A 56,169-nucleotide genomic window follows, 5' to 3' on the forward strand; every position below is an offset into this window, starting at 1 on the left:
GGGCGAGACGGCGGAGGTGTCCTCCAGCAGGTCGCCGAACTGGGTGTCGCCGTCGTCGTCCACGGACATGTTGAGGCTGACCGGATCGCGGGCCCAGTCCAGGACGTTGCCGACGCGCTCGGTGTTGGAGTCGAGCTCGGCGGCGATCTCCGCGTGCTCCGGGTCGCGCCCGTGCTCGCGGTTGAACTCGCGCTGGACCCGGCGGATCCGGCCGAGTTCCTCCACCAGGTGGACGGGGAGCCGGATCGTGCGGGACTGGTCGGCGATGGACCGGGTGATGGCCTGCCGGATCCACCAGGTGGCGTACGTGGAGAACTTGAAGCCCTTGGCGTAGTCGAACTTCTCGACCGCGCGCACCAGGCCCGCGTTGCCCTCCTGGATCAGGTCGAGCAGGGGGAGCCCCGCACGCGGGTAGCGGCGGGCCACGGCGACGACGAGCCGGAGGTTGGAACGGATGAATATGTCCTTGGCGCGCTCGCCCTCGGCGACCAGCGCCTCCAGCTCCTCACGCTTCGCGTCACCGGCGGCGCTCTCCACCCCGCCGTCGAGGATCTGCTGGGCGAAGACGCCCGCCTCGATGGTCTGGGAGAGGTCGACTTCCTTGGCGGCGTCGAGCAGCGGCGTGCGAGCGATCTCGTCCAGGTACATGCCGACCAGGTCGCGATCGGCGATTTCCCCGCCCACGGCGCGAACACTGCCTGCCCGGCCGGACCCACCGGAAGAGGTGGACGTACGACGGGCGACGGCACGGGTTGCCATGCGTGCTCCCTTGCTGAGTAGGTCGCGACACCCTTTCGAGGTGCCCTGCATCCGATGGAAACAACGACTGGAATCCGGACAGAATTCCCATGCCACACATTCGCTTTCGCGATCATGCAGTACCCTGTCCGGCGCCGACCGCTGGATTCCGCTTCCGGATTCCGCCGGACGCGCAGGTCAGAGCCGGTGGCGGGGCCGAACCGGCCCCTGTGCGGCTCTCCGCCCGGGTACCCGGAATCGGCGCAAGCATGAGACCGCATTCACACGCACGCCCCACGTCCCCCGGTCCGGTGCCCGCAATGCCGTGCTCCCACCCCGGAAGACGGATCGGGCGGCGTTCGGGTTGCTCAGGGCATCCGCGACGCGCCGTACGGGGGTGGGCCCCGCCGCGGGGCGTACGCCCCGTCGGCCGACCCGGCGGGCAACCGGGGTCCGGCGTGCTGGGACCCCGGTCCGAGACCGACCGGGACCGCGGCCCCATCCGCCCGGCCCGCGCACGGCCGGCGTGACCGGCATGGACGACCGGCCGAACCCGGAGCGCCCGGTCCCCCAGCCCGGCCCGAAGCGCCCCGAACCCCTCAGCCGAACTGCACCGAGCGCTTCGCCAGCCCCAGCCAGAAGCCGTCGATGACGCTGCGCCCCCGGTCCAGCTCGTCCTCGGCCGCGCCCAGCGTCACGAACAGCGGCGCGAAGTGCTCGGTGCGCGGGTGGGCCAGCTTCCCGGCCGGAGAGGTGTGCTCGAAGTCGATCAGCGCGTCGACGTCCTGGGCCCGCAGCGCGCGGTCGCCCCAGTCGTCGAACTCCGCCGACCAGCCGGGAACGCCGCCGCCCGGGTGGCGCAGAGCGGCCAGGTTGTGGGTGAAGAAGCCGCTGCCGACGATGAGCACGCCCTCGTCGCGCAGGGGGGCGAGTTTGCGCCCGATGTCCATCAGCTTCCGCGGGTCGAGGGTCGGCAGGGAGATCTGGAGTACGGGGACGTCGGCGTCCGGGAACATCTCCACCAGCGGTACGTACGCCCCGTGGTCGAGGCCGCGGTCCGGGATGTCCTGGACCGGCGCCCCGGCGCCACGCAGCAGCTTGCGGACGCTGTCGGCGAGCTCGGGCGCGCCCGGGGCTCCGTAACGCACCCCGTAGTAGTGCTCGGGGAAGCCCCAGAAGTCGTACACGAGCGGCACGGTCTCGGTGGCGCCCAGCGCGAGTGGGGCCTCCTCCCAGTGGGCGGAGACCATCAGGATCGCGCGGGGGCGGGGCAGCCCCGCGGACCAGGCGGCGAGCTCGCCGGGCCAGACGGGATCGTCGGCCAGCGGCGGTGCGCCGTGCGAGAGGTAGAGGGCGGGCATCCGCTCCGCGGTGGCTGTCATGGCACTCCCATCCACTGGACACGGCCCCACTGAGACGGGCGCCTCGCCGGGCACACGAACACGGGATCCGGTCACGAACTCGTCCGAGCAGGAGAGTTTCCCGAGGCCATCCGGGGGATGGTTGTTCAGAGGTCCTGCGAAACTCCTTCGGATCCCCCGCGGGGATCTCTCGGGGCAGGTTTCTTGAAACTTCAAGCTCCTATCTTCGGAGACCTTAGCTCTATCTAGTTAAACTTTCAAGAAGAGGTCGTACAGTGGAGTACATGACCACGGCATCCACCAGCGCGCCGCGCTGGCTCACCGACGAGGAGCAGCACGCCTGGCGCGCCTACCTGCACGCCACCACGCTGCTGGAGGACCACCTCGATCGCCAGTTGCAGCGCGACGCCGGCATGCCGCACACCTATTACGGGCTGCTCGTCCAGCTCTCGCAGGCGCCCCGCCGCCGGATGCGGATGACGGAGCTGGCCCGGAACGCGAAGATCACCCGTTCCCGGCTCTCGCACGCCATCGCCCGGCTGGAGAAGAACGGCTGGGTGCGCCGTGAGGACTGCCCCTCCGACAAGCGCGGCCAGAACGCGGTGCTCACGGACGACGGCTACGAGATGCTCCGCCGCTCCGCCCCGGGTCACGTCGAGGCCGTACGGCAGGCGATGTTCGACCGGCTCACGGCCGAGCAGGTGAGCAGCCTCGGGGAGATCATGCGGGTGCTCGCGACCGGGCTGGAGCCGGAGGGCACGGACGCGGATCTGCCCTGGCTCCGCTGAGCGAGCGTTCGCTGAGCGGAACCAGGGCAGAGAGGCCACGGGCAGAGGAACCACCGAGGCGGGCAAGTACCGGGCGGCGAACCACCGGAACGAAGCCGGAACCGCCGTCGTCAGTGGGCGACGACCGGAATCCTGAACTCCTCCTCGGCGTCCGCGTCGGACGCGCCGGCCGTCCCACCGCCACCGGACCCCGTTCCGGGGCGGCCGGTGTTGATGAGGGCGATCGCAATGGCGGCGGCGACGACCAGGATGCCGACGGCCCACCAGATCGCGGCGGCGAAACCGCTGACCATGGCCTGGAGCTCCAGGAGCTGCGGGTCCGTGGCGCGGGCCGCGTGATCGGCGACGTACGCGGTGGTGGCGCTCGCGGCGATCGTGTTCAGCAGCGCGGTGCCGATGGCGCCGCCGACCTGCTGCGAGGTGTTGACCATCGCGGAGGCCACGCCCGCGTCACGCGGCTCGATGCCGTGCGTGGCCAGGGACATCGCCGGCATGAACGCCGTACCCATGCCGAGGCCGAGCAGCAGCATGCCGGGCAGGATGACGGCCGCGTAGCTGGTGTTCAGGTCCAGCTGGGTCAGGAGCAGCATGCCGACCGCGGCGACCAGGAAGCCGGGGCCCATCAGCAGGCGCGGCGGGACCCGGGTCATCAGCCGGGTGCCGATCTGGGTGGAGCCGGTGATCATGCCGACGATCATGGGCATGAACGCGAAGCCGGTCTTCACCGGGGAGTAGCCCTTCACGACCTGGAGGTAGTAGGTCAGGAAGAGGAACAGCCCGAACATCGCGATGATGGCGAGCCCCAGCGAGAGGTAGACCCCGCCGCGGTTGCGCTCGGTGAGGACGCGCAGCGGCAACAGCGGCGACTTCACCCGCGCCTCGGTCACGACGAAGGCCACCAGCAGCACGACGGCGGCGATGAACATCGAGACGGTCAGCGTGTCCGACCAGCCCGCCGACTCGGCGCGGGTGAAGCCGTACACCAGGGCGACCAGGCCGAGCGTGGAGAGCACGACGCCGGGGATGTCCAGCGGTGCGCGGTTGCGGGCACCGGAGGGCTCACGGATGACGAAGTACGCGCCGGCGGCGGCGACGATGGCGAACGGGATGTTGACGTAGAACGTCCAGCGCCAGTTCAGGTACTCGGTGAGCAAGCCGCCGAGGATCAGCCCGACCGCGCCACCGCCACCGGCGATGGCCCCGTAGATGCCGAAGGCCTTGGCGCGCTCCTTGGCGTCGGTGAACATCACGGCGAGCAGGGAGAGGGCGGCCGGGGCGAGCAGCGCGCCGAAGACACCCTGGAGGGCCCGGGAGCCGAACATCATCGCCTCGTTCTGGGCGGCGCCGCCGAGCGCGGAGGCCAGCGCGAAGCCGATCAGCCCGACGACGAAAGTGCGCTTGCGTCCCCAGAGGTCGGCGATCCGGCCGCCGAAGAGGAGGAGCCCACCGAAGGCGAGGGCGTAGGCGGTGATGACCCACTGCTTGTTGCCGTCGGATATGCCGAGGTCGGTCTGGGCGGAGGGCAGCGCGATGTTCACGATGGTCGCGTCGAGGACGACCATCAGCTGGGCGAGCGCGATGAAGGCCAGGGCCTTCCAGCGGCTCGGATCGGGAAGGGCGGTGTCAGCCGTTTTGGGCATGGGTGTATCCACCTAAGGACGTGCGAGGGCGCCGAGGCGTCGCGAAATGGGCATCGGCGGTACGTGTTCGTGTACGCGCGACGGGGTGAGTGAGGTGAGTCGGTGGTCCGGGCCCCCTCGGGGGACAGCCGGAAGGTTCAGGTCGGTGCGGGCCGGAGCAGTTCGACAACGGGCCCTAGGGGCGCCGCAGGTCCTCCAAGGTCGCCGCCGATCCGGGCAGTTCGGAGCGGGCCGGGGACTCCAGTCCGTCCAGGAACAACTGCAGATGACGGTGGGTGAACCGGTCGATGCCCTGGCAGGCGATGCCCGGGAGCGGACGGGTGAGTTGGGAGAGGGCGACGAGTACGTCACCGACGGCGATGTCGGTGCGCAGCCGCCCCGCGGACATGGCGCGCGCCACGAGCCCTTCGACGACCTCTTCCAGGCGTCGGCGCTCGGCGAGCAGTTCGGGGTGGTCCTTGTCGAAGACGCCGGAGAGCATCGGGCACAGGGCGCCGATCCGCTCGTCGGCGGCCGCGTGCACGAAGCGGCTGAGCGCGGCGAACGGGTCGGACTCCGCCGCGGCGGCCTCTTCGGCCCGCAGGGTGGTGCGGGAGGTGACCGCGAGGACGACCTCATGGGTGAGGGCGGCCCGGTCGGGGAAGTTCCGGTAGAGCGTGGCGTTGCCCACGCCCGCTCGCCGTGCGACGTCGTCCAGCGCCACGTCCGGCCCGAACTCGACGAACAGCTCGCGCGCGGCCGCGATGATCCGCTCGCGGTTGCGCAGCGCGTCGGCCCGCGGGCGCGGCGCCCGGCACGGCGTCGCGGGTGCGGTGCCGCCGACGGCTGCCGGTGCGGTGCTCTTCGAGGCGGCCCTGGTGGCCCCGGCGGTGGTCTCCACGACGACGCTCCTCCTCCACTTCCCTCTGAGTAGTCGGCCGGCCTCCATCGGTAACCGGGGACCGCTTCCCCGTTTAGCGGGGGCACGTATGCAAACGGGGAGAGGCTCCCCGCTTATTTCCCGCCAAGGCGTGACCCGCGTCACATGGCCACGGAGGGAAAAACCTCCGATCGGCGCACCCAGCGAGCGGCCCCGGACCACCCGGCACAGGCTGATCGCCAGAGCGCAGTCAGGGGTCGGCCGACTGCCGCGGACCCCGAAGGCGCCTCTATGCAGCAGCCCCGCCACCGGATACGCAGACACCGCCGCCCGGTCGCCCTGGCCGGAGCGACCGCGCTGGTCATAGCGGCCGTGGCCTCGGCCAGCACCACCCTTCCGAACGCCGGCCGCGCCTCGGCGGGCCCGGCGGCCACCAGCCAGGACTCCGCGCTCGCCCCGTGCCGGATCTCCGCCACCATGGGCGTACAGATGTCCGAGGGGCTGCCGACCCCGCCCGGCTACGCCCGCTCGACCGGCGAGATAAGGGCGCTCAACCTGATGATCGACTTCCCGGACGCGGAGGGATCGGAACCCGCGACGGACCGGTACGCGGAGTTCTTCCCGCAGACCTCCGAGTGGTTCAGGGCCAGCTCCTACGGCCGGCTCGTCTACCGTCCCGAGGCCCCCGTCAAGGACTGGCTGCGGATGCCCATGCCCTTCACGGAGTACGGGATAGAGCGCGGCTCACCCTTCGAGCCGGGCTACCGCCAACTGGTGAAGGACATCGTCGCGGCCGCCGACCCCCGGGTCGACTTCTCCGCGTACGACCTGGTCAACGTGCTGGTCAGCCCGAACGCGGGCCCCTCCGCGCTGGACACCGTGCTCTCGGTGACCTTCTCCGGCAACGACGAGGCCCCGACGGCGGACGGTGTCCCGCTCTCCAACACGTCGTTCGTCTACAGCCGCCAGGACGACGGATCGGGGTCGTACGCCGAGACCGGCTACCGCGTCCTGCCGCACGAGAACGGCCACGTCTTCGGGTTGCCCGACCTCTACACGATGGAGGGCGGCGGCTCGGTCGGGCACTGGGACATCATGTCCGAGGACTGGGGCGCCAACAACGACTTCCTGGCCTGGCACAAGTGGAAGCTCGGCTGGCTCGACAACGAGCAGATCAGCTGCGCGTCGAAGGCCGGCGTCAGCGAGCACACCCTCGGCCCGCTGGCCGCCGAGGGCGGCACCAAGCTCGCCTTCGTCCCGCTGAGCGACCGGTCCGGCTACGCCGTGGAGGTCCGAACGGCGGCGGGCAACGACGAGGCGGTCTGCCGACCGGGGGTCCTGATCTACAAGGTCAGCTCCGACGTGGACACCGGCCAGGGCCCGGTCTCCGTCGCCGACGCCACCGAGGACAGCGGCGGCTGCACCCGGCGCCCCAACGTGCACGCGGAACTGTCCGACGCCCCGTTCCGCCCCGGCCAGACCTTCATCGACCGGACCAACGGCGTACGGATATCCGTGCTGGACGAGGACGACGACGGCAACTACCGGGTGCGGGTCACACGCCCGTGAGCGGCGGCCCGGCCTCCGCACCGTACGACGGACCGCACGCCGGGGTGTCCTTCTCGGCGCTCCTCCCAGCGCCCTCCGCGGCACCCTCCGCGGCACCCGTCCCGGCGCCCTCCACGAAGGCGCGGAGGCGGTGCTTGAGGAGCTTCCCGGTGGCGTTGCGCGGAAGTTCCTCGTCGGTGAACAGCACCCGGGCGGGCACCTTGAAGGCGGCGAGCCTCGCGCCGACGTGCTCGCGCAGCCCCCCGGCGGTGGCCCCGGCCCCGGGGCGCGGTCGGACGACGGCCGCCACTTCCTCCCCCAGCACCGGGTGCGGGATGCCGAGGACGGCGGCGTCGGCCACGTCGGGGTGGTCGTGCAGGACGCCCTCGACCTCGACGCAGTACACGTTCTCGCCGCCCCGGATCACCACGTCCTTGAGCCGGTCCACGATGGACACCCGCCCCTCGCGGCGTACGGCGAGGTCCCCCGTACGGAACCAGCCGCCGTCGCCGAAGGCCTCCTCGGTCGCCGCCACGTCGCGCCAGTAGCCGCGGAACAGCGACTGGCCGCGCAGCCACAGCTCCCCCGGCTCCCCGTCGGGCAGCTCCTCGCCCGACGGTCCGGCGACCCTCACCTCCGTGACCGGGGTGGGCCGCCCCGCGCCGCCCGGCTCCGCCCGGTACGCGTCCCCGAAGTGCGCGAGGACCCCGCCGCTGGTCTCGGTGAGGCCGTAGCCGTTGCGGGGCTCGACGCGCTCGCCGTACCGGGCGGTGAGGTGGGCGACCAGGGCGGGCGGGGCGGGGGCTCCCCCGGTGCTGAACAACGTGAGGCTCTCCAGCCCGTCCCCGGCCCGCTCCGCGGCCTCCAGCAGCTGGAGGCCCGTGGTGGGCACCCCGGCGAAGTGTGTGACGCGGTGCGTCCGGATCAGCCGCAGCGCCTCGTCCGCGTCCCACTTGTGCATCAGGACGAGGGTGCCGCCGGCCGCCATCGCACCGTAGAAGCCGGTGAACGCGGCGACGTGGAAGAACGGGAACGTCATCAGGGAGACGGGGGCGGGCCCCTGCCCCGGGATGACGCCGCGCGCCAGCGCGGAGGCCGCCGCGTGGTAGCGGGGGTTGAGCGCGGCCCCGGCCTGGGCGAGATGGGTGGCCACCGCGCCCTTGGGGCGGCCGGTGGTGCCGGAGGTGTAGAGGATCGTGGCGTCGTCCTCGGGCCGGGGCTCCACGTCGGGCGGCGCGGCCAGCGGGTCGGGCGCGGGGAACTCCTCGTACCGCTCGACGCGCGGCCCGGCCGCAAGCACGGTTCCGTTCACCTCGCCGTGGCCCCCGTGGTCCCCGCGAACCTCGCTGAAGAGGACGACGCGCGTCCCGGTCCGCCGGGCCCAGCCGGAGACCCGCCCCAGCCGCTCCCCGTCCACGAGGAGCACCCCGGGTTCGCAGTCCTCCAGGGCGTGGACGAACTCGTCCTCGGTCCACCAGGCGTTGAGCGGTACGGCGACGAGACCGGCCAACTGGGCGGCCCAGAAGGCGATCTGCCACTCGGGACGGTTCCGCATCGCGATCACGGCCCGGTCGCCGGAGCGCAGCCCGTACCGCTCCCGCAGGCGTACGGCGAGGGCGGAGGCGGCGGCGAAGAACTCGGCGTAGGAGTAGCGCTGCTCGCCGGCGACGAGGAACGGCGTGTCCCGGTAGGCCCAGGTGGTCTCCACGAACTCCCGGAGCGTACGGGGCCCGTCGGCGTACTCCGGCGTCCCCTGCTCGCCGATGACCACGGCGAAGGGCGCGCCGGGCGCGGTGAGGGAGGCCTCGATGCGCGCTGCGCGCCGGGCGCGTTCCGCGGGGGCTCCGGCGCCTTCGGGGGCCGGGGACGGGGACGGGTGGGTGTGCGGCACGGACGGCCTCTCTCACGCTGACGCTGACGCTGACTGCTACGCGAGACGCTATGCGGACGAGGGCGCGGCGCCAAGGCCGGACGAGCGGGGCGCACGAGCACGGCGCCAGGCCCGGGCGAGCGGGCGCACGGGTGCGGGAGGGTCGGGCCCCGGCAGAGAGGGCGGCCGGGGCAGGAGCGGCAGAGGAGGAAGGGCCGTGCCCGCCCCGGCGGAGAGGAGCCGGGGCGGGCACGGCGGGAAAGGTCAGGTCCCCGCGGAAGGGGTGGCCGGGGAGGCGGCCCGCTCACCCGGAGCCGAGCCCGCCGGGCGCTGCTTGACCGCGTCGACGACGGCCCGGTCCGTCACCGCGGTATGGCCCGTGACCGTGCCCGCCTTGACGCCCTCCACATCGCGCGTCTGCACGGTGCGCTCCCCCAGATACGTGTACGTCTCGCGGTCGAAGATCCACTCGGTGCGCGAGCCGTCCTCCTCGTCGGTACGGGCGATGGCGACCCCGTGCCGGCCTGCCGCGTCGACGGAGTCGTCGACGAGGACCACCCCGGGGATCCGGGCCGCGGCACGGTAGAGGCCGGCGGCCAGCTTCGGCGGAACCACCTGCTCCCTCAGCAGGTCGCCGATGGTGCTGAAGGCTTGCTGGTCAGGGCCGTTGCCCATGCCCTCCGTCTCGTCGTAGACCTTCTTCACCAGGAGATCCGGGTCGGTGGGCAGGGTCCTCAGGTAGTCGTAACTGGGCGAGTTGAGGGTGCGCTCCCCGCCTTCGGCGTCGTCCAGGGTGATGCCGTCGCGGTCGAGGTCCTTCTTGTAGGGCTCGATCAGCCGTCCCTTGCTGCCGTCGGGCGACATCCAGACCTCGCGGGGATGGATCTTGTCGACGTAACTCCTGTTCTTCCCGTCGGCGCCCTCCCAGGAGACCAGCCAGGAGACCAGGCTCCGGACGTACAGGAACTGCCCCGGGCCCGGCTCGGGCAGCTCCGCCCTGGCCGCCGCCCCGGAAATGTCGGCCACGGCGCCCGCCAGCCCCGCGGTGCTGCCCCGGACCACTTGGACGACCGGGGCGGGGACGGCCCCGGCGGGCGGGGTGACCGCGCGGCCGGGGCTCTCGGGTCCGCCGGAGCCGTCCGGGCTGCCTGCGAGTCCGGCGACCCCGGCGGCGGCCAGGGCCAGGGCGGCGGCAACGCCGACCAGGACCGGGCGACGGCCGGAGCGGCGGGCCGGCCGGGGGGCGCGGTCGCCCTCGCTCAGACCGGCGGGCGGGGCACCGGTCGAGGTGTCGGGGGCGGTGTCGGGCGTCCGGTTCCGGATCTCGGTCATCAGGTGCTCCTCAAGGCCGCTCAGGCGGTCGGAGGAGAGTTCCGGATCACCGGGTGCGGGCAGCAGCCGGGCCAGTTCCGCGCGGTCCAGCGGCTCTTCGCGCCGCCGCCAGGGGGTGCGGATCATCGGGTTCTCTCCTCGTTCGACCGGGCCGCTGTGGTGCGGCCACCCTGTACTTGTCCGCAGGCCCCACCGGGTTCCATCCCATCGGGTTCCGTTCTGCGGGGTTCGGCACTCCGGGGTTCGGTCCCGCGGGGCTCCTCCCGGCCGGGCTCCGTCGTACAGGGCTCCTCCCGGCCGGGCTCCGTCGTACGGGTTCCCTCCCCGCCGGGTTTCGCCGTGCGGGGTCTCGTCCTCCCGCCCCGTCGCCGCAACTCGCTGTCGGTGAGCTTGCGGAGCCGGGCCCGCGCACGGGACAGCCGGGACCGCACGGTGCCGACCGGCACGCCGAGCGCCTCCGCGGCCTCGGCGTAACCGAGACCGGCCCACACGCAGAGCGCGAACACCTCCCGCTCGGCACGCCGCAGTTGCCCCAACGCGCGCTTGGCGGCAGCGAGTTCGTCGGAGTCGGCGATCCGCCCGACGAGTTCGTCGGCGAAGTCGGGCAGTACGTCCCGCAACGGCACCCTGGCCAACGCCCGCTCATGGCGACGGACCGCGCGCCCCGTGTTGCGCAACACGTTGACAGCGATGCCCATCAGCCAGGGCCTCGGGCTCTGCCCCTCGTCCCGCAGCTTCCCGCGCAGCCGCCAGGCCTCCAGAAACGTCAGCGACACGACGTCCTCCGCCGCGCTCCAGTCTCCGGTGGTCCGGACGGCGTGCCGGAAGACGAGCTGGGCATGATCGCGGAACAGCTCCCGGAAGGCATCCGGATCCCCCGCGCGGATACGCGCGTGCATCGAGTAGTTCACCCCCTGACTTGTCCGCCCACCCGGCCCGGTTCCGGTGACGTGCATCACAGCGGACCCGCCCGGGACGTCGCGGCGAACCCACGAAAAGCACGGGGCACCGACGGGCGCGATCAGTCGGCCCGAGGAACGGCGTCCGCCCCACCCGCTGCACGGTCGGCGGGAGCCCAGTCCTCACAGCGACGGGGACCCGGTCTCCACGACGGAGCCTCGGCCTCCGCGGGGCTTGCGCAGAAGCCCATCACCGCTGCCCACTGACGCTGACACAACCCCCCTCGAACGGAACAGACCGGTGGACAGGGTCGGCACCGGTGACCGACGGCGGAGCGGGCGTCAGCGACCCGCCCTGATGACAGTCGCAGTCCGGGATTTCCCGCGCATATCGGGCTTATGTGAGATAGGCCACTTTCGGCGGCCATAGGCAGGGGCGGTCGCCCCGGCCTAAAGTCCTGTCGTTTGCGGAGTATTCGGCTCCGCGCCGTCCGGGCCAGCCCTCCGCTCCGTACACGACCTGTACGCGCACACAGGGACCGAGCCGATTCCCCGACTCACAAGGAACCGGGTACATCCACACATGGGCACGTTGGAAACCTGGGTCGTCGAGCTCAACGACGTCTTCTGGACATACCTGCTGATTCCACTGGTCGCCGTCGCCGGCGTCTGGTTCACGCTGCGCTCCAAGGGCGTGCAGATCCGCCTGATCCCGGAGATGTTCCGGGTCGTGAGGGACAAGCCGCAGTCCGGCGTCAGTCCCTTCGGTGCCTTCACCATCTCCGCCGCCGCGCGGATCGGCACCGGCAACATCGCCGGTGTGGCCACCGCGATCACCATGGGCGGCCCCGGAGCCGTCTTCTGGATGTGGATGATGGCCCTGGTGGGCGGAGCCTCGGCGTTCGTCGAGTCGGTCCTGGCCCAGCTGTACAAGGTGCGCGACACCGAGCCCGGTACGTACCGGGGCGGCCCGGCCTACTACATGCAGAAGGCTCTCGGAATGCGCTGGCTCGGCGTGGTCTTCGCCGTTCTGATCACGCTGACGTTCGGGTTCGTGCTGACCGCGGTGCAGTCCAACACGATCACGGTGGCCACGAAGGGCTCCCTCGGCTCGGACGCCTCCTGGTTCGATCCCGTCCTCGGCGTCGCGCTCGCCGTGCTGCTCGCGCTCGCGGTGTTCTTCGGCGTGAAGCGCCTGACGGCCGTCACCAAGGTCATCATTCCGGTGATGGCCGCGCTCTACCTGCTGACCGGCCTGGTCATCGTGCTCCTCAACCTCGGCAACGTGCCGGGCATGCTCGGCGACATCATCGGCGGCGCCTTCGGCTTCCGCGAGGTCGCGGGCGGCGCCCTGGGTACGGCGATCCTCCAGGGCGTGCGGCGCGGCATGTTCTCCAACGAGGCGGGCATGGGTTCCGCCCCGAACGCCGCCGCGGCCGCGGAGACCACGCACCCGGTCAAGCAGGGCCTCGTCCAGGCCCTCGGCGTCTACTTCGACACCTTGGTCATCTGCACCATGACCGCCTTCGTGATCCTCTCCGCCGACCCGACCCTCGGTGAGCGCGGCGGCGCGGACGTCACACAGGCCGCCTTCACCAGCGCGCTCGGCGACTGGGCCGGTCACCTGCTGACCCTGGTGGTCTTCATGGTCGCCTTCAGCTCCATGATCGGTAACTACTACTACGGCGAGTCCAACATCCAGTTCATCACCCGCAGCAAGAGCGTGATGAGCACGTACCGTGCGATGGTCATCGCCTGCGCCGTCCTCGGCGCGATCGGCTCCGTCCCGTTGGTCTGGAGCCTCGCCGACGTCACGATGGGCGCGATGGCCCTGGTCAACCTGATCGCGATCATCCCCCTCAGCGCGGTCGCCTTCCGCCTCCTCGACGACTACCTGACCCAGCGCCGCCAAGGCCTCGACCCGGTCTTCCGCAAGGACCAGGTTCCGGGCCTGCGCGGCGAGGTGGAATGCTGGGGCTCGCCGGACCAGGACGCCACACCACAGGGGCGGATGCCGGTCGGCTCGCTCTGACACGGACGCGCCCCAGCGCGACCGCACGCATCGAAGGGCGGCACTCCGGGAGGGGCGCCGCCCTCTGGTGTTCCGGGGTCGGGCCCGAATCCCGCAGGTGCCGTGCCGAGCCGCGGCGCGAAGGCATCGCGGCGCACAGCGGCAACGGGGGCGACCTCCGCAATCCCCATCCGCTAGGCTGTCAGCGGTCAGTCGACCTCCAGTGCGTCTGCTCGGGAAAGCGTCCTTCCGGATCCCTGCCGCAGCACCGCACAAGGCTCGCCTGACCAGGGCGTTTGCCTCACTCCGCCCGGCATTCCCCCCGAGGGTTTCCGGCAAGGTTTTCGGCAAGCCCCGGCCTTCGTAGCTCAGGGGATAGAGCACCGCTCTCCTAAAGCGGGTGTCGCAGGTTCGAATCCTGCCGGGGGCACAACGCGTTACCGCTCTGACCTGGGGTTTCTCCCTCGGGGAGGGGTTCCTGCCCGGCCCCGGACCGCTCGTCCGGGGCCGCTTGCGTGCGCGGACGAGGAGTTTGCTCCGCAGTCCGGCCCCACGGATCAGCACCATCCCGCACGGACTCGTCAGCCTCGCCGGGGTCACGTCACTCCGGAGCCGGAGCGACGTACAGGGCGTTCCCGGGTCACTCTGTCGCCGGCGCGCAGAGCCGCTGCCGGCTCCGTCGCAGCTCCCCCGGGAGGGCCCTGTGCCAGGAGCGCAGGCGTGCACCAGCGCGCGACCGTCCTGCACCTGCCGGTCCGTAACGATCTCGGTGAACAGAGGGTGAGCCACGTTCTGTCCGGAGTGGGCCGTCACCAGGTCCGCAAGGTGGTACGCGGCCGGCTGCCGCCCGGCGTCGCGACGGCAGGGAACGGTCGGGCTTGACCTCAACCGTGGTCGATGTCCGAGGGTGACGCCATGACGAGCTCACCGGAACAACGTGCCGCGGTTCGGAACTGGATCAGGGAGACGGCGCATCGGCTGACCACCGTGGACGCGTCGGAGTCACTGGACGACCTGCGGCCGCTGCTCGGCATGCTCCATGAGCGGACGGTCGTGGTGGGCTACGGTGCCGGGACGCGTGGCGCACACGAGGTTTTCGCTCTCCAGGCGCGCATGGCCCGGCTGCTGGTCGGTGAGGCGGGCTTCCGCGCTGTCGCCCTCGACCAGGACGGGACACTCGTCGCCCGGCTCGACGCCCATGTCCGCACCGGGGCCGGGGACCCCGTGGCCCTGCTGGAGGCCGCGGAGCCGTTCTCCCGCACCGAGGGGTCCTCGGCCTCGTCCGGTGCATGCGTGCCTCCAACGAGAGCCATGCGTGGGCGCTCCACAACGCACGGCTGATCGTCCAGTACCACGAGCTTCACGACCACGACCACGACCACGACCCGCTGGACCCGCACAACATGGCCTGCTACGAGCGGTTCTTCGCCGAGAACGTCCTGTGGTGGCAGCAGCACACCGGGCACCGGGTGCTGTTCTGGTCCTCCAGCTCCCATACCGCCGACGCGCGCACCCGGGTCGTCAGCTTTCCGCCCGACCCGGCCGCTCCGTCCCGGAACGCCGGGAGCTACCTGCGCGAACGCCTCGGCTCCCGGTACCTGTCGATCGGCATCACCTTCGGCGCGGGGGAACTGGCCACCTGCACCGGCGCCCCGGCCCACCGGGCGCCCCGCCCCGTACCACCGCTGGTCGAGTCGGTACTGGACGACGAGGCCGTGGGCGACTACCTGCTGGACCTGCGGGCGGACGCTCCGCGGCAGGTCGCCGACTGGCTCACCCGGACCACCAGGTCCAGGCTCATCGGGCCACGCCACGACCCGCGACACGACACCGATCACCACATGGCGGGCGGTTCTCCGGCCGAGTGGTTCGACGTAGTCGCCCATCTGAGGCGGGTGACTCCGGCCCGCCCCTTCCACCGACCGCCACCGTGAGTGGCTCTTTTCCCGGCGCTCTCATCCGGGGCCGGTCCCGTTCCCGTGCCCGGCCGGGACGCGACGGTGGATGTCCGTCAGCAGGTCGCGCATCGCCAGGCGGAAGATCTCGGCCTGGTGGTCGCCCAGGAACGAGGTGTGCCCGAACACCTCCAGGACGACGAGGCCGTGCATGTGGCCCCATCCGCTGAGGAGGAGCGCGGTCGCCTGCGGTGGCAGGGCCGCCAGGCCGTCCGGTGACAGCTGTTCCAGATGGGCGCGGAACGGGGGCGACAGTGTGGGCGTGTCCGCGGCGGCCAGCTGTTCCGGGGTGAAGTCGCCGAACAGGACGCGTTGGAAGACCGCGCTCATCTGCTGCATCGCCCGGGTCGTCGGGCCGCCGACGGGTGCCGCGTAACTCCGCAGGGGTGTCCCGTACAGGAGTTGGAACCGCTCGGGGTGGGAGACCGCCCACTGGCGGTAGCCCTCGGCCGCGATCACGAAGCGCGGTACGGACGGGTCGGGCGGAGTGCTGTCGGCGGCGGTCTGTACGGCGGTGGCCAGGTCCTCGTACGCCTTGGCTATGAGCACCGTGACCAGGGCGTTCCGGTCGGGGAAGTAGTGGTAGAGCGCCTGCACGCTCATGCCGAGACTCCGTGCCACCGCGCGCAGGGACAGGGCGGCGGAGCCGTGTTCGGTGATGTGGAGCTCGGCGGCTTTCACGATCTCCTGGGTGGCGACGGCCCGGCGTCGCTGTCGCAGGGAGGGTGGAGCCGACCGGTGTTCGTCGTCTGCGGGCATGCGGGCGAGCCTACGGCGGACCCGGCCGCACCGGGAGGCCTTGGCGATCGTCCGCCCGGAATATCTCCGCGCGGTCGGAAAGACTGACACTGTCAGGTAAATCTCGCACTGCTCAGCAACTCGTCCACTCACTAACGTCGTTCACGGCGACGAAGCGTGCGACACCGCGCCCCTCCCTGGTGGAGAAGGGCTCCGCGGGGCACTGCGCCGGCTCCCCTGTGCACCGGGCAGACACACGTCGTTCTCACCGTTGGAGACAAAGGAGATGTGGCGTGTTTGAACGCTTGGCCGAACTGGCGATTCGCCGTTCCCGGCCCGTCCTCGTCGTGGCCGCTGTGGCCTTGGTGCTCATGGGCGCGGTCGGCGCGGGCGCGTTCGGCAAGTTGCTCGGCGGGGGCTTCGACGACCCGTCGTCCCCGTCGTCCCGGGCCGCGGTGGTCATCGACGAGAAGTTCGGGGGAGAGACGAACCTGGTGCTGCTGGTCAGTGCCGACGACAGCTCCGTCGATGCCCCCGCCGTACGGCGGAGCGGGCAGCGCCTGGTCGCCGGCCTCAAGGAGGAGAAGGGGCTGACCAATGTCGTCTCGTACTGGGACACCGGCAGCCCTGACCTCCGTTCCGAGGACGGCCGGGAAGCGATGGTGCTCGCCCATGTGACGGGCGACGAGACGCGGCAGCAGGAGAACGCCCAGCAGGTCATCGACGTCTACACCGGCGCACAGGACGGCGGCCTCACGGTCCGGGCCGGAGGCGGTGCGGCCGTGGGCAGCGATATGTCGAGTCAGGTGGTCGACGATCTGATCCTGGCCGAGGCCATCGCCATACCGCTCACCCTCGTCCTGCTCCTGTTCGTCTTCGGCAGCGTGGTCGCGGCGCTGCTGCCGCTGGTCATCGCCGTCATCGCCGTCCTCGGCTCGTTCGCCCAGCTCTCCCTCCTCGGCAGCGTCACCGATGTCGCCAACACCGCGACCAACCTCACCACCGCCCTGGGCCTCGGACTCGGCATCGACTACGCCTTGTTGATGGTCAGCCGCTTCCGGGAGCAGCTGTCGGCCGGCGCGGGCGTGGACGACGCCGTCCGGTCCACGGTGAGCACCGCCGGCCGCACCGTCGCGTTCTCCGCCGCGACCGTGGCGGCGGCCCTCGGGTCACTGCTGGTGTTCCCCCAGTACTTCCTCCGCTCGTTCGGCTTCGCGGGAGTCGGTGTCGTCGCCGTCGCCGCCGTCAGCACGTTGTTCGTGATGCCGGCCCTGTTCGTCGTCCTGGGGCACCGCGTCAACAGCGGCCGGCTGCCGTGGGGGAAGCGGGGGCGCGTCGATGGCCGGGGCCCCCTGTGGGGGCGGCTGGCCCGCACCGTCATGCGACGGCCCGCGATCACCGCCCTGCCCGTGCTCGCCGTGCTGCTGCTGGCGGCGAGCCCGCTGCTCGGCATCACCTTCGGCACCCCGGACGAGCGCGTGCTGCCCGAGGGCGCCGAGAGCCGCCAGGTCGCCACGGCGCTGCGGGAGAACTTCGACGGCAGCGAGGAGTCGGCCCTCCACGTCGTCATCGACCGGCCGGTGTCCGAGGCCCCGTTGGCGTCGTACGCGGCCGGACTGTCCGGGCTCGACGGCGTCGTGCGCGTCGAGACGGGTTCGGGCAGCTACGCCGGGGGAGAGCCCACCGCCACCGGCCCCGGGAACCCCGCACTCGGCCGGCCCGACGCACAGCGGATCACCGTGGTGAGCGCTCTGGAACCGAAGTCGGACGCGGCCCAGAGCCTGGTGAAGGAGGTGCGTGCGACCGATCCGCCCGCCGGGGCGAGTCCGCTGGTGGGCGGTACCGACGCCCAGCTGGTCGACTCCAGGACCTCCATCGGCGACCGGCTGCCCATCGCCGTGGCCCTGATCGTCGTCACGACCTTCGTCCTGCTCTTCCTCTTCACCGGCAGCGTCGTGCAGCCGCTGCGGGCCCTGGTCCTCAACGTCCTCAGTCTCGCGGCGACCCTCGGCGTGATGACCTGGATCTTCCAGGACGGCGCCCTCTCCTCCCTGCTCGGCTTCACGGCCCAGCCGATGGAGATGTCGATGACCGTCCTGATGTTCTGCATCGCCTTCGGTCTCTCCATGGACTACGAGGTGTTCGTCACCAGCCGGATCAAGGAACTCCACGATCTCGGCGAGGACAACGAGTCCGCCGTGACCCACGGCCTCGGCCGCACCGGGCGCATCGTCAGTGCGGCTGCGCTCCTGCTCGCGGTGAGCTTCTTCGCCTTCGGCACGGCCGAGATCAGCTTCATGCAGATGTTCGGCCTGGGCAGCGGGCTGGCCATCCTCATCGATGCCATCGCCGTACGCGGTGTGCTCGTCCCCGCCGCGATGCGGCTGCTCGGCCGATCCGCCTGGTACGCGCCCGGCCCCCTGCGGAGGTTCCACGACCGGTTCGGGCTCGGTGAGGGGGAGCCCGGGGTCGTTCCGGGGCGCGTCGTGAACGCACCGCGCGTCAAGGACCCGACGGGGACCAAGGACCCGACGGGGGTCTGACCCGCGCACCGGAGTGATCGGTGAGGATCTCGGCGACCACGTGCGCCGCGATCCTCGCCCCCAGCGACGGTTCGATGATCAGGCGCCGATCGAGCCAGGTGGCCCCGGGCGCGCACAACGGGCCCCCTGCCGTACCGGAGAAAAGCCGGTGCGGCGCGGCGTCCCCGTACGGGAGGATCTGCGGCCATGACCCGCCCGCCGCGCACCCTCGTCCTCCCGCCCCGGCTCACCGCCTCCGCCCGGACGCTGCGTGCCGCCGCGCTGCGGCGAGGGCTGCGCATCGTGGAGGCTACGGCCTCCGCCGTACCGGAGGGGCTGGGCGGTCCCGGGTGGGCGGGGTGGCCGGAGGGGCCGGAACGTGCGGGACCGACCGCCTCCACCGCCGGCACCGGCGGCACCGGGGGCGAAGGGGGCGAAGGGCAGGCCGTGCATCTGCACGCCGGTCCCTCCTTCGCCGACGTCGTGGCCCCCGCGCTCGGGATCGCCCTCCTGGAGGCCCCCGCCGACTGGCTCGCGCGGCTCCCCCGGGCGCTCACCCGGCGGGAGGTCCGGGCGATGCCGATCGACGAGGCGTACCGGCTGCGACGCCCCGCCTTCGTCAAGTCGCCCAACGACAAGAGCATTTCGGCGCTCGTGTACGCGGACGGGTCCCGGCTGCCCGGACCGGATGCCGTGGACCCGGCGACCGTGGTGCTGGTGAGCGACGTGATGACGTTCGCCGTCGAGTACCGGCTCCACCTGCTCGACGGGGCCGTCCACGCGGCCGGGCAGTACGCCGAGTCCGGCCGGCTCCGGCTCGGGCCGGCGGAGGGCGACGCGCTCGCCTTCGGGCGCGAGGTCCTCGCGGCCGCCGGGGAGACCCTGCCGTCCGCGATCGTCGTCGATGTCGGCCGGGACGACGAGGGCCGATGGGCCGTGATCGAAGCCAATGCCGCCTGGGCGAGCGGATGTTACTCGGCCGACCCGGACCGGTCCCTCGACACGGTCCTCCGCGCCGCCGGACCCGCCACGGGCCTGTCGCCGCACGACCGCGGCTTCGTGCGGTAGCCGGGGCAGCCCCTTCCGGACAGCGCTCCTCGGTGCCCGCCGGCGCGGTGTCGGCACGTCGTGGCAGGACACCGGGCAGGACACCGACCGGAACACCATGGGATCAGCTCAGTTCTTCCGGACAGGGCGTGCCAGGCTGGAGCTGGTACGGGGCCGCCAGCCGGTACACGCCCGGTCGCGGCGCGAGCAGTTCGGTCCACTCGTCGCCGTACGGGCCCTCCTCGACCCTGTTCAGGCAGCCGTTGGTGTTGAGATAGGTCTTCGGCGCGGTCTCGTCCGCCTCCGACCGCGCCTTCGACTCCTCGGTCTCCAGCGGGCGCTCCACGCTCTTGCCCTCCTCGTCGACGAGGGCGAGCCAGCGCGTGTACGGGATGCGGATCAGCACCCGGCCCGCCGACTTCACGGTGATCGTGAGTTCGTCCGCGCCCGCCCGCTCCACCGTCGCGGGCGGGTCGGCGAGCGGCACCGGGTCCAGGACCCGGAAGAGCTTCCAGTTCTCGTCGCCCCAGATCTCGCGCAGGTACGGCTGTCCCTGCTCGACCAGCTCCGCCTCCTGGATCGCCCCGTTGTCCGGCCGGTCCTTGGGCAGCACCACGTAGTGCACGGCCCAGCGGTCCAGCCACTCCCGGTAGTTCACCGGGTCGAGCGTGTCGTCGTAGAAGAGCGGGTTGCGCTTCATGTCCGCCTGGCGGTTCCAGCCGCGCGCCAGGTTGACGTACGGGGCGAGCGCCGATGACTCACGGTGACTGCTCACGGGCACGACCTCGACCCGGCCGCGCTCCGCCTCCACCTGCTGGAGCTGGTTGATCAGCGGGGCCAGCTCCCGGTTCCAGGACGCGGCGGGCGCGGTCCGGACGATGTCGTCGACGCCCTTGAACCCGATCCAGAAGTTGAGGCCCACGAAGGCCAGGACCAGGGCGTACCAGCGACGGCTGCGCGGCACCGCGTACGGCAGGGCGGCGAGCAGCGCCACCCCGGCGAACAACATCGCCATGCGCGTGATGTTCGACCCGATCTGCGAGTCGATGACGTACGTGAGCAGCGTGCCGATCCCGTAGACGGCGGCGGCGGTGCGGACCGTGCTCCAGTCGCGCGGTACGAGGACGTACACGAGGACCGCGAAGAGGAACGGCAGCGACAGCGTCCCGAGCGACATCGGCTGCGTACCGGAGAACGGGAACAGCCAGGCGGACAGCCCCACCACGGCCACCGGGGCGAGCCCGATCGCGTACGCGCCGGGGCGTCGTTTGTGGAGGAACAGCGCCGCCGCGACGACGCCCAGGAAGAGTCCGGCGACGGGGCTGGCCGCGGTGGCGAGCGCGGCGAGCGGGGCGGCGACGCCGGCCTTGGCCCACCGCTTGTACCGCCAGCGGTAGGGCCAGCAGAACACCGCGGCCACCGCGCCGACGGCGAACATCATGCCGAGCCCGAAGGTCACCCGGCCCGACAGCGCGTTGCACAGGAACGCGAAGACCCCGGCGAGCGAGCAGGCCAGTGGATTGCGGACGGCCGGGACCCGCACGAGGATCAGCGCGGTCAGCGTGGAGGAGACCGTGCCGACGATCATCATCGTCGTACGGACGCCGAGCAGCGACATCAGGTAGGGCGAGACCACGCTGTACGAGACGGGGTGCATGCCCCCGTACCAGGCCAGGTTGTACGCCGTGCCGGGGTGTCGGCCCACGAACTCGGCCCAGGCGTCCTGCGCGGCGATGTCGCCGCCCGTGTTGGCGAAGAAGAAGAACCAGAGGAGATGGGCGACGGCGGCGGCGGCCGTCGCGATGGTGACGGGGTGCCGCAGCAGGCGGCGGGCCCTGGCTGACGACGGCTCGGAGGCTGCGGGCCCGGGAGCCCCGGGAGCCCCGGCGGCCGTGGAGGGTCCGGAGGGACCAGAGGAGGGGCCGGAGGGGTCGGAGGGGGCAAGGGGAGCCGGAGTCTCCGGAGACTCCGACTCCCCTTGAGGCTCCGGGACACGGGGGGACGGCACGCGAACGTGCAGGGCGTCGCCCCCGCTCTTCGTGGTCTCGTCCGCCTCGCGGCCGGGCTTCGGCTCCGCGGTGGTCACTACGGCTCTCCCCGTCCTCCGCCGGCCCCGTACCTCTTCAGGGACGCGTCCCAGCGTCCCTGAGTTGTCCGGGGACGCTAACACGTACCCCCTGCACGTATCTCTGTCATATACGGGGAGGGGCGGCCCACAGCGTCGGCCGCCCCTCCCCCGCTCCGGTGTCTCAGCCGATCCTGGCCAGCTTGTCGCCGAAGGCCGGCTCGGTCAGATCACTCTGGAGCACCACCGGGGCCGTGACCTTTCCGGTGCCGGTGCCCACGGTCACCATGCCGACCTCGCTCCCGGCCTTCGCGGCGTGGTCGATGCCCGCGCCGTTGTCCGTGACCTTCAGCTCGACCTCCAGGCCGGGCCAGCCGACCGCCTTGAGGTTCTTCGTGGCGATCACCGGGGTCTGTCCGCCGAAGCCGTTGTCCACGTACCCGACGACATCGCCCTTCTTCACCACCGTCGCCGAGGTCGCGGCCTCCTGCGCGTCCTTGATCAGCTTCAGGCTGTTCTGGAGGGACAGCTCCAGACTGTCGTAGACCCGGCCGGTACCGGCCTGCTGGCCCATGACCGCTCCGTAGATCCACAGCAGCTTGCCGTCGACCTTGGTGTTCGCGGACCAGAGCAGGTTGCCGCCCGCCGGGGTGGAGGACCCGGTCTTGATGCCGCTCACGCCCGGCTGCAACAGGAGGTTGTTGTTGTTGTAGATCTTGCCGTCTATACCCTCGATCTCGATCTCGGGCATGTCCACGATCTTCCTGAAGACCTCGTTGCGCATGACCGCCTGCGCCAGCTTCAGCTGGTCGGTGGCGGTGGAGACCGTGGTCTTCTCCAGCCCGCTCGGGTCCGTGTACGTCGACCCGGTCATGCCGAGCTCCTTGGCCGCTTCGTTCATCTTGTCGATGAACGCGTCCTCGGAACCCGCGTCCCAGCGGGCGAGCAGCCGCGCCGCGTTGTTCCCCGAGGGGATCATCAGCAGCTGGAGCATCTGCCGCTGACTGAGCTTCTGCCCCTTGGTCAGCGGGGCCGTCGACTCGTCGGGCCGCTTGGACTCGTCCTCGGCCTTCTGGTCGACGGTGATCGTCTCGCCCTCCTCGTCACCCTTGAGGGGGTGCTCCTGGAGGATCACGTGGGCGGTCATGACCTTCGCGACGCTGGCGATCGGGGCCGGCTTCTGCGCGCCCTCGGAACCGAGCGACCCGACGCCGTCGACCATCACGGCCGACTGTCCCTGGCCCGGCCAGGACAGCTTCGTCTCGCCGCCATCGAAGGTGTACGACGGCTTCGCCGTGAGCTCCAGCGAGGGCTCCGGCAGCGGGCGCATCACCTGCACGATCGCAAAGACGATCAGCAGGAGGAGCACCAGCGGGGTCCAGATCTTGACCCGCCGGACGGCGGTCCGGACCGGGGTCTCCGGGGGCGGCGGGGTGTTCGTCAGCTCGGCGAGCAGGTCGAGCGGCGGCCTCGGCGGCAGCGGCTGCTGCCGGGTCCGCTCGGCCGCCGCCCAGGACGGCGCGGCGGACGCCTCGGGCCGTGACCCGGGGCCGCCTCCGGGCTCCGGGTCGCGGGGCGCGGGGGCGGACCGTACGTCGTCGGAGCGCAGCGGCACGAACGTGCTCGTGCGCTCCGCCTCGCTCTCGGGCTTGTCCTCGGGCTTGCTCTCGGGCTTGCTCTCGGGCTTGCTCTCGGGCTTGCCCCAGGCGCGGTCCTCGCTCGGCGGGAGCTTCAGCGTGGTCGTCGCCTGGTCGACCCGGTCGCCCGCGTCGACCGGCGTGACCGGCTTGACCGCCTTGAAGATGGCGGTGGGCTGATCGATTCCTTGCAGGTCGGGGGCGCCGGAAGCGCTGTCCGGCTCGGCTTCGGCCTTCGGTTCGGGCCTGGAGTCGGTCGTGGCGGTGGGCGTGGAGTCGGTCGGCGTGGCGGTGGGCGTGGGGCCGGCCTTCGGCTTGTCGCCGGGCCCGCCCTTCGACTCCGTCTCCGCGTCCGCCGCGTCCCCGTCCGCCTTCGGCTCGTCCTTCGCGGAGGGCTCGTCCTCGGTGTCGGACGCGGACTCGGCACCGGAGCGCGCGTCACCCTCGCCGTCCGCCGCCGGCTTGCCCTCGGCATCGGCATCGACCCACGCGGCCACCGCGGCACGCAGTCGGCCGTCCCCGCTATCGGCTTCGGCTTCGGCTTCCGTCTCCGTGCCGGACCTCTCCGTGCCGGACGCCTCGATGCCGGACGCCTCCGCGCCCGTGTCCGGGCTCGTGCCGCCCTCGGCGGCTCCCGTGCCCTCCGAAGGCGCGTCGGCCTCCCCAGGGGCCGTGGAGGCCGCCACAGGCGCGCTCTCCGGCTCGGCGTCGGTCTCCGCGCCGGAATCGGCCCCGGACCCGGCCTCGGAAGCGACGTCCACCTCGGCCGCCGACCCGGACGCGGTCTCCGGCTCATCCACCGCGGGCTCGGACGCGGTCTCCGGCTCACGCACCGCGGAAGCGGATTCCTCCCCGGGCTCGCGCCGGGCGGCGTCCTCCGGAAGCCGGGGACGGAAGACAGCGGTCGCCGTGTCGGACGTGGCACCCGAACCAACGCCCGCGTCCTCGTTCCCGCCCGTGTCCGCGTCCGGGTCCGCGCCGGGGTCACGGAACACGGCGAAGCGCGGGTCGCGTTCCTCCGCAGCCGTCCCCGACGACTTCTGCTGCTCCGTTTTGTCGGGGGACTCGCCCGCCACCGATGCCTCCTCATGCGCTGCGGGGTCACCCCGCGCTGTCCGAACCATCTACCAGTGTCCTGTGTGAACCCCTGGCCGAGCTGCTAGACGAGAACGACATACCTACTGGTTCCCTCACAAAGCAGGCAGGCGCTCTCGACAGACCAATGTGAGAGGGGTCACCCTGTCAGACATCCACGCGGGGAGGCATGGATGGGCAGGAGCCGCAGAACAATCCCGGAGGAGCTTTTGCTGCTCGCTCTGGACCCGACCACGGGTACCACAGCGCAGCCGCAGTCGCTCGACCTCGGCCTGGCCGGGGCACAGCTAGTGGAGCTGGCTCTGGCAGGACGGATAGCCCCTGACGGGGATCGTATCGCCGTGGTGATGCCACGGCCGACAGGAGATCCGACTCTGGACTCCGCACTGGAGCTGCTGCGCCGTCGTGGCAGCCCGGTTCGGGCGGTCCACTGGATCGGCGGGCCCCGCCTGGGGCTGCGCCAGATCTATCTCGCCCATCTGGAGCGGTGCGGCATGGTTCATGCCGTGGCGGGCCAGATGTGCGGAGTGTTGCCGACGACTCGCTACCAAGCGACGGAGACGGCGATCAGCCGGGACATAAGGAACCGGCTGGACAGCGCGATCCGTACCGGCGTACCGCCGGACCCGCGGACCGCGGCGCTCGCCGCACTGGCCCACGCGGTCGGACTCGGCAAGCATCTGTACCCCGGGAACGAGGGGCGCTCCTCGCGCTCCCGGCTCCGGGACCTGATCAGGCACGACCCGATGGGCGGACTCGTGGCGCACGCCGTGATGGACGTCCAGAACGGAGTGGCCGTCCAGCCACGCCGTACGCAGCAGGCAGCGGGCCTTCCGTTGCAGCAGCAAGCACAGGCCCGTCGCGGCAGCATGGCGCACACCGCCGCGAGCTGACCGCGCGGACCTGAGAACAGCACAACGCCGTGCCGTCGTCCGTCGTCACAGACCCGGTCCGGGAGCCGCACCACGCACGGGGCAGCCGGTAGTCACCACCACCGGCTGCCCCGTGCGCTTGCGCGCCCTCCCGCGCACCGGTGCGTACGCCCCCGCGCCCCGCGTGTGGCCGTTTCCCAGCGCGGCCGGGGCAAGGGGTGGCAATCTGCTGAGCAGTAGATACGCACAGCTACATAGCCGGAGGTGCCGTTTCCGTGCCGTCCAACGTCAATCCCACTGTCAGGCGACGCAGGCTGGGCCAGGAATTGCGCCGCCTGCGCGAACTCAAAGGCATGACGGCCGAGGAAGTGGCGGAGCGACTGCTGGTCTCGCAGTCGAAGATCAGCCGCCTGGAGAACGGCCGCCGGTCCATCAGCCAGCGCGATGTACGCGACCTCTGCGGGGTGTACGAGGTCGAGGACCACCGCATCGTCGACTCGCTGATGCAGATGGCGAAGGACTCCCGCCAGCAGGGCTGGTGGCACGCCTTCGGCGACATCCCGTACAGCGTCTACATCGGCCTGGAGACCGACGCGGAGTCACTGCGGGTCTACGAGCCGCAGATGGTCCCGGGCCTGCTCCAGACCCGGGCGTACGCCGAGGCGTTGATCAGCGGCGCGCTTCCCGAGGCCCCTCCGTCGGACATCGAGAAGCGGGTCAACGTACGGTCGCGACGCCAGGACCGGGTCAACGCGCCGGAGAACCCGCTGCGGCTGTGGGCGGTGATCGACGAGTCGGCGCTGCGCCGGGTGGTCGGCGACAAGCAGGTGATGATCGAGCAGCTGGAGCACCTCGTCGAGCAGTCCCACCTGCCGCACGTCACCGTGCAGGTCCTGCCGTTCGACATGGGCGCGCACCCGGGCATCAACGGCCAGTACGCGATCCTGGAGTTCCCGGACGCCGCGGACTCCAGCGTCGTCTACATCGAGGGCGTCACGAGCGATCTCTACCTGGAGAAGGCGAATGACGTGCAGCGCTACAGCGTGATGTACGAACACCTGCGGGCGCAGGCGCTGAACGTGGAGCAGACCCGGGAGTTCATCAGCAAGATCGCCAAGTCGTACACGAGTTGACGCGTCCGAGCCGACGCGCGGTGTACGAGCCCTTTCGGGAGCGAGTGGGCGGCGGGATGGTACCCGGCCGCCCCCTCGCCACGGAAGGCCTACCAGGGAAAGACCACCCGGTCGAGTGAACGGCCATCTCATGGACGGGGCTTGGCGAGTAGCGTCGATCACGCCAATCGGAATCAGGTTGGTGCGACCCACCCAACTCTCTGAACCGGAGTGAACATGGCAATTCTTCAGGGTGCTACGGACACGTGGACGAAGTCGTCGTACTCCGGGGGCAACGGCGCGTGCGTCGAGGTCAAGTCCCCGGTCGCGCTGTCCATCGCCGTACGTGACTCGAAGGCCCCCGAGGGCCCCTCGCTCACCTTCGTCCCCGGTGCGTGGAACGCGTTCGTGCGCGACGTCGCCACGGGCACGGTCAACGCCTGACCTCGCACCACCGCACCACCGCACCACCTGATGGAGCCCTCTCGACCGGTTCGCCGTCCTGGCCGAGGGGGCTCGGCACGATCCGGCGCCCGCTCAGCGGCGTCACCGCAGCCGGTCGACGTACCGGTCCGTGCCCGGCACGGTCGGCACGAACGGCGCGACCAGCTCGACCCGCCCGAGACCGGTCTCCGTGACCGCCGCGTCCAGGCCGGTGAAGCGCTCCTCCCAGCAGCTCCGCGGATCCTCCTGGAGGAACCACAGCAGCGTCAGCCGGGTGTCGACCCCCTCGACCTGCTTCACGTACGTCATCCGGTCCCCGGGCAGGGGCGTCGGCCGGAACACCGTGACCATGGCCGCGGGCGACCCCTTCAGCCGCTTCGGGAGATGGCGCGAACGCAGCCATTCCAGCAACTCCGCCCGCTGTTCCGGCCCCTCCGCGTCGACGACCTGGAGGACGAGACCCGCGTACGGGTGGTCGAGCGCGTGGAAGTCCCGGGGGCCGGCGGCCCCGTCGCGGTAGACGGTCGCCTCGTGGTCCTGGAAGGCCGTGAACACGTGGGTCCGGTCCTGGTAGACCCGGCCGTCCCGGTTCAGCCGCTTGTTGATGGCGACGGTCCACTTCATGTGGTCGTCGTAGCGCCCCTCGGTCACCCAGTACGTCGACAGGTAACACCCCGCGCCGGCCGGCCGGGCCACCGCCGACTCCTCCGGATACCGCAGCTCCTGGAGGTCCTTGGTGGCCACCCAGCGCCGCCCGGCGAACATCCACGGCATCGCCGTCGCACCCGCGTAGTAGTGGTCGTCCTCGTACCAGCGGTTGTACGCGTACTCATGGCCCGGATGCGGTTCGACCATGGTGATCAGGGCGTGCCCCGGGCGCACCCCGTACGGCCCCTCCCCCGCCAGCTCCGCGTACCGCTCACTCCCCGTACCGCCGCCGCTGTCCCTGCCACCGCTGCCCCTGCCTCTGTTCCCCGTACCGGCGTCATCGGCCAACGCCCCGCCCGCCTTCCTCTTCCGTCCTCTTCCATCGGCTCCCGCCTGCCCCTACTCTGACGGCCCGTCAGACAAACGGCCAGGGCCGGGAGGCGCCGATGTTGCTCGCGGGGAAGACGGTCATCGTGTCGGGCGTCGGGCCGGGGCTCGGACACCGGGTCGCCGCGAGCGTCGTCCGGGACGGCGGACGCGCGGTGCTCGGGGCGCGTACGGCGGCGAACCTGGCCAGGTCGGCGGCGGAGATCGACCCCGAGGGCCGGCACACGGCCCACCTGTCGACCGACATCACGGACGAGGCGCAGTGCGATGCACTGGCGGCCCTGGCGGTGGAGCGGTTCGGGGGGATCGACGCGGTGGTCCATGTCGCCGCCCGGGACAGCTACTTCGGGGGACTCCAGGACGCGGACTTCGCCACGTGGCAGTCGGTCATCGACGTGAACCTCCTGGGCACGCTGCGGATGACCCGGGCCTGCCTGCCCGCCCTCAAGGAGCGGGGCGGCTCGGTGGTGGTGATCGGCACGCAGTCCGCGGTGGCCGCGCCCTCCCAGGTGCGACAGGCGGCGTACGCTGCGTCCAAGGGGGCGCTCACCTCGGCGATGTACTCGCTCGCCCGGGAGCTGGGCCCGTACCGGATCCGGGTCAACACGGTTCTGCCGGGCTGGATGTGGGGGCCGCCGGTGCAGGCGTACGTCCGGTTCACCGCCGGGTCCGAGGGCGTGCCCGAGTCCGAGGTGCTGGCCCGCCTCACCGATCGGATGGCGCTGCCGGAGCCGGCCACGGACGGGGATGTGGCGGAGGCGGCCGCCTTCCTGGTCTCCGACCGGTCCCGGGCGATCACCGGCCAGTCACTGCTGGTCAACGCGGGCGAGTTGATGCGCTGATGCGCTGACGCACGCGCCACTCAGCCCGCACGGTCACCCCGGGGCCGCCGCCACTCCCGCACCCCTCACCCCCCACCCCCCGCACCGCTCCCGCCCGCCACTCGCACCCGAGCACCCTGCCTCTCGACTTCTCGCCGCACGGGACCCGCATCCCGTGCGGCCTTCGCGTGTCGCCGCGTACTCCCTGATCTTCTCTGCACAGCCTGACGAAGTGCCCGCCCATCGTGTGGCCGCGGTCACGTGCGCGACAACGCTCCGCAGGGTCAAGAGCACGTAAAATCGTTCTCCTTACTGACCTATGTTCACATCCATGACCGCCAGGCAGCCTTGACCGAGCGCCCTCACAGGGGGTTCAATCCCCGAAGTCCCCGCTCCCGCAAGGGGACGCCGCTGAACGGCCGTACCGACGAAGTGCGTTCCCGTTCACAAGGCGGACCCCTGGAGGGGGACATGAACAGTCTCGACTGGTCTGTGCTCATCGGCTACTTCGGCGTGATGGTCGCGATCGGACTCTGGTCGCACAAGCGCGTGGACAACGTCAGCGACTTCTTCACGGCCGGCGGCAGGATGCCATGGTGGCTGTCCGGCATCTCGCACCACATGTCCGGCTACAGCGCGGTGATGTTCACCGGCTACGCCGGCATCGCGTACCAGTACGGGATCACGTCCTTCGTGACCTGGTCACTGCCCATCGCCATCGGCATCTTCATCGGCGCGAAGCTCTTCGCGCCCCGGCTGAACCGGCTGCGCTCGCGGCTCCACGTCGCCTCGCCGCTGGAGTACCTCAAGAACCGCTACGACATCCGGACCCAGCAGGCGCTCGCCTGGTCGGGGCTGCTGCTGAAGATCGTGGACGTCGGCGCCAAGTGGGCGGCCATCGCCACCCTGCTGGCCGTCTTCACCGGGCTCTCCATCACCCAGGGCATCCTGATCACCGGGGTCGTCACCGGGATCTACTGCACCGTCGGCGGGTTGTGGGCGGACGCCCTCACCGAACTGGGCCAGTTCATCATCCAGTTGTTCGCCGGGCTGGCGATGCTGTTCGCCGTGATGCGCGAGCTCGACGGCTTGGCCACCCTGTGGACGGTCTGGGACAAGCTCCCGGAAGGGCACGCGGACCCGACCGCCGGCCCGTACACGGTGACGTTCCTGATGGCGTTCCTGTTCATCAAGACGTTCGAGTACAACGGCGGCATGTGGAACCAGGCCCAGCGGTACATGGCGACCGACTCGGCCGCCTCCGCCACCCGGTCCGCCCGGCTCTCGGCGATCCTGTGGTTCGTCTGGCCGCTGGTGCTGTTCTTCCCGATGTGGGTCGCCCCGCTGCTGGTCGACGCACAGAAGCCGGACGCCTCCGACAGCTACGCCCTGATGACCGAACAGCTGCTGCCGCACGGCCTGTTGGGCCTGGTCATCGTCGGCTTCTTCTCCCACACGATGGCCATGTGCTCCTCCGACGCCAATGCCATCGCCGCCGTCTTCACCCGGGACATCGCCCCGACGCTCTCGAAGGCGGCACGCGGCTGGAACGAGCGTGCCGGGCTGATCGCGGCCCGCTGGACCACCGTGGCCTTCCTCGCGCTGTCGATGGCCATCGCGACGCAGATCAACTCCCCCGCGTTCAAGGACATCATCACCGTCGTGATCAAGTGGGTCGCCGGGCTGATGGGCCCGATCGCGATCCCGTTCATGCTGGGTCTGCTGCGCCCGTTCCGGAAGTCCGGCCCGACCGCGGCGCTGGCCAGCTGGGCCTCGGGCCTGCTCGCCTTCTGGCTGGTCAACTACCCGATCCACTGGGCCGTCGAGGACGGGGTGCCGCTCCAGTACCAGGTGTCCGTGCCGCTCGCCGTCTCGCTCGTGCTCTACATCCTGATCGGTCACCTGAAGCCGGAGGACACCCCGGAGCGCGACGCGCTGCTGACCCGGATCAACGAAGGGGACGGGGACGACGACGGGGACGGTACGGCGACGGCCACCGTGATCCCCGCCCAGGACGGAGGCCCGGCCCCCGCCCCTCGGCCGCGCGGGTAACCGACCGGTCCCGCCCGCTCAGCCGCGCGGCACAGCCGACCTGCCCCGCCCCCTCAGCCGCGCGGGTAGCGGGCCAGCCAGCCCGGGGCGACGGCGGCCGGACTGTGCAGGGCGGGGCCCTGGGTCATCTCCATCGCGAAGTCGTCGGCCAGTTCGAGGAGCGTGGCCCGCCCCTCCAGCTCCGCGAGCCAGGCCGGCGGCAGCGCGGTGTCGCCGTGCAGCGCCCCGAGCAGCGCCCCGCAGACCGACCCGGTGGCACGGGACGGGCCACTGTGGTTCACCGCGAGCCGCAGCCCGTGCCGGACGTCCTCGCTGACCAGCGCGCAGTACACGGCGACGGCTAGGACCTCCTCGGCGGCGTCGCTCGCACCCAGCGCCTCGATCAGGGCCGGGCCCGGGATGCCCTGCCGTACGGAGCCGAGGGCCCGCCGCAGGGCCTCGGTCACCGGCTCGTGGCCGGGGCGTTCGGCGAGCAGGGCCAGGACGTTCTGCACGGCCCCGTCCAGGCTCTCGCCGCGCGCGAGACCGTGCACCAGCAGAGCGAAGGCGCCGGCGGCCAGCTGGGCGGCGGGGTGCCCGTGGGACTGGGCCGCGCACTCGACGGCCAGTTGGAGCACGAGCCCCGGCTCCCAGCCCACGAGGAGCCCGAACGGCGCGGACCGGGTGAGGGCGCCCGCGTCCCGGGCGGTGGGGTTCTTCGGCCGGTCGAGGGTGCCCATGACGGGGTCGCCGAAGCCGCCCAGGCATTCCCGGGCCGGCTCGCGGCGGGCGTAGAGCCACTCCTCGGCGGCCAGCCAGCCGTTGTCCTCGCGCCGCTCGTCGGGCCCCCAGTCGTGCTGGGTGGCGGCCCAGCGCAGATGGGCCCGGTGAACATCGGTGGGCGGGTGCCAGGCCCCGGTGTCGCGGCGTACCTGGGCGCGGATCAGCCCGTCGACCGTGAACAGGGTGAGCTGGGTGAGGGCGGTGACGGCGCCGCGTCTGCCGTGCGCGGGGACGTAGTCGACGACCCCCTCGACGCCGTGGGCGGCGCGGATCTCCTCCAGCACCAGCCCGCTGACCCCGGCCCCGAGCGCGTCCCCGACGGCCCCGCCGAGCAGGGCCCCACGGACCCGACTGCGGAAGTCCTGCTGCTCGGCCCGGCCCCAGACCGCCGTGGTCCCTGTGCTCACCCCGCACCCTCCCCGTCACCACGTACCCGCCCGCGCGGGCCTCTCTGCGGGCGACCGCGCAAGCACTGTAATCGAACGGGAACGGGCGGTAGAGGGGGCGAACCGGGTACGTACGGGTATGACGACGGACGTCCCGCAGGTCGTTTTTGACCGGTGCGAGGCGTCAGCGGCCGGGCCCCGTCCGGGCCTCCGTGGCCGCCAGCACGGCATCGACCAGCTCCCCCACCGTACGTCCCCCGCCCGTGTCGACCCGGGACAGCCCCAGCGCCGCCACGGCGTCCAGCATCCGCGCCTGGTAGCGGACGGTACGGGCCAGGAACCGGTCCATGAGGTGCCGTTCCGCGTCCGTCGCCTCCTCGTAGCGCCCCGCCGCCCGCACCCGGTCGCGTACGACCGTGTCGTCGGCGGTGAGCCATACGGCGGCCGTACGGGGGACCGTCAGCCGGGCGACCCACGCTGGCCAGAGCGCCGAGCCCTCCAGGACCAGGCCGGGAGACCCGGTCCTCGCGCGGTCGGTGATCAGCTCCTCGATACGCGGCCGGAGCCGTTCGTAGTGGTCGAGGACGGAGTCGAGGAGTTCCTCGGTGGTCAACGTCCCGTAGTGCTCGGCGACATGCGGCGGCACCTCGTGCTCCGGGGTGCGCCAGGGCCGTCCCGGGTGCCGGGCCAGGCCGTCCGTGGAGCGGTGCTCGAAGCCGAGCCGCTCCGCCACCGCCGCGGCGACGGTCGACTTCCCGGTGTTCGAGGTCCCGCCGATCAGCACCACCCGCACATCGCGCATTCCCCGACCCTACGCCCCGGTCACCGCCCCCAGCCGCTCCCGCTGGGCCCGCGCCCACGCGTAGTCCGGGTCCAGCTCCAGCGCCCGGTCGAGGTCCGCCAGCGCCTCCGGGGTGCGGCCGAGCGCCTCCAGCGCCAGGGCCCTGCTGCCGTGCGCCCAGGCGTAGTCGGGGTCCAGGGCCAGGGCGCGGTCGTAGCAGGCGAGGGCCTCCTCGGGCCGGCCCGTCGCCCGGTACACCTCGCCCCGCTCCCCCTCCGTTCCGGCCAGACCGGGGGACAGTTCCTCGGCCCGGTCCAGGTCGGCGAGGGCGCCCACCGGGTCGCCCAGGACGGTGCGGACCCGGGCCCGCCTCACCAGCGCCCAGCCGTACTCCGGCCACAGCGCGATCGCCCGGTCGAAGTCGTCGAGCGCCTCCTCGGGCCGGCCCAGCGCATGGCGGACCAGGCCCCGGCTGCCCAGCGGCACGGCGTCCGACGGGTCGAGGGCGTGCGCCCGGTCCAGGACGGTCAGGGCCTCCTCCAGGCGGCCCATCCGCCGGTAGGTCTCCCCCCGCTCGCGCACCGCCCAGGCCCAGGCGGGCGCGATCTCCTCGGCCCGGTCCAGATCGGCGAGGGCCTCCTCGTAGCGGCCGAGCGAGCGCAGGATCACCGCCCGGCCCTGGTGGGCGCGTTCGCTGCGCGGGTCCACGGCGATCGCCCGCCCGTGGTCGGACAGCGCGGCGTCCAGCTCCCCGGCGCGGAAGCGATGCCAGGCGCGCACCACGAGGGCGGCGGCCCGGTCCGTGTCGGTCAGCTCGGCCCGGGTCAGGAGGAGGCCCAGGGCGGCGGTGGGGCGGGGCCCGTGGTCCGTTATGGCGGCCAGCAGGTCCCGGCCCCAGTCACGCAGTACGGCACTGTCCGCGTCCTCGCCCGCCTCCGCGAGGGTCCGGGCCCAGTGGCGGGCGCGGGACGGGGCCTGCCCGCACAGCTCGATCCCGGCGCGCAGGGCCTCGGGCAGCGCGGTGCGGGGGCGGGCGCAGAGCCGGTGGTAGAGCACGTCCAGCGCCGCCCGGCGCCAGGGCTGTTCGGCCCAGAGGCGCTCCGGGTCGATGCCCTCGGCCGCCGCGTCCCGCCGGGCGACGAAGGCGTCGGCGAGCCGGTCGTGCGCCGCCTTCCACCGTCGCGGCGACCCGGTGCGCTGGAGGCGGAGCATCGGGGCCCGGACGACCGCGTGGTACCGGGAGTGGCCGGAGTGCCGCTCGGCGACGAACGGCAGCTCGTGCAGCCAGTCGTAGAGATCGGGCACGGCGTGCGACCCGTTCCGGGGTGCTCCCACGGCGACGGCGACCAGGTCCTCGTCGAACCGGCGCGGCAGCGCGCAGGCGAGGGCCGCCGCCCGGCGGGCCGGGTCGCTCTCCCCCGCCAGGAAGCGCTCCACGGCGGTGGCGTTCGCCTCGCCGGCCGCCCCGGGGTTGGCGGCGAGCGTGGAGACCAGGACGGGCAGTCCGCCGGAGAGCCGCAGCACCTCCCGTACGACGGCCTCCGTCACCACCCCGCGCTCGTGCAGGAGTTGGCGCGACTCCGCCTCCGTGAACGGGCCGAGCGGTACGTCGGCGACCAGCCGGCTCCGGTCGCCCCAGTGCACGGGGTCGAGGCGGCGCTGACCGGCCAGGGTGAGCACGAGGTTGGCGGGCAGGTCGCCGTACCGGCCGGGGGTCAGCAGGTCCGCCAGCCAGCGGTCCAGTTGGGGGGCGGTGCGCTCGTAGGTGTCGAGGAAGAGGGCGATCCAGGGCACGGTGTCCGCGATCCGGTCCAGCTCGGCGACGAAGACCGGGGTGAGCATGCGTACCGGCTCCGCGAGCAGCAGCGCCTCCTCCTGCTGCCGGGCCCGGCCCCCGAAGACCGCCCGCAGTCCGCCCGCGCCCCGCGCCACGACCGCCGGGTCGATGCCCCCGGCGAGGGCCCCGACGACGGGTATCGCCCCTGCCGCGATCAGCCCGGCCTGCGCGGCGGCGAGCGCCCCGGGGGAAGGGGCCCCGTCCGGCGTCCCGTTGTCCGCAGCGAGCCGGCCGGCCGCGTCGTGGCGCGCGCGGCGGTAGGTGGCGAGCAGCCGGTCCAGCGCCTTGAGCGGGTACCCCTGCTCGGCGAACTGCGCGGCGAAGTCGGCGAGTACGTCCGGTACGGAGTCGGCACTCTCGTCGACCGATGCGGTGAGCGCCCCGAACTCCCCTGCCACCTCCCGCCATTCCCGTACGAGCGAGGTCTTGCCGACCCCGGCGTTGCCCCGGACGTGGAAGACGAACCGGTGCCGGGGGTCCTCGGGCGGTCGCGTGAAGTTGGCCCGGTACAGGCGGAGTTCGGCCTGCCGTCCGACGAAGGCGGCGCGGCGTTGCCCTTCGATGATCTGCTGGAGGGAGAGGCGGCGGGGGCTGGGCGGAGGCATGGGACCAGTCTGTCAGCGGGCGGGGGCGGCCGGCAGCCGGATGGTCAGGACCCGGACGGCCGTTACGTGCCATCCCGATCCCTGCCGTCTTGGCCCCTGCCGCGCCCATCCCTGCCGCCCCGATCCCTGCCGCCCCGGCCCCTGCCGTCCCGGCCCCTGAGGCGTCCCTCGTCCCGGGACCAGGGGCCAGGGGCCAGAGACCAGAGACCAGGGACCAGGGCGGTGACCGACCCTGTGGTCCGTCAGACGCCGAGGCCCTGGCCGAAACCGCCGTCCACGGTCAGTTCCACTCCGGTGGTGAAGGTGGCCTCGACCGCCAGGTACAGCGCGGCGGCGGCGACCTCCTCCACGGTGCCGCCCCGGCCCATCGGCGTGGAGGCGTTGCCCTGTTCGACGAACTCGGCACGCTGCTCCTCGGTGAGTCCGGCGACGCCCATCGTCGGGGTGAGGATGAAGCCGGGGGCGATCGCGTTGACACGGATCCTTCGGGGGAGGAGCTCGGCCGCGAGCACCTTCGAGAAGGCGGCGACGGCCTCCTTCGCCGCGGAGTAGGCGCTGAGACCGGGGAAGATCTGGTCGTTGGAGACGGTGGTGAACACGATCGAACCGCCCTCGGCCATCAGCGGCGCCAGCCGCTGGACGGTGAAGAAGGCCCCCTTGGCGTTCACGTCGAAGATGCGGTCCCACGACTCCTCCGTGACCTCTTCGAGCGTCTGGAACTCCGCGATGCCCTGGTTGACGAACAGGTGGTCGATGCCGCCGAGGCGGTCGGCGACCCGGTCGCGGAGGGCGTCGATGGCGTCGGCGTCGGTGGCGTCGGAGCGTACCGGGTGCGCCAGCGGGGTGCCGAGCGCCGCCTGGGCCTCGGCGAGACGCTGGTCGTCGCGGCCCGTGTACAGCACTTCGGCGCCTCGGTCGGTCAGTGCCCGGACGATGGCCCGCCCCATGCCGATGGTGCCGCCGGTGACGACCGCCGTCCGGCCGGCCAGGGCCTGCGGGTCGATGGTGGAACGGTGCTGGGTCTTGCGGTTCGTGGTCATGCCGGTGAAGCTAGACCTTGACATTGACGTCAGAGTCAATCTTCTGTGCCGGGAGTCACATGTTCATCGGCGAGCTGTCGAAGCGCACCGGTATCAGCACCAGGAGCCTGCGGTACTACGAGCAGCAGGGGTTGCTGCGACCGCGGCGACGAGCCAGCGGGTACCGCGAGTTCAGCGAGCCCGACGTCGCCGCCGTACGCCGGATCCGGATCCTGCTCGCTGCCGGGCTGAACACCGACCTGATCAGGGAAGTGCTGCCCTGCATGGCCGACGAGGGCACCATCCTGGCTCCGACCTGCGAGGAGATGGCCCAGGACCTCAAGCACGAGCGCGAGCGCATGGGCCGTTCCATCGAACAGCTCCAGGCCGCTCACACCATGCTCGGCTCGATCATCCACGCGGGCGAGGCGATCACCGGCGGCCGACGCGCCTGAGTCACCGCCTGGGTCACCGGGGTCATCCGTGCCCGGACGGCCGGGAGCCGGTGCGCCCGGCCGGGGCGAAGGCGACCACCGCGGCCACCAGCGGGAAGAGCGCCACCACGCCGAGCGCCGTGGAGAGCGACATCGACTTCGCCAGCGCGCCCGCGGTGGCGCTGCCGACGCCGCCGCCGACGAAGAACGTGAGGTTGAGCAGCCCCATCGCCCCGCCGCGCCGGGCCGGTTCGACGTGTGCCGACATCAGCGCGGTGGTGAAGACCTGCGCGACGGAGAACGCGGAGAAGCCGAGTGAGGCGCCGAGGACCAGCGGCAGCACCCCGGACCCGGTCAGCGCGCCGGCGAGGGCCACGGCGAAGGTGAGCGAGACCGCGGCGAGGAGCCGGTTGCCGTGGTCGCCCGCGGTGAGCCGGCCGGCCAGCCTGGAGAGCACCGCGCCGATGACCGCGCCGGGCAGCAGCCAGACGCCGACGGACAGGACGCTCCACCCGTGGTCGCGGACGAGGAGCTGCGGTACGGCGTACATCGCGGCGAACAGGCCCGCGTACACCCCCGTGCCGATGACGGCGGCCTTCAGGAAGACGCGGTCGGTGGCGAGCGCGCGCGGCACGAAGGAGGTGTCGCTGCCGCGGGTACGCCAGGTGAGCCCGGCGGCCGACAGGACCAGCACGGCGGCGGTGGCGACCACCAGCGGAGTGCTCAGCGCGAGCGCGGCGGACTGGATCAGCACGAGGAACGACATGGCGGTGAGCGTCAGCAGAGCGGCGCCCGGCAGGTCCATCGAGCGGCCGGAGTTCTTGCGCGCCGGCGCCCCGGCCAGGCACAGCGGAACGACGAGCAGGGAGAGCGCGGGCAGGACCAGGGCGACGCGCCAGGTCACCCACTCGGTGAAGACACCGCCGGTCAGGGTGGCGCCGGCGGAGAAGACCGCCATCGTCGCCCCGAATCCGGCGAGGGCCCGGGGCCGCCGGTCCGGTGGCACCGAGGCGGTGAGCGCCATGGCACAGGCCGCCATGGCGCCGGAGCCGGCGGCCTGGACGAAGCGTCCGGCCACCAGGACGCCGAGGCCGGTCGCGAGGAGGCAGATGACGGCGCCGACCGCGAGGGCCGACGAGCCGAGCAGCAGGGCGGCGCGCACGCCACGGGTGTCGGCGAGGCGGCCGAACAGCGCGGTGCCGACGCCGAGGGCGAGCGCGTGGGCGGTCAGTACCCAGGCGGCAGCGGTGGAGGAGGTGTTCAGGGAGGACGCCACGTCGGGCAGGGCGACCCCGGCGGCGGTGACACCGAAGACGACCGGGCCGAACAACGCCCCGTAACGCAGCCCGTCCGGGCGTGCCCCCGGGGAGGAGGAGGTGCCGGTCGCCGCGGTCGACGCGGACTCGTACGTGGTCATGGTGGACTCCAAAGGATGACGGCTGACTCGTTCACGGGCGGGGCGCGATGTTGTGGTTGAGCCGGAAGAGGTTGTCGGGGTCGACCGCGGCCTTCACCCGGGCCAGTCGGCTGAGGCTCTCCGGGTCGAAGCACTCCGCCACCGACTCGGCCGTGTCCGCCCCCGCGAGGAAGTTCAGATAGCGGCGGCCCGTGCTCCACGGCCCCATCGGCCCCAGGACCACGTCCGGCGAGCCGGGCGGAGAGAGCGTGGACAGCGTGTACGCGCCTTCGCGGACGCCCACCGCGTTGGGCACCTCGGCGGGCCGGGAGAGCGCGCCGCCGAGGTGACGCACCTCCACCATCAGGTCGCCGCACGACGAGCCGGCGCCGGCCACCCGAAGGAGCGCGTCGGCGGCATGAGAGCTCAACTCCCGCAGGACGATGTTGCGTTCGTGGTACGGGAGCGGATGAGCCGGATCCTGGTGGATGTCGGCCACCGCCGCGTACGGCATCTCGGCGACCGAGTCCGCCAACGGCGTAGCGCACCGGCGCAGCGGACGGACGAGCCGCTCCCCCTCCCCGGTGGGGCCGGTGAAGGCGATCCGCACATGCGCGGCGAACGTCCCCCGGAGGAACTGCGGCACGTCCGGAACGTCCGGCAGCCGCAGCAGCGCCATGGAGGAGGTCATCTCCTCGGGCACGGTCGCGGTCCACCGCCGCCAGGCGTGCAGGACCCGCGCCGCCTGCTCACCGGGGAAGTAGATCCCGCCGCCGTAGAGCCGGCGCACCGGCATCAGGCCGAACCACAGCCCGGTGACGATGCCGAAGTTCCCCTTGCCGCCGCGCAACGCCCAGAAGAGGTCCGGGTGCCGGTCACGGGTGACCTGCCGGATACTCCCGTCGGCGGTGACGACCTCGATACGGGTCACATGGTCGGCGGCGAACCCGAACTGCCGCCCCAGCGGTCCGAGTCCACCACCCAGTGTGTAGCCCACTACGCCGACCAGCGGGGACGACCCGTTGAGAGGGGCGAGCCCGTGCGGTGCGGCGGCGGAGATCACCTGATGCCACTGGGCCCCGGCCTCCACGTAGGCCGTACGGGTGAGGGGGTCGACGGCGACCGCGTTCATCCGGCGGGTGGCGACGAGGACCCCGCCGGACGCGGGCGCCGCGATGCCGTGACCGGTCGCCTGGACGGCGACGGGGAGCCCTTCCTGGGCTGCGAAGGACACCGCGGCGGATACGTCGCCGGCCGACCGGGCGACGACGATCACGTCGGGCCGGTGCCGCGCGATGCGGTTGAAGCCCGCGAGTTCCTTCGCGTACCCGGCGTCCTCGGGCGTGAAGACCTCACTCTTGAGCCGGGCGACGAGCCCGTCCAGGGAGCTCGCGGCGATTCCCGCATGTCCGGGCAGTTCGAGTAATGCGGGCAGTTCGGGTAGTCCGACCACGATCACGTCCTTCCTCGTCGCGCCGAGCGTCGGCGGACGAGGAGGAGTGTTCTCGTCCGGGAGGGCCTCTTCCATCCCCTACTTGAGGGGTTGGAAGGGTCTGGCAGAACTGGCACCTTCATGGGATGACCGGTTCGACGATCTCCCGCACCCCGGCCTCCCGTACCTCGGTCGGCCGGGCGGAACTGCTTTCCCGGACCGCCAGGGCGACCGACGCGCTCGGCCTGTTCGCCGAGGCCTCGGCCCACCTGCGCCGGCTCATGCCGTACGACGCGGCGGTATGGCGCGTCACCGACCCGGTGACCGGCATGATGACCGCGCCGATCCGCGCGGAGAACCTGGACGAGGGCGGCTGCGCCGTCTACTGGGAGTCCGAACTGTTCACCGAGAACGTCAACCTCTTCCGCGACCTGGCGCGGGCCCCCGTGCCGGTCGCCGGGCTCCGGCAGACGACCGGTGACCTGCCCGCGCGCAGCACGCTCTACGAGACCTTCATGCGCCCGCGCGGATTCCACGACGAATTGCGAGCGGTCCTGCGCGTGGGGGGCCGTCCCCAGGGCCACATCAGCCTGTTCCGGGCTGAGGGGCGCCCGGCCTTCGACGACACCGAGACCCAGCTGATCGCCTCCGTCATCACTCCGCTCGCCAAGCAGCTGCGCTCGTTCGCCGAGCCCGACCCGCAGACGCAGACGCAGACGCAGACGCAGCCTGACGGCCCACGCGGCCCCGGGCTCCTCCTCTTCGACGCGACCGGCACTCTGCTGTCGTACAACGACGACGCCCTGGCCCACCTCTGCACGCTCCCCGAGGGCCCCACCGTTCTCTCGCCCCAGGGCATCCGGGTGCCGTCCTTCATCCAGGCGACCGCGATGAAGGCCCGCGCTGTGGCCGAGGAACGGGACCGCGGCCAGACCCGCGCCCGGGTACGGGTACGGAACCGCGCGGGCCGCTGGCTGGTCTGCCACGCCTCCTGCCTGCGGGAGGCGGACGGCGGACCGGGCGCCTCCGCCGTGGTGATCGAGCCCGCGAAGGCCTCGGAGATCATGCCCCTGATCGTGGACGCGTACGAGCTCACCGACCGGGAGACCGAGGTCACCCAGTACATCGCCCGCGGCCTTCCCACCGGTGAGATCGCCGCACAGCTGCACCTCTCCCCGCACACCGTCCGGGACCACGTCAAGGCGGTCTTCGAGAAGGCCGGGGTCTCCAGCCGCGGCGAACTGGTGGGAAAGCTGTTCACCGAGCACTACGCGCCCCTGGCCGAGACGAACATGACCCGGGTCCGTACGGACTGACGACGGGCGGGCCACGCCTCTTCCCGGGGATGCCGCTCTGGCTCCGGTCCGCTTCCGGGTGGCCATCGCGGTGTAGCGTCGCCCCTCCCACGGCACGAGACCCCCCGGAGAGAGGCAGATCTTGGGGCCTCGTGCGTTCCCGCCGGGTGGGGGCCGGGGCGGGGTCTCGTGCGCTCCGTGGTGCCACCAGAGGCCCGGACGGCCCATGCGGCGAGGGGCGGCTTCTCGTCGTCGTCCGCCGGGGGCGGCAGCTCTGGCTGCTTGAAGCGCTGCCACGAGTCGCGGGCTTTGCTGGCTGAAGCGATCACGTCGGGGACCTGACCCAAGAGCCCCTTGATCGCAAAGAGCAGCACTGAGGCCACGCCGGCGATGGCGAGAATGACGACGTCGGCGGTGCCGTCCACCGATCAGCCCAGGGGAGCAACTAAGCCTTGTCGGCCTCGGTCACCGGCTTGATGCGATCCAGGGGCACGTCCCACTCCTGGCCACCGCTCGGGGGTCGCGCGCGGCCATGGCAGCTTCCCGTGGTTGAGGGTCGTTGCTGGCTTCCCGTCCTGGGTCACCCGCGGCCCCCTCGCTGCAAGCTGCACGTGCTGATGTGGGAGGCCGCCTTGCGCTCGCTGATCTGCCCGCCCTCGGTGCTGGTCGCCCAGCTCGACCGCCTCACCGGAATGATCGGCGTGGACACGGTGGAGATGGGTGTCATCCCGTTCGCGGCCTCCGTCAAGATCGTGCCCGCCAACGGGTTCTGGGTCCTTGATGACCGCCTGGTGGTGGCCGAGGACTGGCACGCCGAGATGTGGTTGGACGACGCCGACAACGTCGCCCTGTACTCGAAGGTCTGGCGCACCCTCCGCGAGTCGGCCGTGTACGGAGCCGACGCCCACAACGTCATCAACTCGGCCAGGCGCGCGCTGAACCCGCGTTGATGACGTTGTGGGCACGTCACAGTCAAAGCACACCGAGAGAACTGGTCACGAATAGGCACAGGGCGAGCGCCCGCGAAGGCACCCCCGCCGAAGAGGACCGCCGGAGCTTTGGGCTCGGTGGAGCTGTGTTTGAGGGAGACCACACGGAAGCCCGCCACTGGGTATGCCGTCGCCGCTGGCCCGAGCCGCGGACGGCCGGGCGTCATGTTGAGATATCCGGTCCTCGCCGGCCGCCACTTCCCGTATCGAGATTCCTCACCGCATCAAGGTGGCCGACGGCTACCCCGGCCCCGTACTCCTCGTCGCCGCCCCACCTGGGCGGCCTTCGTACACTTCGCGGCCGAGCACTGACCCTCACCGCCTACGCCGCAGGGCTCGCGCCCCTCCCTCACCGGGCCGGGCCGCGGGCCCTCGCGCCTACTCAACCGCTCCCTGAGTGCCGGCACTCATGATCTTGCCCCGGCCGCTGCCTAGCGTGGCGCGCATGGACACGGAAGCGACCGCAGCAGACACGTCGGCCACGGACACGTCACCCGCCGGCAGCTCGCGGTGGTTCTACGGCTGCTCGATCGCGGTGATCGCCTTCTTCGTGCTGATCATGCTGGGAGCGGCTGCCGTCACGGAGTTCGAGAAGAGCCTCGACGGCGACGGTCAGATGGAGCAGCCCGGCCTCTCGGGCAGCGTGTCCCAACCGCTCGGCCCCGGCATGACGGCCCGGTACGAGGACGGCCTGTGGGTCACCATCAGCCGCCCCGAGCCCCATGGCGACGGCACCTACATCCTCACCGTGACCTTCAAGAACGGCACCGACGAGGAACTCCGCCTCAACGGTGGCTCGTTTCCCCCGCTCCTCGTCGTCCGGGCCGGCGCATCCGGCGACGACGACGCCAGCGTCTACAGCCTGACCCGGCTGAACTCGGAGAAGTCCACCGCCGCCCTCGTCCCGCCCCTCCCCGAGGGCGAGGAGCGCACCGTCCCGATTCGCTTGAAGCCGGCCCGGGCGGGCACCCCGGTCACGGTCGAGATCACCCCTCCGGACGCCGGCTACCGGGAAACGTCTTACTTCCAAGTCACCCTGGGCTGAGCCCCCGGGCCGCTCCGGGCCCGAGCCGCCCCCGTCAGTCCCCGACCCGCGCCCCGGCCCAGGCGCGGGCGGCCGTCACGTCCTGCGTGGCCATCGTCGGGCAGCCCCACAGCTGCTCACCGCTGTGGATCGATGCGGCGCGCTCCGCCGGGATGTCCGACGGCGCCACGAAGGCGAGGCCCCGACAGTGGGCCGTGAGGCCGGGCCGGATCAGCTTCAGAGTGCGGACGCGGTCGGCGGCGGACCTACCGGACGGCGACGTCACGGGAGTGCGCCCGTCCGGCGGTGCGGGCATCAGGAGGATCGCCGCGAACGGCTCGGCGCGCTCCGTGAGAGCGCGCAGTTCGTCGAGGACGAGCTCCTGGGCCTGGTCCATGGGCAGCCCCGAGGTGTCGATCTCCCATGGTGCCCCTGTCGCTTCCTGAATGCCCATCAGTCGAACCTAGCAGCATTAGCGACCAAGGGTCACTAATGAGGGTTCGCCCCTCCCTGCGTACGCTTGCCCCGATGAACAGCACCGGAAGGAACGGGCCCGGTCGGCCGCCGCGGCTGAGCCGGGAGCGGATCGCCGAAGCCGCCCTGCAAGGGGACGTGGCGACGCTCACCATGCGGGAACTCGCGACGAGGCTCGGGGTCTCGCACTCGTCGCTGTACCGGTGGGTGCCCGATCGCGACGGCGTGCTGGATCTCGTCAGCGAGGTCATGGTCGGCCGGGTACTCCCCGAGGACGAGCCCGACGCCGGGACCTGGCTCGACTGGCTGGAGCGGCTGGCGTGGGCGATGCATGACGAGTTCCTGGCGGTACCCGGATACGCCGCCCATGTGGCCCGCCCGCACCGCCACCACCTCGCGTCCTTCGAGCGGCTGCGCGACAAGGTCGTCGCCGCGTTCCGCGCGGGCGGCGCGGACACCCGACAAGCCGAGCAGTACTGGGCCGTCTTCGGGCTCGGCGTGGTCCGGTGGCTGGCGGCAGCAGGCAACGCCCCGGCCGAGCCGCCGTTCGTCCTCTACCTGGGCACCCTGCTGCGCGGCCTCCCCCGCCACGACGAGGAGCGCCGCCCGCGTGGATGACCTTCGGTCCATCGGCGACGAGCGCCTGCTCGGCCTCGTCCGCAACCTCCTGTCGGATTCGCCGAAGAGCCGGGAGCGGGCGTGCGAGACGATCTGCGACTGGGCGCGGTCCTTCGGCCGCCGGGAGGTCCGAACCCTGGCCTCCCTCCTCGCCTCCGCAGCCGTCCTGGAGCAGGACGCGGCCTGCTTGGGAGCGAACTGAACGCGCTGGGCGAGCTTTCGACGACCGGCCTCTTCGAGACCGCCGACATCGCCGTCCTACGCCGCCTGCCTCGGGCGTCCGTACGGCCGGGGGACGTGGGGCAACTGGACGACCTGATGGAGCAGTACTTCTGACAGGCGGCGAGGGGCGGGTTCAGGCCCAGGGGTCGAACGGGATCCCGGCGGGCTTGGAGTCGTCGAGCAGATTGCGGAAGCGGTCGTCCCTGTCGGTGACCTTGATGGTCGCGGAACCGAAGTCGGCGTTCATGAGCTTGTCGCGCAACTCCGTGCTGGGAAAGCCGTTCCAGTCGACGACCGGGGGGTAGCGCCAGTTGCCGTAGTGGTTCTCGGGCGGCTCGTCGTTGCCGTTGGCGAGGCGGAAGAAGTGCGTGCTCGGACCGTCCTTGTGGTAGACGGCCTTGGGGTGCGAACCGTCGAACCGGACCTGCGAGCGCGGATAGGTCTTCACCGTGCTGTGCTGCGTGGTCGAGACGTAATCCACCTGGCCGGAACCCTGGTTGACCCAGGTGATCACATGCTCGAAGTCGTGGCGGTGCCCGCCCAGTCCGCTGCCGTGGACAGCCTGGTCCTTTTCGAAGTAGCTCGCGTAGACGATGCCGCACCAGCCGTGGTTGCACTTCGAGCGGGAGTACGTCTGGGAGTTGTCCAGGTCCCATCGGTCCCGGCAGCTGCCGTTGACCGCTCCGGTCGTCCTCAGACCGGGCGCGAGGGTGCCGTCCGGGCCGATGGCGGGGGTGGCGTAGCAGCCGTCGCCGTCGTAGTCGAAGGCGGGCGCGAACGTCTGCCCGTAACCGCCCGCGTTCTGGGGGAGGTTGCCCGGCGGGTCGGCGTGGGCGGCGGAGGCGGTGCCCAGCACGAGAAGGCCCGCGGCGGCGAGGACGGCGGCGGTGCGGGCGGTGCGCTCGCGGACGGCACCGGCGCGAGCGCGGCAGCGGGCGACGAACCCGTTGCGGACGGAAAGCAGGGCTCCAACGACGGCAGGTGCGGCGCCGGGGATCCCGGTCGGAGTCGTCGGTTTCGGCGGAGTTCGCATGGCTTCTCGCTCCTGATGCATCGGGCGCATCAACTCGTGGTGACGGGGGATCGACACCCGCAAGAATTGCCCGGAGCATGACAAAATGAAACGGAAGACCGCCGCCCACCTGCCCGTCGGCACTCAGCCGCCGCCCACCCAGCAAACGATCAAGAAGCGAAGATAACGTGGGGAGCAGGCAGCCCCAGGGGCGGAAGAAGAATCGACGTACGGCTTCACGGAGGACCTATGGCTTGGGACGAGTGGGAGCAGGCGAAGGCGAGGGCGCAGCAGGACGCGGCCATGCGGCTGAACCAGGTCGCCCCCGAACGCGGCGGTGGCGGCGGTGACGGAGACCTGGTCGTGCACGACAACGTGCTCGGCGCGCTCGGCAACGCGGCCTACAGCCTGCGGCAGCACTTCTCCACCGCGTCCGACCACGCCCGGCAGACCACCTTCGACGCGTCCATCCAGCTGTTCAACGACGGGCTGGACATGGGCTCGGCCCTCACCGAGCTCCATGACGCCTGGAACACGAAGGCGGGAACGCTCAAGGAGGCGTGCGCGCACATCTCCAACCATCTCGACTACTCCCGCGCCGAACACGCGAAGGACTCGGTCAAGATCGCGACGGACCTGCGCACGGTCGGCGGGGACGAGCTGTCCGTGTCGCGCATCAACGACTACTACAAGTAGCGGCTACTCCACGTAACGAGCACGGCGGACAACGGGGGCACACATCATGGTCACCTTCCAGGACCTCAACGACCTGCGGCTGGGAAAGCTTCAGGAAGCGGTCGCGGATTGGCAGGCGATGGTCGGCAAACTGGTCAAGGTCGCGGACGGCGGCAATGGCGAGGTCAGCGCGGCGGACCTGGACAGCAAGGCCGAAGCGGCCGACTGGAAGGGGCAGAACGCGACCGTGACCAAGGACTTCGTCACGGTCACGGCGCGGGAGTTCGACGACGTCGTCACCGTCGCCCGGAGCGTGCACACGATTCTGAGCGGCGCGCACAGCAAGCTGACGAAGCACAAGAGCGACTTGGCCGACGCGGTGAGCCGTGCGGCCAAGAAGAACATCTACGTGGACGACAGGGGCATGGTCAGATCCGCCGTCCCCTCACCGCAGGCGGCCGGCAACGCGAAGATCGAGCCGCCGACCCAGGCGGAGATCGACGCGGTGGCCCAGGAGATCAGCACCATCCTGACCGCGGCGGGCGAGACGGACAGCACCGCCGCGACGGCGCTGCGTTTCCACGCGAAGGACAAGCACGGGTTCGAGTCGAACGGCTTCAACAGCTTCGACTCGGCGCAGAAGAGCATCGAGGACTCCGACGAGCTCATCGCCCTGGGCAAGAAGGACCCGAGTCAGCTCACCAACGAGCAGCTGGCACGCTTCAACGCCCTGATGAAGGCCCACCCCGACGATCCCGTCTTCGCCGAGCGCGTGGCCCTCGGTCTGGGCCCGGAGGGGACGCTGAAGTTCTTCGCCGGGGCGGTGGACCTGGACAGCTGGGAGAACCGGGAAGGCGGCGGCACGGGCACCCGGGAGGCGCGCGAGGAGCGCATGCGGCTGCTCGGCGCGCTGGAGAAGCAGCTGGGCACCACGCTCGCCACCGCGTCCCACTCCAACAGCGAGGGCATGGAGTCCTGGAAGGACCGGGTGGTCGGGCTCGGCGGCGAGAACGTCGGCGGCGGCCAGGGCGGGAGCCAGACCCGCGTCCACGGCTTCCAGGCCATGAGCAACCTCATGCGCCACGGGAAGTACGAGGGCGAGTTCCTCAACGACTACGGCAACGCGCTCGTCAAGTACGAGAAGGAGCACACCGGGGACGTCAAGGACCCGGGCCCCGGCGGCAAGAACCGGGAGGACGTACTGCCCTGGGACAAGCTCCCGTCGTACGCGAAGATCGACCAGCTCCACTACGGGGACAACGCCGACGCGGGTACGGACCCGATGACCGGCTTCATGAAGGCCCTGGCCCACAACCCCGACGCGGCCACCGACTTCTTCAGCTCGACGGACCCCCAGGACAACGCGCAGTACGTCCTCAAGGACCGCGAGCCCTTCAACGACGTGGTGCCCGACTCGATGGGGTACGGAAAGTCGGCAAGCGACTACGAGGGCCCGAAGGCGAGTTACGAGGCGACCGGCGACGCCCTCGTCGCGGCGGCGACCGGGGTCGACCCGAACGACAGCTCCGCCCGTCCCCCCGAGCACACCGGACAGCACCGGCAGGTTCTCGACAGCTCGCTGAAGTACCTCGCGGAGCGGGGCGACGACTTCCCCAGCGAGATGCGGGACGACATGGCGATCGTGCTGACGAACCACGGCGACACGGTTCACCACTCCGCCAGCGCGCTGGCGGATGACCCCAACGACCCGAAGCTGCTGGACAGGGACCAGCTGTTGGAGGTCTCCAAGCAGGTCTCCCGCGACCAGAACGCCTACGGCATGCTCAACGAAGGCCTGAACCGGGAAATCGTCAGGGACATCCACGAGGACGACCCGAAGGACCCCAAGGAGACCCTGCTCCGGGCGGGCAACACCGTCGGCTTCCTGGAGCAAGCCCGCTACCAGGCCCTGGTGACCGACAAGGACGACCCCTCGTGGGATGCCAAGTGGATGTACCACGGGTTCGGCAGCATCGCGAACTTCGTTCCGGGGGTGGGCGACATCGCCCAGCGCGGAATCGACGCGGCGGCCTACCAGTGGCAGACGCAGGAGCAGGCGCGGATCGACACCATTCACCAGCAGGACAACGAGGAAGTCTTCAAAGGCAGGGAGCAGCAGTTGCAGGCACTCGCCGACGAGTGGGCCAAGGCAAACCCCGGCCACTCCCAAACCCGCTACACCATCACCGATGAGATCAACGGCGCAGCGTACGACGGAAACAACCGAGCCAGCGGACTGGACGGGGGAGGCTGATGAAGGTGACGAAGGGGAACGCCCCGCGCCGGACGTGCGGCGCTCTGCTGCTCACAGCCCTGCTCCTCGGGGCCACCGGCTGCGGCAGCCCCGAAGCCTTCAAGGTCTCGGAGGCCTGCGGCATAGAATTCGACCCCGAACTTATCGGCCGGCTCCTGCCCACAGGCGACGACCTGAAGTCCGAGGACGCTTTCTCGGAGCCGAAGCAGTTCCGCTGCGAGTTCGCGGTGGACGGGCAGGACCAGGTGGGCCTGCGAGGTGACGTCGTCGAACCGTTCGTGAAGCCACTGGCGGTCAAGGAATCGGTCATGCTCCGCCTGGGCAATCCGGCACCTGCCGACATCGGTGATGGCGCCACCATCGCGGACCATGGGGGGATGGCCCTGAAGGCATGCACCTACAACGGCGAGAAGATGCAGTACGTACTGTCCATCGACAGCGTGGAGGACCCGGAGGACACCGCGGAGCGCCGTCGCCTCCTGGAAGCGTTCCTGCGCTCCCAACTGCCTGTCGCGATGGAAGCGGAGGGCTGCCGCCCGTAGTGGCGGGGGGGCAGCGGTGTGTCGGAGGCCCGGAGGACGTAGTGAGGGGCGCATGCGAAGGAACGTTCTGCGGCACGTGGGCGGCCTTGCGCTGCTCGCCATCCTGTTCCTCGAGGCCACCGGCTGCGGCAGCCCCGAAGCGTTCAAGGTCTCGGAAGCCTGCGGAACCGAGGTCGACCCCGGTCTCATCGGCCAGCTACTGCCCAGAGGCGATGAGCTGAAGACCAAGGACACCTTCTCCGAACCCAAGCAGCCGCGCTGCGAGTTCGAGGTCGATGGTGAGGAGCGGGTGGGGCTGAGGGGCGACGTCGTCGAACCGTTCGTCAAGCCGTTGGAGGTCAACGCCGACGGCATGCGGCGGCTGGGTAACCCGGCACCCGCCGACATCGGGGACGGCGCCACCATCGCGGACCACGGCGGGATGGCCCTCCGAGCCTGCACCTACCAGGGCGAGAAGATGCAGTTCGTGCTGGCCATCGACGGCGTGGAGAACCCCGAGGAGACCACGGAACGTCGCCGCCTGCTCGAAGAGTTCCTGCGCTCCCAACTGCCCGTCGCGATGGAGGCGGAGGGCTGCCGCCCGTAAGGGCGTCAGGGGGCCGTGTCACGCCTGACGGACGTCCGGCTTGTGCGCCAGGAAGCCGGCGACCGGCCGTTTCGCGCCTTCGTCGGGCTCCTGCAACGTCCGCCCCGTGATGACGAATCCCGCCCGCTCCAGGAGTTCGGCGATTCGGTCCGCCGGCAACCGGTAGCTGTCGAAGGGGACGGCGGGGCCTCCGTAGCCGTGCGACAGCTGCCGGTGCCCGTCGTCGCCGACCCGGGTGACGATCAGCAGGTGCCCGCCGGGCGCCAGCGTCCGGTGGAACTCGGCGAACGCGCCGGGGAGCGACTCCGGCGGCAGGTGGTGCGTGGAGTAGAACGCCAGGATGCCGCCCAGTTCGCCGTCCCCGGCCTCCAGCGCGGTCATCGAGCCGACGTCGAAGCGCAGTTCCGGATGGGCCGCGCGGGCCAGCCCGACCATCCTCGGCGAGAGATCGATCCCGAAGGCGGAGACTCCCAGCCCGGTCAGGTACGCGGTCACCTTGCCCGGCCCGCAGCCCACGTCCGCCGTCGGCCCGAGGCCGGACGACGCGACGAGCTCGGCGAAGGCGGCCAGTACGGCGCGCGACAGCGGGTCCAGCTCGCTCGGGTCCTTGACGGACCGGGCGTAGTCGGCGGCGACGGCGTCGTACGACTGCCGGGTCCGTTCCAGATGCGGGGGTTCCATCCCGCCCACGCTATGCCCGCAGCGGCCTCGAAGGCCACGGGCCTGCTGAGCCGGGCGGAGCCGAGCGGGGGGACTCCCCGCCCGCACCGGCGGGGGCACTCCCCGCCCCGCACCGGCCTCCCCCGCCCTCAGCTCGGCAGCACCGGCAGCAGCTCCGGCAGATGCCCGTCCGAGGCGGTGGCCACCGCGACGCGTTCGGCCGGGACCTCCCCGTACAGGGTCGTACGGGGGCGGGACGGGCGGCCCGCGAGGTCGGCGATGGCCTCCAGGCCCTGGATCGAGCGGTACGAGCCGTAACCCGACCCGGCCATCCGCGAGATGGTCTCCTCCATCAGCGTGCCGCCCAGGTCGTTCGCGCCCGAGCGCAGCATCTCCGCCGCGCCCTCCGTGCCGAGCTTCACCCAGCTCGTCTGGATGTTGGTGATGTGCGGGTGGAGCAGGAGCCTCGCCATGGCGGTGACGGCCCTGTTGTCGCGGTCCGTCGGGCCCGGGCGGGCGATGCCGGCCAGGTAGACCGGGGCGTTCGTGTGGATGAAGGGGAGCGTCACGAACTCCGTCAGGCCGCCGGTCTCCTGCTGGAGCCGCGCAAGGGTACGGAGGTGGCCCAGCCAGTGACGGGGCTGGTCCACATGCCCGTACATCATCGTCGAGGACGAGCGCAGGCCCACCTCATGGGCGGTCTTGATGACCTCCAGCCAGGTGGCCGTGGGCAGTTTGCCCTTGGTGAGGACCCAGCGGACCTCGTCGTCCAGGATCTCCGCCGCCGTGCCGGGGATCGAGTCGAGTCCGGCCTCCTTGGCGGCGGTCAGCCAGTCGCGGATCGACAGTCCGGTGCGGGTGGCCCCGTTGACGACCTCCATGGGCGAGAACGCGTGCACGTGCATGCCGGGGACGCGTTCCTTCACCGCGCGCGCGATGTCGAAGTACGCCGTGCCGGGCAGGTCCGGGTGGATGCCGCCCTGCATGCAGACCTCGACCGCGCCCACGTCCCACGCCTGCGCCGCCCGGTCCGCGACCTGGTCCAGGGAGAGCGTGTAGGCGTCGGCGTCCGTGCGGCGCTGGGCGAAGGCGCAGAAGCGGCAGCCGGTGTAGCAGACGTTGGTGAAGTTGATGTTCCGCGTGACGATGTACGTGACGTCGTCGCCGACCACGTCCTTGCGCAGCGCGTCGGCGATCCGGCACAGCTCGTCCAGCGCCGGGCCGTCCGCGTGGAGCAGGGCGAGCGCCTGGTCGTCGGTGAGCTTCGTCGGATCGTCGGCGGCCCGGCTCAGCGCCTGGCGTACGTCGGTGTCGATGCTGGACGGGACCATACCGGGGGCCGCCGCCTCGCGGAGCGCCTCCCAGTCCCCGTACACCTCGTCGAAGTCGTTACGGCGGTCGCCGGTGCGGCCCTCGGTGTCGATGGTGGTGTGGAGGTCGGTGCGGCCGAACGAGGTGAAGCCCTCGTCCGGCTCCTGCCAGGGCAGGCCGACGGGGATCGCGTCCTCGCGGGCCAGGCCCGTCTCCGGGTCGGCCAGGGCGCGGACGTGCGGGAGGAGGCGGGGGTCGAGCCAGGGCTCGCCGCGCTGGATGAACTCGGGGTAGATCGTCAGGCGTTCGCGGAGCGTGAAGCCGGAGTCCGCCGTCTTCCGCGCCAGTTCGTCGATGTGCGGCCAGGGGCGCTCGGGGTTCACGTGGTCGGGCGTGAGCGGCGAGACCCCGCCCCAGTCGTCGATGCCCGCGCCGATGAGGAGCGCGTACTCGGCGTCCACCAGGTTCGGCGGGGCCTGGATCCGGGCGGACGGGCCGAGGATGTGCCGGGCCACCGCGATGGCGGCGGCCAGCTCCTCCAGCTCCGCGTCGGGCATGCCGCGCATCGCCGTGTCCGGCTTGGCGCGGAAGTTCTGCACGATGACTTCCTGGATGCCGTGGTAGGCGCGGGCCGTCTTCCGCAGCGCGAAGAGGGAGTCGGCGCGCTCCTCGTAGGACTCGCCGATCCCGATCAGGATGCCGGTGGTGAAGGGGACGTTGGAGCGCCCCGCGTCCTCGAGAACGCGGAGCCGTACGGCCGGTTCCTTGTCCGGAGAGCCGTGGTGCGGGCCGCCCGGCTCGGACCAGAGACGGGTCGCCGTCGTCTCCAGCATCATCCCCATCGAGGGCGCCACGGGCTTGAGGCGCTGGAGGTCGGTCCAGGTCAGCACGCCCGGGTTGAGGTGGGGCAGCAGACCCGTCTCCTCCAGGACCCGGATCGCCATCGCCCGTACGTACGCGAGCGTGTCGTCGTATCCCTCCGCCTCCAGCCACTCCCGCGCCTCGGGCCACCGGTCCTCGGGGCGGTCCCCCAGCGTGAACAGCGCCTCCTTGCAGCCCATCGCCGCACCCTCGCGGGCGATGGCCAGCACCTCGTCGGGCGACAGGAACATGCCGTGGCCGGCCCGGCGGAGCTTGCCGGGGACGGTGACGAAGGTGCAGTAGTGGCACTTGTCGCGGCAGAGGCGGGTGAGCGGGATGAAGACCTTGCGCGAGTACGTGATCACGCCCGGCCGGCCCGCCGCCTCCAGGCCCGCGTCACGGACGCGGGCGGCGGACGCCGCGAGGTCCGTCAGATCGTCGCCGCGCGCCTGGAGCAGGACGGCGGCCTCGGTGACATCGAGGGCGACACCGTCACGGGCGCGTTTGAGTGCGCGCCGCATGGCGTTGGAGGTGGGGCGTCCGCTCTGAGCATCGGTCATGAACCGAGCATACGAGCGAGGTGCGCGCGCCGGACCAGGGCATCGGGGGTCGCTCGTCCGGACATCGGGGGTCGCTCGTCCGGACATCGGGTGTCGCTCGTCCGGACATCGGGGGTCGCTCGTCCGGACATCGGGTGTCGCTCGTCCGGACATCGGGTGTCGCTCGTCCGGACATCGGGTGTCGCTCGTCCGGACATCGGGGTCGCTCATGCCGGAATCGCCGCTCGGGACGTGCCGTGGGCATGTCCGTGGTCACTCGTGCGTGCCGACTCACCCGGATGAGACCCCGCCGACGGTGTTCTCGCGCTTAGTGTCGGAACGGTGATGGAAACGATCGTCCTCGACATCGGCGAAACCCTCGTACGCGACGACCGGCACTGGGCGTCCTGGGCCAACTGGCTCGGCGTACCACCGCACACGCTCAGTGCGCTGGTGGGCGCGGCCGTCGCCCAAGGCCGCGAGGCCACGGACGCGCTGCGCGTCCTGCGGCCCGACATGGACGTCGAGGAGGCCTACCGCGCGCGGGCCGCCGCCGGGCGCGGGGAGCACCTCGACGAGTCGGACCTCTACCAGGACGTCCGGCCCGCGCTGGGCGAGCTGCGGGCCGCGGGCATCCGCGTCGTGGTGGCGGGGAACGGCACGGTCCGGGCCGGGGAGCTGCTGCGGGGCCTGGACCTGCCCGTCGATCTGGTGGTCACCTCGGACGAGTGGGGCGCCCGGAAGCCGGACCCGGAGTTCTTCGCACGGGTGGCCGAGGTGGCGGGCGCGGCCCCCGGGGCGACGCTGTACGTGGGCGACCACCCGGCGGAGGACCTGTTCCCGGCCGCGGCGGCGGGGATGCGGACGGCGCACCTGCGGCGGGGGCCGTACGGGCACTGGTGGGCGGAGCACCCCGACGTGGTGGAGACGGCGGACTTCCGCATCGACGCGCTGACGGAGCTGGTGGGCCTGCCGGGGGCGGGCGGGCCCGACACGTCGGCCGTGTCGGACGCGTCGGACCCGCCGCCGGGCGAGGGAGCGAAGGTGGTGCGGTGGGGGACGCTGCGGTCGGTGCGGTGACCGCACGGCTGGTGCCGTGACCGCACGGCTGGTGCGGTGACCGCACGGCCGGTGCGTGGCGTTTCCGGCCCGCCCGGCTGACGGCCCCCTCCGCCCTCCGGCACGCCGGGGCAGGGGTTCCGTCCTCACACGCCGGACGGGCCGGCTGCCGGGCACCCGCTAGTCCCCCAGCACCGCCTGCATCACGCTCTTCGCGATCGGGGCGCCGAGCCGGCCGCCCGAGATGTCGGAGCGGGAGATGTCCATGTCCGTCGGGTCGATGAACACGGCGACCGCGACCGAACGCCCGTCGTCCTTCTTGCCGTAGCTGACGAACCAGCCGTACGGGACCTCGTCGCGGACGTTCACGCCGCGCTGGGCGGTGCCCGTCTTGCCGCCGACCGTCACACCGTCGATCAGGGCGCGCTTGGCGCTGCCCTCCTTCGCGGTGTACTCCATCATCTCCTGGACCTTCTTCGCCGTCTCGGACGAGACGGCCTGGCTCATCTCCATCGGCTCGTTCTTCTCCAGCGTGGAGAGGTCCGGGCCGCGCAGCTCGTCGACGATGTAGGGCTGCATCAGCTTGCCGTCGTTGGCGAGGGCCGCCGTGACCATCGCCATCTGCATCGGGGTGCTGGTGAGGCTGCCCTGGCCCATGCCGGTGAGGGCCGTGCCGGGCTTGTCGAGCTTCTGCGGGTAGAGGCTCTTCGTGGCGAGCATGTCGCCGAACTCCTCCGCGTACACGTCCTCGTTGAAGCCGAACTTCTCCGCCGTCTCCCGCATCCGGTCCTCGCCCAGTTCGGACGCCGCGTCGAGGAAGACGTTGTTGCAGGAGTACTGCATGGCGGTCTTCATCGACGCCTTGTCGCACACCGCGTCGCCCGCCTCGCTGCCGATCTTGTTGGTGGAGAGCGGGAGGGGATACGGCGAGACCGCGTCCGTCCTGGCGTCCACGTCCGTGACCACGCCGTGCTCCAGCGCCGCCGCGGCCGTGAGGATCTTGAAGGTGGAGCCGGGCGGGTAGGTCTCGCGCAGCGGGCGGTTGGCCAGCGGCTTGCCCTTCTTCTTCTCCAGCGCCGTGAAGCGGTCGCTCTCCTTGAAGGAGATCCCGGCGAAGGTCTCGGGGTCGTACGAGGGCGTGGAGACCAGGGACAGCACCTTGCCGGTGCGCGGGTCCAGGGCGACCACCGCGCCCCGGGCGCCCAGGTCGGTGAGGCCCTTGTAGGCCGCCTTCTGCGCCTTGGCGTCGATCGTGGTGATCACGTCGCCGCCGCGCCGGGGCTGCCCCGTCAGGATGTCCTTGGCGTGCCGGAAGGCGAACCGGTCGTCCTGGCCGCTGAGGACGCTGTCGTAGGTCCGCTCCAGCAGCGAGGTGCCCCGCGACTGGGAGGCGTACCCGGTGACGGGCGCGTACATCGCACCGTCCTTGTTGGTCCGGAGGAACGCGTAGTCCCGGCTCTCGGTCTCCTTCGATCCGGTGATCGCCTTGCCGCCGACGATGATGTCGCCGCGCGGGGTCGCGAACCGTTCGAACCGCACGCGGGCGTTCTTCTCGTGCTGGGCCAGCTCCTGGCGGTCGACGTGCTGGAGCCAGTTGGCCCGCAGCAGCAGGGCCAGCACCAGCAGCCCGCAGAAGATGGCTATGTGCCGCAACGGCCTGTTCATTCCACTCCCCACCCGGGCGGGCTCCGGTCTGGACGGCGGGGCGCCCGCCGACCGGGCCCGCGTATGCGTTCCCCGATGAACAAGGATGCCCTGTGCGCGCGTGCGGTTGCACCGGCGGCCCCGGGCCCCCCTCCTCGGCGGTACGCGGCGTGACCGCCGGAGATACCCGGCGTAGCCGCGTTGCCGTCAGAGATACGCGGCGTAGTCGTCGAGCGTCCGCAGGACCTCCGCCTCGTCGGCCGGGGGCAGCTGAAGCACGACCTCCTCGATGCCCAGCTCCGCGTAGTGGGCGAGCTTCCCCGGGCTCGGCAGCACCGCGTACGGCACCACCTGGAGGCCCTTGGGGTCGCGCCCGGCCTCCTCCCAGGCCGTCCGCAGCTTCGGCAGCGACTCGGTGAGGCCCCCGCCGCCGATGGGCAGCCAGCCGTCCGCGTACTCCGCGATGTGCGCGAACAGCTTCGGGCCCGCCCCGCCGCCGATCAGGGTGCGCGGTCCGTTGACCGGGCCGCGCGGTCGCTGGGCGGGCTTGGGGTGCGCCTCGCTCGCCCGTACGGAGCCGAACGCGCCCTCGTACCGGGTCGGCTCGTCCGCCCACAGGGCCCGCATCAGGGCCATCCGGTCCCGCCCCAGCTCCCGGCGCGTCGACCACTCGACCCCGTGGTCGGCCGCCTCCTCGACGTTCCAGCCGTAGCCGATGCCGAGGGTGAAGCGGCCGCCGGAGAGGTGGTCCAGGGTGGCCGCCTGCTTGGCCAGGCCGATCGGGTCGTGCTGGGCGACCAGGGTGATGCCGGTGCCCAGGGCGAGGCGCTCGGTGACGGCGGCGGCCTGGCCGAGGGCGACGAACGGGTCCAGGGTGCGGCCGTACTCCCGGGGCAGCTTCCCGCCCATCGGGTACGGCGTGCTGCGGATCACCGGGATGTGCGTGTGCTCGGGCAGATACAGCCCGCCGAACCGTCGCTGTTCCAGCTCGCGGGCGAGCCTGACCGGGGTCACCGTCTCGTCGGTGAGGAAGATCGTCGTGGAGATCCGCATCGAGAACACCTCCGTCGTCCGTCAGCGCGTCATGCGCGCGAAGGGCCAAGGTATGCCGTACGACAAGGAAATCCGAGACCGTCGTCCGCGTGCGTCGGGAGCGGACGGAGAGGAGTTGCGATGGGGCCGGGACCGGGGCTGGGGCTGGGGTACTTCCTGTTGCCTGCGGGCGGCGCGCTGAGCCTGACGGGGGTCGTCACCGGCAGCGGCACGCTGATCAGCCTGAGCTGGATCATGTGGGTGCTGGGGCTCCTGCTG

46 protein-coding genes, 1 tRNA gene and 1 pseudogene (2 of these 48 only partly in view) are annotated in these 56,169 nt (G+C 71.7%); 25 read left to right on the plus strand and 23 right to left on the minus strand.

Annotation, left to right across the window (positions count from 1 at the left end; translation table 11 throughout):
- Positions 1 to 759, minus strand: partial view of a sigma-70 family RNA polymerase sigma factor gene (locus tag ACH4RG_RS24430; RefSeq protein WP_361879720.1) — the 5' portion only. 243 nt of this gene lie to the left of the window's left edge; 759 of the gene's 1,002 nt are visible here — the first part of the coding sequence; the start codon lies at positions 757 to 759; its stop codon lies off the left edge, out of view.
- Between the two features lie 578 nt (positions 760 to 1,337).
- Positions 1,338 to 2,120 carry a dioxygenase gene (locus ACH4RG_RS24435; RefSeq protein ID WP_397920893.1) on the minus strand — a complete coding sequence of 261 codons (783 nt, stop codon included), beginning with the start codon at positions 2,118 to 2,120 and terminating at the stop codon, positions 1,338 to 1,340.
- Between the two features lie 254 nt (positions 2,121 to 2,374).
- Between ACH4RG_RS24435 and ACH4RG_RS24440 the strand changes: the two genes are divergently transcribed.
- Entirely contained in the window at positions 2,375 to 2,887 is a 513-nt protein-coding gene (locus tag ACH4RG_RS24440) for a MarR family winged helix-turn-helix transcriptional regulator (protein ID WP_397920891.1), read from the plus strand.
- Between the two features lie 110 nt (positions 2,888 to 2,997).
- Here ACH4RG_RS24440 and ACH4RG_RS24445 read toward each other — a convergent pair whose 3' ends face one another.
- Together ACH4RG_RS24445 and ACH4RG_RS24450 are read right to left on the minus strand one after the other, a co-directional pair.
- Positions 2,998 to 4,527, minus strand: coding sequence for an MFS transporter (locus tag ACH4RG_RS24445; protein WP_397920889.1), 1,530 nt, complete (start codon positions 4,525 to 4,527; stop codon positions 2,998 to 3,000).
- A 175-nt stretch (positions 4,528 to 4,702) separates the two neighbouring features.
- On the minus strand, positions 4,703 to 5,407 hold the full coding sequence (locus ACH4RG_RS24450) for a TetR/AcrR family transcriptional regulator (protein WP_397920887.1): 705 nt from the start codon (positions 5,405 to 5,407) through the stop codon (positions 4,703 to 4,705).
- 270 nt (positions 5,408 to 5,677) lie between these two features.
- Here ACH4RG_RS24450 and ACH4RG_RS24455 point away from each other — a divergent pair, with 270 nt between their 5' ends.
- Complete coding sequence (locus tag ACH4RG_RS24455; RefSeq protein WP_398540240.1) at positions 5,678 to 6,955, plus strand: M6 family metalloprotease domain-containing protein; 1,278 nt, start codon at positions 5,678 to 5,680, stop codon at positions 6,953 to 6,955.
- On the opposite strand, the gene ACH4RG_RS24460 is transcribed toward ACH4RG_RS24455, so the two are convergent.
- The 3 genes from ACH4RG_RS24460 to ACH4RG_RS24470 form a co-directional block, all read right to left on the minus strand.
- Positions 6,942 to 8,825 (minus strand): class I adenylate-forming enzyme family protein, encoded by a 1,884-nt coding sequence (locus tag ACH4RG_RS24460; RefSeq protein WP_398540241.1) that lies wholly within the window; start codon positions 8,823 to 8,825, stop codon positions 6,942 to 6,944. The two genes, ACH4RG_RS24455 and ACH4RG_RS24460, sit on opposite strands and share 14 nt — an antisense overlap.
- A 243-nt stretch (positions 8,826 to 9,068) precedes the next feature.
- Entirely contained in the window at positions 9,069 to 10,262 is a 1,194-nt protein-coding gene (locus ACH4RG_RS24465) for a CU044_5270 family protein (RefSeq protein WP_398540242.1), read from the minus strand.
- Positions 10,259 to 11,035 carry an RNA polymerase sigma factor gene (locus ACH4RG_RS24470; protein ID WP_397920879.1) on the minus strand — a complete coding sequence of 259 codons (777 nt, stop codon included), beginning with the start codon at positions 11,033 to 11,035 and terminating at the stop codon, positions 10,259 to 10,261. Before ACH4RG_RS24470 ends, ACH4RG_RS24465 begins: the two co-directional genes overlap by 4 nt.
- A 583-nt stretch (positions 11,036 to 11,618) precedes the next feature.
- Here ACH4RG_RS24470 and ACH4RG_RS24475 point away from each other — a divergent pair.
- The 4 genes from ACH4RG_RS24475 (at position 11,619) to ACH4RG_RS24490 (ending at position 14,980) form a co-directional block, all read left to right on the plus strand.
- The gene (locus ACH4RG_RS24475) at positions 11,619 to 13,067 is read left to right on the plus strand and encodes an alanine/glycine:cation symporter family protein (RefSeq protein ID WP_398162961.1); all 1,449 of its coding nucleotides are present in this window, start codon (positions 11,619 to 11,621) and stop codon (positions 13,065 to 13,067) included.
- A gap of 336 nt (positions 13,068 to 13,403) precedes the next feature.
- Positions 13,404 to 13,476, plus strand: a tRNA-Arg gene (locus ACH4RG_RS24480).
- 485 nt (positions 13,477 to 13,961) lie between these two features.
- On the plus strand, positions 13,962 to 14,387 hold the full coding sequence (locus tag ACH4RG_RS24485; protein WP_398162962.1) for a hypothetical protein: 426 nt from the start codon (positions 13,962 to 13,964) through the stop codon (positions 14,385 to 14,387).
- Positions 14,336 to 14,980 (plus strand): erythromycin esterase family protein, encoded by a 645-nt coding sequence (locus ACH4RG_RS24490; protein WP_398162963.1) that lies wholly within the window; start codon positions 14,336 to 14,338, stop codon positions 14,978 to 14,980. Before ACH4RG_RS24485 ends, ACH4RG_RS24490 begins: the two co-directional genes overlap by 52 nt.
- Before the next feature lie 21 nt (positions 14,981 to 15,001).
- Here ACH4RG_RS24490 and ACH4RG_RS24495 read toward each other — a convergent pair whose 3' ends face one another.
- Positions 15,002 to 15,760 carry a TetR/AcrR family transcriptional regulator gene (locus ACH4RG_RS24495; protein WP_397928501.1) on the minus strand — a complete coding sequence of 253 codons (759 nt, stop codon included), beginning with the start codon at positions 15,758 to 15,760 and terminating at the stop codon, positions 15,002 to 15,004.
- 272 nt (positions 15,761 to 16,032) lie between these two features.
- On the opposite strand from ACH4RG_RS24495, the gene ACH4RG_RS24500 reads away from it, so the two are divergent.
- Both ACH4RG_RS24500 and ACH4RG_RS24505 read left to right on the plus strand, forming a co-directional pair.
- Positions 16,033 to 18,282: an MMPL family transporter gene (locus tag ACH4RG_RS24500; protein WP_398162964.1), complete on the plus strand. Its 2,250-nt coding sequence runs from the start codon at positions 16,033 to 16,035 to the stop codon at positions 18,280 to 18,282.
- 186 nt (positions 18,283 to 18,468) lie between these two features.
- Entirely contained in the window at positions 18,469 to 19,329 is an 861-nt protein-coding gene (locus ACH4RG_RS24505) for an ATP-grasp domain-containing protein (RefSeq protein ID WP_398540243.1), read from the plus strand.
- A gap of 103 nt (positions 19,330 to 19,432) precedes the next feature.
- On the opposite strand, the gene ACH4RG_RS24510 is transcribed toward ACH4RG_RS24505, so the two are convergent.
- The gene (locus tag ACH4RG_RS24510) at positions 19,433 to 21,394 is read right to left on the minus strand and encodes an MFS transporter (RefSeq protein ID WP_398540244.1); all 1,962 of its coding nucleotides are present in this window, start codon (positions 21,392 to 21,394) and stop codon (positions 19,433 to 19,435) included.
- Between the two features lie 163 nt (positions 21,395 to 21,557).
- A complete protein-coding gene (locus tag ACH4RG_RS24515) occupies positions 21,558 to 24,086 on the minus strand; it encodes a serine hydrolase (RefSeq protein ID WP_398540245.1) in 2,529 nt (842 codons plus the stop codon).
- 192 nt (positions 24,087 to 24,278) lie between these two features.
- Here ACH4RG_RS24515 and ACH4RG_RS24520 point away from each other — a divergent pair, with 192 nt between their 5' ends.
- The 3 genes from ACH4RG_RS24520 (at position 24,279) to ACH4RG_RS24530 (ending at position 26,533) form a co-directional block, all read left to right on the plus strand.
- Positions 24,279 to 24,998 carry a GPP34 family phosphoprotein gene (locus tag ACH4RG_RS24520; protein ID WP_397920803.1) on the plus strand — a complete coding sequence of 240 codons (720 nt, stop codon included), beginning with the start codon at positions 24,279 to 24,281 and terminating at the stop codon, positions 24,996 to 24,998.
- Positions 24,999 to 25,252: 254 nt separating this feature from the next.
- Complete coding sequence (locus ACH4RG_RS24525; protein WP_026291139.1) at positions 25,253 to 26,110, plus strand: Scr1 family TA system antitoxin-like transcriptional regulator; 858 nt, start codon at positions 25,253 to 25,255, stop codon at positions 26,108 to 26,110.
- A gap of 216 nt (positions 26,111 to 26,326) precedes the next feature.
- Entirely contained in the window at positions 26,327 to 26,533 is a 207-nt protein-coding gene (locus ACH4RG_RS24530) for a DUF397 domain-containing protein (protein WP_397920801.1), read from the plus strand.
- Positions 26,534 to 26,635: 102 nt separating this feature from the next.
- On the opposite strand, the gene ACH4RG_RS24535 is transcribed toward ACH4RG_RS24530, so the two are convergent.
- Entirely contained in the window at positions 26,636 to 27,529 is an 894-nt protein-coding gene (locus ACH4RG_RS24535) for a hypothetical protein (protein WP_398162968.1), read from the minus strand.
- 98 nt (positions 27,530 to 27,627) lie between these two features.
- Between ACH4RG_RS24535 and ACH4RG_RS24540 the strand changes: the two genes are divergently transcribed.
- Positions 27,628 to 28,410, plus strand: a complete 783-nt coding sequence (locus tag ACH4RG_RS24540) for an SDR family oxidoreductase (RefSeq protein WP_398540246.1) — start codon at positions 27,628 to 27,630, stop codon at positions 28,408 to 28,410.
- 450 nt (positions 28,411 to 28,860) lie between these two features.
- Entirely contained in the window at positions 28,861 to 30,441 is a 1,581-nt protein-coding gene (locus ACH4RG_RS24545; protein ID WP_397920796.1) for a sodium:solute symporter family protein, read from the plus strand.
- Positions 30,442 to 30,494: 53 nt separating this feature from the next.
- Here the strand turns inward: ACH4RG_RS24545 and ACH4RG_RS24550 are convergent, their stop codons facing one another.
- The 4 genes from ACH4RG_RS24550 to ACH4RG_RS24565 form a co-directional block, all read right to left on the minus strand.
- A complete protein-coding gene (locus tag ACH4RG_RS24550; RefSeq protein WP_397920794.1) occupies positions 30,495 to 31,610 on the minus strand; it encodes an ADP-ribosylglycohydrolase family protein in 1,116 nt (371 codons plus the stop codon).
- Between the two features lie 163 nt (positions 31,611 to 31,773).
- A complete protein-coding gene (locus tag ACH4RG_RS24555; protein ID WP_397920792.1) occupies positions 31,774 to 32,391 on the minus strand; it encodes a hypothetical protein in 618 nt (205 codons plus the stop codon).
- Positions 32,392 to 32,400: 9 nt separating this feature from the next.
- Positions 32,401 to 34,812: a tetratricopeptide repeat protein gene (locus ACH4RG_RS24560; protein WP_397928522.1), complete on the minus strand. Its 2,412-nt coding sequence runs from the start codon at positions 34,810 to 34,812 to the stop codon at positions 32,401 to 32,403.
- 242 nt (positions 34,813 to 35,054) lie between these two features.
- Positions 35,055 to 35,852, minus strand: a complete 798-nt coding sequence (locus tag ACH4RG_RS24565) for an SDR family oxidoreductase (protein WP_397920788.1) — start codon at positions 35,850 to 35,852, stop codon at positions 35,055 to 35,057.
- Positions 35,853 to 35,911: 59 nt separating this feature from the next.
- Between ACH4RG_RS24565 and ACH4RG_RS24570 the strand changes: the two genes are divergently transcribed.
- Positions 35,912 to 36,286, plus strand: a complete 375-nt coding sequence (locus tag ACH4RG_RS24570) for a MerR family transcriptional regulator (RefSeq protein ID WP_397920786.1) — start codon at positions 35,912 to 35,914, stop codon at positions 36,284 to 36,286.
- A 22-nt stretch (positions 36,287 to 36,308) separates the two neighbouring features.
- Here the strand turns inward: ACH4RG_RS24570 and ACH4RG_RS24575 are convergent, their stop codons facing one another.
- Together ACH4RG_RS24575 and ACH4RG_RS24580 are read right to left on the minus strand one after the other, a co-directional pair.
- Positions 36,309 to 37,682 (minus strand): MFS transporter, encoded by a 1,374-nt coding sequence (locus tag ACH4RG_RS24575; RefSeq protein WP_397920784.1) that lies wholly within the window; start codon positions 37,680 to 37,682, stop codon positions 36,309 to 36,311.
- A 31-nt stretch (positions 37,683 to 37,713) separates the two neighbouring features.
- Positions 37,714 to 39,189, minus strand: a complete 1,476-nt coding sequence (locus ACH4RG_RS24580; protein WP_398540247.1) for an FAD-binding oxidoreductase — start codon at positions 39,187 to 39,189, stop codon at positions 37,714 to 37,716.
- 50 nt (positions 39,190 to 39,239) lie between these two features.
- On the opposite strand from ACH4RG_RS24580, the gene ACH4RG_RS24585 reads away from it, so the two are divergent.
- From ACH4RG_RS24585 to ACH4RG_RS24595, 3 genes and pseudogenes are all read left to right on the plus strand, one after another.
- On the plus strand, positions 39,240 to 40,409 hold the full coding sequence (locus ACH4RG_RS24585; protein WP_398540248.1) for a LuxR C-terminal-related transcriptional regulator: 1,170 nt from the start codon (positions 39,240 to 39,242) through the stop codon (positions 40,407 to 40,409).
- Between the two features lie 566 nt (positions 40,410 to 40,975).
- Positions 40,976 to 41,338: pseudogene (locus tag ACH4RG_RS24590) on the plus strand (Scr1 family TA system antitoxin-like transcriptional regulator); the annotation flags it as partial.
- Between the two features lie 484 nt (positions 41,339 to 41,822).
- Positions 41,823 to 42,422, plus strand: coding sequence for a hypothetical protein (locus ACH4RG_RS24595; protein ID WP_397920778.1), 600 nt, complete (start codon positions 41,823 to 41,825; stop codon positions 42,420 to 42,422).
- A 34-nt stretch (positions 42,423 to 42,456) separates the two neighbouring features.
- On the opposite strand, the gene ACH4RG_RS24600 is transcribed toward ACH4RG_RS24595, so the two are convergent.
- Complete coding sequence (locus tag ACH4RG_RS24600; RefSeq protein WP_397928530.1) at positions 42,457 to 42,855, minus strand: hypothetical protein; 399 nt, start codon at positions 42,853 to 42,855, stop codon at positions 42,457 to 42,459.
- Positions 42,856 to 42,929: 74 nt separating this feature from the next.
- On the opposite strand from ACH4RG_RS24600, the gene ACH4RG_RS24605 reads away from it, so the two are divergent.
- Entirely contained in the window at positions 42,930 to 43,493 is a 564-nt protein-coding gene (locus tag ACH4RG_RS24605) for a TetR/AcrR family transcriptional regulator (protein WP_398540249.1), read from the plus strand.
- The gene (locus ACH4RG_RS24610; RefSeq protein WP_397920772.1) at positions 43,486 to 43,695 is read left to right on the plus strand and encodes a hypothetical protein; all 210 of its coding nucleotides are present in this window, start codon (positions 43,486 to 43,488) and stop codon (positions 43,693 to 43,695) included. Before ACH4RG_RS24605 ends, ACH4RG_RS24610 begins: the two co-directional genes overlap by 8 nt.
- A 153-nt stretch (positions 43,696 to 43,848) precedes the next feature.
- Here ACH4RG_RS24610 and ACH4RG_RS24615 read toward each other — a convergent pair whose 3' ends face one another.
- Positions 43,849 to 44,748: an NPP1 family protein gene (locus tag ACH4RG_RS24615; protein ID WP_398540250.1), complete on the minus strand. Its 900-nt coding sequence runs from the start codon at positions 44,746 to 44,748 to the stop codon at positions 43,849 to 43,851.
- A gap of 228 nt (positions 44,749 to 44,976) precedes the next feature.
- Between ACH4RG_RS24615 and ACH4RG_RS24620 the strand changes: the two genes are divergently transcribed.
- From ACH4RG_RS24620 to ACH4RG_RS24635, 4 genes are read left to right on the plus strand one after another with little or no spacing between them, the layout of a single operon-like run.
- Positions 44,977 to 45,423 (plus strand): hypothetical protein, encoded by a 447-nt coding sequence (locus ACH4RG_RS24620; protein WP_397928538.1) that lies wholly within the window; start codon positions 44,977 to 44,979, stop codon positions 45,421 to 45,423.
- A gap of 46 nt (positions 45,424 to 45,469) precedes the next feature.
- Complete coding sequence (locus ACH4RG_RS24625; RefSeq protein ID WP_397920766.1) at positions 45,470 to 47,656, plus strand: hypothetical protein; 2,187 nt, start codon at positions 45,470 to 45,472, stop codon at positions 47,654 to 47,656.
- On the plus strand, positions 47,656 to 48,198 hold the full coding sequence (locus ACH4RG_RS24630; RefSeq protein ID WP_397920764.1) for a hypothetical protein: 543 nt from the start codon (positions 47,656 to 47,658) through the stop codon (positions 48,196 to 48,198). The genes ACH4RG_RS24625 and ACH4RG_RS24630 overlap by 1 nt, the downstream gene beginning before the upstream one ends.
- A 52-nt stretch (positions 48,199 to 48,250) precedes the next feature.
- Positions 48,251 to 48,784 carry a hypothetical protein gene (locus ACH4RG_RS24635; RefSeq protein ID WP_398540251.1) on the plus strand — a complete coding sequence of 178 codons (534 nt, stop codon included), beginning with the start codon at positions 48,251 to 48,253 and terminating at the stop codon, positions 48,782 to 48,784.
- A gap of 18 nt (positions 48,785 to 48,802) precedes the next feature.
- Here ACH4RG_RS24635 and ACH4RG_RS24640 read toward each other — a convergent pair whose 3' ends face one another.
- The gene (locus ACH4RG_RS24640) at positions 48,803 to 49,465 is read right to left on the minus strand and encodes a class I SAM-dependent DNA methyltransferase (RefSeq protein WP_397920760.1); all 663 of its coding nucleotides are present in this window, start codon (positions 49,463 to 49,465) and stop codon (positions 48,803 to 48,805) included.
- A gap of 128 nt (positions 49,466 to 49,593) precedes the next feature.
- Positions 49,594 to 52,176: a bifunctional FO biosynthesis protein CofGH gene (locus ACH4RG_RS24645; protein WP_397928543.1), complete on the minus strand. Its 2,583-nt coding sequence runs from the start codon at positions 52,174 to 52,176 to the stop codon at positions 49,594 to 49,596.
- Positions 52,177 to 52,500: 324 nt separating this feature from the next.
- Between ACH4RG_RS24645 and ACH4RG_RS24650 the strand changes: the two genes are divergently transcribed.
- Positions 52,501 to 53,235 (plus strand): HAD family hydrolase, encoded by a 735-nt coding sequence (locus tag ACH4RG_RS24650; RefSeq protein ID WP_397921734.1) that lies wholly within the window; start codon positions 52,501 to 52,503, stop codon positions 53,233 to 53,235.
- Between the two features lie 159 nt (positions 53,236 to 53,394).
- On the opposite strand, the gene ACH4RG_RS24655 is transcribed toward ACH4RG_RS24650, so the two are convergent.
- Positions 53,395 to 54,879, minus strand: a complete 1,485-nt coding sequence (locus ACH4RG_RS24655; RefSeq protein WP_397920756.1) for a peptidoglycan D,D-transpeptidase FtsI family protein — start codon at positions 54,877 to 54,879, stop codon at positions 53,395 to 53,397.
- Positions 54,880 to 55,065: 186 nt separating this feature from the next.
- The gene (locus ACH4RG_RS24660) at positions 55,066 to 55,911 is read right to left on the minus strand and encodes an LLM class F420-dependent oxidoreductase (protein WP_397920754.1); all 846 of its coding nucleotides are present in this window, start codon (positions 55,909 to 55,911) and stop codon (positions 55,066 to 55,068) included.
- 120 nt (positions 55,912 to 56,031) lie between these two features.
- Between ACH4RG_RS24660 and ACH4RG_RS24665 the strand changes: the two genes are divergently transcribed.
- On the plus strand, positions 56,032 to 56,169 hold the start of the coding sequence (locus ACH4RG_RS24665; RefSeq protein WP_398540252.1) for a sel1 repeat family protein. It continues 339 nt past the right edge of the window; only the first 138 of its 477 coding nucleotides appear in the window; its start codon is at positions 56,032 to 56,034; its stop codon lies off the right edge, out of view.

The organism is Streptomyces sp. NPDC021019 (genome assembly GCF_044333295.1).
Lineage (GTDB): Bacteria > Actinomycetota > Actinomycetes > Streptomycetales > Streptomycetaceae > Streptomyces.

What these genes read in the sequence shown, in the direction of transcription:
- ACH4RG_RS24625 (WP_397920766.1), top strand. Translation starts at nt 45,470, where the DNA reads ATGGTCACCTTCCAGGACCTCAACGACCTGCGGCTGGGAAAGCTTCAG.
- ACH4RG_RS24600 (WP_397928530.1), bottom strand. Translation starts at nt 42,855, where the DNA reads ATGGGCATTCAGGAAGCGACAGGGGCACCATGGGAGATCGACACCTCG.
- ACH4RG_RS24630 (WP_397920764.1), top strand. Translation starts at nt 47,656, where the DNA reads ATGAAGGTGACGAAGGGGAACGCCCCGCGCCGGACGTGCGGCGCTCTG.
- ACH4RG_RS24555 (WP_397920792.1), bottom strand. Translation starts at nt 32,391, where the DNA reads ATGCGCGATGTGCGGGTGGTGCTGATCGGCGGGACCTCGAACACCGGG.
- ACH4RG_RS24445 (WP_397920889.1), bottom strand. Translation starts at nt 4,527, where the DNA reads ATGCCCAAAACGGCTGACACCGCCCTTCCCGATCCGAGCCGCTGGAAG.
- ACH4RG_RS24635 (WP_398540251.1), top strand. Translation starts at nt 48,251, where the DNA reads ATGCGAAGGAACGTTCTGCGGCACGTGGGCGGCCTTGCGCTGCTCGCC.
- ACH4RG_RS24435 (WP_397920893.1), bottom strand. Translation starts at nt 2,120, where the DNA reads ATGACAGCCACCGCGGAGCGGATGCCCGCCCTCTACCTCTCGCACGGC.
- ACH4RG_RS24495 (WP_397928501.1), bottom strand. Translation starts at nt 15,760, where the DNA reads ATGCCCGCAGACGACGAACACCGGTCGGCTCCACCCTCCCTGCGACAG.
- ACH4RG_RS24655 (WP_397920756.1), bottom strand. Translation starts at nt 54,879, where the DNA reads ATGAACAGGCCGTTGCGGCACATAGCCATCTTCTGCGGGCTGCTGGTG.
- ACH4RG_RS24615 (WP_398540250.1), bottom strand. Translation starts at nt 44,748, where the DNA reads ATGCGAACTCCGCCGAAACCGACGACTCCGACCGGGATCCCCGGCGCC.
- ACH4RG_RS24505 (WP_398540243.1), top strand. Translation starts at nt 18,469, where the DNA reads ATGACCCGCCCGCCGCGCACCCTCGTCCTCCCGCCCCGGCTCACCGCC.
- ACH4RG_RS24575 (WP_397920784.1), bottom strand. Translation starts at nt 37,682, where the DNA reads ATGACCACGTACGAGTCCGCGTCGACCGCGGCGACCGGCACCTCCTCC.
- ACH4RG_RS24470 (WP_397920879.1), bottom strand. Translation starts at nt 11,035, where the DNA reads ATGCACGCGCGTATCCGCGCGGGGGATCCGGATGCCTTCCGGGAGCTG.
- ACH4RG_RS24545 (WP_397920796.1), top strand. Translation starts at nt 28,861, where the DNA reads ATGAACAGTCTCGACTGGTCTGTGCTCATCGGCTACTTCGGCGTGATG.
- ACH4RG_RS24570 (WP_397920786.1), top strand. Translation starts at nt 35,912, where the DNA reads ATGTTCATCGGCGAGCTGTCGAAGCGCACCGGTATCAGCACCAGGAGC.
- ACH4RG_RS24490 (WP_398162963.1), top strand. Translation starts at nt 14,336, where the DNA reads ATGCGTGCCTCCAACGAGAGCCATGCGTGGGCGCTCCACAACGCACGG.
- ACH4RG_RS24485 (WP_398162962.1), top strand. Translation starts at nt 13,962, where the DNA reads ATGACGAGCTCACCGGAACAACGTGCCGCGGTTCGGAACTGGATCAGG.
- ACH4RG_RS24530 (WP_397920801.1), top strand. Translation starts at nt 26,327, where the DNA reads ATGGCAATTCTTCAGGGTGCTACGGACACGTGGACGAAGTCGTCGTAC.
- ACH4RG_RS24580 (WP_398540247.1), bottom strand. Translation starts at nt 39,189, where the DNA reads ATGGAAGAGGCCCTCCCGGACGAGAACACTCCTCCTCGTCCGCCGACG.
- ACH4RG_RS24560 (WP_397928522.1), bottom strand. Translation starts at nt 34,812, where the DNA reads ATGCCTCCGCCCAGCCCCCGCCGCCTCTCCCTCCAGCAGATCATCGAA.
- ACH4RG_RS24540 (WP_398540246.1), top strand. Translation starts at nt 27,628, where the DNA reads ATGTTGCTCGCGGGGAAGACGGTCATCGTGTCGGGCGTCGGGCCGGGG.
- ACH4RG_RS24660 (WP_397920754.1), bottom strand. Translation starts at nt 55,911, where the DNA reads ATGCGGATCTCCACGACGATCTTCCTCACCGACGAGACGGTGACCCCG.
- ACH4RG_RS24620 (WP_397928538.1), top strand. Translation starts at nt 44,977, where the DNA reads ATGGCTTGGGACGAGTGGGAGCAGGCGAAGGCGAGGGCGCAGCAGGAC.
- ACH4RG_RS24595 (WP_397920778.1), top strand. Translation starts at nt 41,823, where the DNA reads ATGGACACGGAAGCGACCGCAGCAGACACGTCGGCCACGGACACGTCA.
- ACH4RG_RS24645 (WP_397928543.1), bottom strand. Translation starts at nt 52,176, where the DNA reads ATGACCGATGCTCAGAGCGGACGCCCCACCTCCAACGCCATGCGGCGC.
- ACH4RG_RS24605 (WP_398540249.1), top strand. Translation starts at nt 42,930, where the DNA reads ATGAACAGCACCGGAAGGAACGGGCCCGGTCGGCCGCCGCGGCTGAGC.
- ACH4RG_RS24475 (WP_398162961.1), top strand. Translation starts at nt 11,619, where the DNA reads ATGGGCACGTTGGAAACCTGGGTCGTCGAGCTCAACGACGTCTTCTGG.
- ACH4RG_RS24650 (WP_397921734.1), top strand. Translation starts at nt 52,501, where the DNA reads ATGGAAACGATCGTCCTCGACATCGGCGAAACCCTCGTACGCGACGAC.
- ACH4RG_RS24565 (WP_397920788.1), bottom strand. Translation starts at nt 35,852, where the DNA reads ATGACCACGAACCGCAAGACCCAGCACCGTTCCACCATCGACCCGCAG.
- ACH4RG_RS24585 (WP_398540248.1), top strand. Translation starts at nt 39,240, where the DNA reads ATGACCGGTTCGACGATCTCCCGCACCCCGGCCTCCCGTACCTCGGTC.
- ACH4RG_RS24455 (WP_398540240.1), top strand. Translation starts at nt 5,678, where the DNA reads ATGCAGCAGCCCCGCCACCGGATACGCAGACACCGCCGCCCGGTCGCC.
- ACH4RG_RS24520 (WP_397920803.1), top strand. Translation starts at nt 24,279, where the DNA reads ATGGGCAGGAGCCGCAGAACAATCCCGGAGGAGCTTTTGCTGCTCGCT.
- ACH4RG_RS24465 (WP_398540242.1), bottom strand. Translation starts at nt 10,262, where the DNA reads ATGATCCGCACCCCCTGGCGGCGGCGCGAAGAGCCGCTGGACCGCGCG.
- ACH4RG_RS24640 (WP_397920760.1), bottom strand. Translation starts at nt 49,465, where the DNA reads ATGGAACCCCCGCATCTGGAACGGACCCGGCAGTCGTACGACGCCGTC.